The following is a 57671-nucleotide window of genomic DNA, read 5'->3' on the forward strand; positions in this document are numbered from 1 at the left end:
CGCGGTACCACCCTAATTATTGACAAACTTTATATGCCAATCTCTTCATTCTCTATAACGGCTCTTCACCGTCTTCCCCTTACTATTCGCTCGAAGAAGATGCTCCTGGATCGTAATTCATGTTGTTCTATGTACTGACTTACACCTACCGTCAGCTCTCTTTGACAGGGAGAACATACACTACTTTATTCCATTCATCGCTTATCTTATTTACTTAATGATTATCCTATAATAAATAAGGTGAAAAAGCAATATTTTTTATTCCTTTAATTTTCTCATCTGTTAACTATATTCATACTTCTTCATGCCACTAATGGCCTCTGCTTTGATCAATTTGTAAATGTATGAACTTTCCTACAAATTTTGTAATCCTCACCTCATTTCATGGTAATATAAACCATATATAAAGATAGAAAGGAGTTATACTTATGCCACACATTATTTCCCTCAATATCGGAACACCGCAAAAATTCCAGTTTCAAGGGAAAGAAATTGAAACTGGTTTGTTTAAAGAAAGTATTAATAAACCGTTATATTTATCGACACTTAACTTCGAAGGCGACGGTCAAGCTGATTTAAAGCATCACGGCGGGAAAGATAAAGCTGTTTGTATATATGCCTTTGAACATTATCCATATTGGGAACAACAGCTAACGCAGCAACTTCCATACGGAGCATTCGGAGAAAACTTAACAGTAACAGGATTACTGGAATCAGATGTATGCATTGGTGATATATATAAAATAGGAGAAGCGCTCATACAAGTAACGCAGCCGAGGCAACCTTGCTATAAACTATCTTATCGCTACAATCGAAAAGACTTCCCGCTTCTTGTGCAAAATACAGGATTTACTGGATTTTATGTAAGAGTACTAACAGAAGGAACTATTTCCCCTTCTGATGAAATAAAATTAATAGAACAAAATAAACACCGCATCACAATAGCCTTCGCAAATGAAATCATGCACCGCGATAAACAAAATATTGAGAGTATACAACGCATATTAGCAGTTGATTCTTTATCAGATAGCTGGCGAAATACATTTACGAAGCGATTAGAAGGAAAAGAAATGAGTACAGAAAAACGTTTAACAGGAAAATAATAAACTTGTAAGAAAAGAGGACAACGCATGAATGAATTTATATTCGTATTATTTGTTTGTCCATTACTTATCTTTATTCTTTCTGTTATTGGTACACGGATTACAAAAACGTATGTTGTGATGCCTATTATCACGTTTGCGATTTTTCTTATTTTCGCAGTAACCTTATTTAATCGATCATTTTTCTTTTGGGTAGGGATGTATAGTATTTTTTCGTTTCTTGTTTCTTATATAACACTATTATTTGTAAAGGGTAAAAAGGAAGTAGATAAAGTGAAACTTTAATCAGTGGGGGTTTTCTTCATCCCCCACTGATTATTAGTTGAACCAATCGGGCTTTTACGGGCAGTTTATCTCCCGCCTAACTTCTTAAGAAAAGAGGAAGCGGCTCGTTCAGAATCGCAGGACGCCCACGCCCCTGACAGAGAGGCGCTTTTCGCCTCGTCCGAGGGGGTGAAACGGCCGGAGATTCTAGCCGCTAGAGCTGGACAATGCTTTCGCTGAATTTTGAGGTGGCGGGAGTATTACTGCCCGTTAATGCGGGATAAAAAGCAATAACTATGTATCATTACATGTTACTGAAGGAGCATTATTCATGATTTTCTTTGATATTGATGGTACTTTACTTGATTATGAGCTTGCTGAAAAAAATGGTATCCTTGACTTTTTCCGTGAGCATAATCACATTTTTTCTGGTGAGGAACTCGAAGCTAGCAAACTATGGAACCAACTCTCAGAACGATACTTCAATCAATTTTTATGTAATAAACTATCATTTCAAGAACAAAAAAGGATAAGAATGATAGACCTTTTTCAAAAGTACGGCATTCTCTTAACGAATGAAGAAGCTGATGAGAAATTCAACCTATATTTATCCTTATACAAAGAAAACTGGGTAGTCTATGAAGATGTAATTGATGTATTACATACTTTAAAACAAAAAGGCTATCTATTAGGAATTATTAGTAATGGAGATTACGATCAACAAATTGAAAAACTAAATCGTTTACATATCCTACATTATTTTAACCCGGTCATCGCCTCTAGTAGAGTAGGTGTGGCAAAACCAAATATAGCTATCTTCCAAGCAGCTAGTATGAAAGCAAAATACCCAATTCAAGATTGCTATTATATAGGAGACAGGTTAGAAACAGATGCTCTTAGCAGTAAAAATGCTGGTATGCATGGAATATGGTTAGATCGAAGTAATAAAAAACAACAATGTAGTGTTCCTACCATACAACACTTATATGAGCTAATTCATATACTTACATAAATGCTCTAGTACGAATACTTAGACTACCTATTATAAAACCGTAAAAGAAAGGAATAACATATGATTTCATTATTAAACATTCTAGTCACTATCATTTTAGTTTGTTGCCTCTTCTTGTTAGCATTTGCATTGGATAAAACCGAGCAATTTCTTAATGCGACTATTTTTAAAAAGTTTAGTGAAAAGTGGAGAAAGATCATCTTAACAGCCATGACCATTTTATTCGAATTACTTGTGATATGGCGCTTCTCAATTTCTTTCAAAGTATCTGCTTTAGAAAGTTTAGTTATGGGAAGTATTTTATTGTTATGTTGCATATGGCTCATTCCCTATTTCGTTATGATTCAAAGAAACAATGCTAAAATTGCAGATAAATATCATAGCGGTGGTGTAGATTTAGGATCAGTAACAGTATTCCGCCTCACTTTAAATCCTTTGGTATTAGGAACGATTATTTTATCAACTGTAAGTATTGGTATTGGCATATTTTATTATTCACCTTATTTTTTATAATAAGATTGATTGATAATGATCTCTGTACCTCTCCTTTATTTTCTCTGAATTTTGAGATAAGGAACCATGTAGTCCATGAATGTAAAAAAACACGACCGCGTTTCCCCCCACGGTCGTGTTTTCTTTATGATTACGCTGTAATCCAAGCCTCGTCAGCTGGATTCTTGCGCCATTCTTGTAGTTTCTTCGTTTCTGCTTCGCCAATCATACCTTTTTCTGCTGCTACTTCTGTAAGTGCACTGTAGTCGCTTAAAGAGTATGATGCAACGTTTGCTGCTGCTAATTTTTCTTTTCCTGCTTCAAGTTCGTATGTGAAGATAGATACGATTCCTAATACTTCACAACCAGCTTCACGAAGTGCCTCTACACAAGTGATTGCACTGCCGCCAGTTGAGATTAAATCTTCTACTACGACAACTTTTTGGCCTTTTTCTGCTTTACCTTCGATCTGGTTTCCTTTGCCATGACCTTTTGCCTTGCTGCGTACATAGCACATTGGTAAGTTCATACGATCGCTTACCCAGGCAGCGTGCGCAATACCTGCTGTTGCTGTACCTGCAATAACTTCAACATCTCCGAAGTGAGTTTGAATTAATTCTTCTAATCCTGCTGCAATCGCTTGGCGTACTTCTGGGTATGATAACGTTAAACGGTTATCACAATAAATTGGTGATTTCATGCCAGAAGACCATGTAAATGGATCATTTGGTTGTAAAAATACTGCTCCGATATCTAATAAATGAGATGCAATTTGTTTTTTCATACTGTTACACCCTCCCACTGTTCTTTTACAATTTGATACGCCTCGCGCGGATTTTCTGCTTTTGTAATACTACGTCCTACTACGATATAACTAGAGCCGAGTTCACGCGCACGTTTTGGCGTTGCTACGCGCACTTGGTCATTTACATCGTCGTTTGCAAGACGAATCCCCGGTGTTACTGTTACGAAAGCGTCTCCGCATACTTCGCGTAACTTTGGTACTTCAAGCGTTGAACAAACAACGCCGTCCAAACCGCTTTCTTTCGTTAATTTCGCATAGTGAGCAACCGCTTCTTCTAACGTTTTCTCAATGCCAATCTCGTTTTTCATTACTTCTTCCGATGTGCTTGTTAGTTGTGTAACTGCAATACAAATCGGTCTCTCTTTTCCTTCTTTCTTACCTTCCTCTAATCCCTCAAGCGCATATTTCATCATACTGCTTCCCCCAGCAGCATGAACGTTTACCATATCAACTTCTAAACTAGCTAAATTGCGCATTGCACTTTTTACTGTGTTCGGAATATCATGAAGTTTCAAATCTAGAAAAATTTGATGTCCTTTTTCTTTTAAATACGTGATAATAGCAGGTCCCTCTTTATAAAACAGTTCCATACCAACTTTGACAAATAATTGTTCTCCTTCAAAGTGACTTAAAAACTGTTCTACCTCTGCCTTACCTGGAAAATCTAGTGCAACTATTAAAGATTGTGACATGCTTACTTCCAGCTCCTTCCTTGACATTCCGAAATGTGTTCAAATCCTAATTCATCTAAAAGTGCTGGTAATTCTTCAATAATTGTTGGACATACAAACGGATCAACGAAGTTGGCTGTTCCAACTGCTACTGCACTTGCACCAGCATAGAAGAATTCAATTACATCTTCCGCCGATTCAATACCGCCCATTCCGATAATCGGAATGTTAACAGCTTGACTCACTTCGTGCACCATGCGAATTGCCACTGGCTTAATCGCTGGTCCAGATAATCCGCCTGTACGGTTTGCTAAAATTGGTTTCGCTGTTTTTAAATCTAAACGCATGCCAAGCAATGTATTAATCATCGTTAATCCGTCTGCCCCCGCGTTTTCAATTGCTTTTGCAATCTCAACAATGTTTGTAACGTTTGGTGATAGCTTTACGTATACCGGAACTTCAGATACTTCTTTTACACGTTTCGTTAAATCTGCTGCAATTTCCGGTACTGTACCGAAAGCAATTCCACCTGTCTTCACATTCGGGCAAGAAATATTTAACTCTAATGCATGAACATTCGGTGCTTTTGAAATTTCTTTCGCAACTGCCACGTAGTCTTCCGCTTGTGATCCAGCAACGTTCGCAATAATAGGTACATCAAACTGCTCAAGCCATGGTAATTCTTCGTTCACAACTTTTTCTAGCCCTGGGTTTTGTAAACCAATTGCATTTAACATACCAGCAGGTGTTTCTGCAACACGCGGCGTTGGATTCCCAAAACGCGGTTGTTCTGTTGTCGCTTTAATCATGATTGATCCAAGTACACTTAAATCGTACAGCTTTGCAAATTCACGGCCAAATCCGAAACAACCAGATGCTGGGATGATTGGGTTTTTTAATGTTAATCCTGGTAAGTCAACTTGCAATCTGTTCATAGTACAACCTCCCCGATTGGAAATACTGGTCCGTCGCTGCACACCTTCTTATAGGAATAGCCAGTTGGATCTTCTTGCAGATGACATACGCACGCAAAACATGCTCCAATACCGCAGCCCATACGTTCTTCAAGTGAAATATACGCTTTTTTCTCTTTATAGCGCCCTTCTAGTGCACGTAGCATTGCCAGTGGTCCGCATGAGTAAAGAATGTCAAAGTCAATTCCATATGCATCAATTACATCTGTTACAAATCCTTTTGTACCATGAGTACCGTCTACTGTTGCAACGTACGTATCACCAAGTTCTGCAAATTTCTCTTCGTAGAAAACAACATCTTTTGTTTGGAAACCTAGGATATGAATGACACGTACTCCTTTTGCAACAAGGCGTTGTGATAGCTCATAAAGTGGTGGCACACCAATTCCGCCTCCTACTAATAGAGCAGTTTGTCCAGCCTCCGCTTCTTCTACCGGAAATCCATGGCCTAATGGTCCTAATACATCTACAAGTTCACCTTGCTTTTTCTTTGCTAATGTTTTTGTTCCTTGTCCTTCTGCACGGTATAGCATTGTAAATTCGTTTTTCTCTTGATCTACATTACAAATACTAATCGGGCGGCGCAGCAGGGGCGTGCTGCCCTCTGCTACTTTAATGTGTACAAATTGCCCTGGCTCGTTCATGTGCTCTACTAAATCACCTTGAAGTACGAGTTCGTAAATATTTTTTGCGATTTCTTTTTGGTTAACGACAATCATATTTTGCTTTTGCATCATGCATGTACCACCTCGTGACGCTCAGCCCCCGTAAATTCTTTCATTGCGTGAGCTGAAAATGTCATAGATTCAAGTACTCGTAAAATTGCTCTTGTTGTATCTAATGATGTCAAACATGCTACACCATTTTCTACAGACTCACGACGAATACGGAAGCCATCACGCGCTGGTTGTTTTCCTTTTGTTAATGTATTAATAACAAATTGCGCTTTTCCTTGGCGAATAATATCAAGCAAGTTGTAGTCTTCAGAATCAATTTTGTTTACAACTTGAACTGGAACGCCTTGATCTGTTAATGATTTCGCAGTTCCTGCTGTCGCTAATAAGTTATAGCCAATTTCATGGAATCGTTTTGCGATTTCCATTGCTTCTTCTTTATCTTTATCTGCTACTGTGATGATTACAGATCCGTGCGTTGGAATATTGATTCCAGCAGCAACAAGTCCTTTATATAATGCTTTTTCAAGCGTTAAGTCTTTACCCATTACTTCCCCTGTTGATTTCATTTCAGGCCCTAATGTTGTATCAACAGAACGTAGTTTCGCAAAAGAGAATACCGGAGCTTTTACATACACTTCTTTCTCTTCTTGGCGATATCCAGTTTCATATCCTTGTTCTACAAGATTTTGACCTAAAATAACTTTTGTTGCGATATTCGCCATCGGTACACCTGTAATTTTACTTAAGAATGGTACTGTACGGCTCGCACGTGGGTTTACTTCAATTACATACACTTCGTCTTTGAATACTACAAACTGGATATTTAGTAATCCAACAATGTTTAATCCTCTTCCAAGTGCAATTGTATTTTCGATAATTTGTTCTTTCAGTTTTGTAGATAAGCTTTGCGGTGGGTATACTCCAATTGAGTCACCAGAGTGAACTCCAGCGCGTTCAATATGTTCCATAATACCTGGAATATATACATTTTCACCATCAGAAATTGCATCTACTTCAATTTCTTTCCCAACCATGTAACGGTCAATTAATACTGGATGATCTGCATGAACTTTAACCGCATTTTTCATGTAGTGCAGAAGCTCTTCTTGGCGGTATACGATTTCCATCGCACGCCCACCTAGTACATAAGATGGTCTTACTAATACTGGGTAACCAATTTCTTCAGCGATTGCTACCGCTTGTTCTACAGTCGTTGCTGTTTTACCAACTGGTTGCGGGATACCAAGCTGTGTTAAAGCTGCTTCAAATTTATCACGGTCTTCTGCACGATCTAAATCTTCTAGTGATGTACCTAAAATTTTCACGCCGCGCTCTTGTAATTTTGCCGCTAAGTTAATTGCTGTTTGGCCACCAAATTGAACGATTACGCCTTCTGGTTTTTCTAAATCGATGATGTGCATTACATCTTCAATTGTAAGTGGTTCAAAATATAATTTATCTGAAATACTAAAGTCTGTTGAAACTGTTTCTGGGTTATTATTTATAATAATTGCTTCGTAACCAGCTTCTTTAATTGCCCATACAGAATGAACTGTTGCATAGTCAAACTCGACACCTTGACCGATGCGAATTGGGCCAGAACCAAGAACGATTACACTTTTACGCTCTGTAACGATTGATTCGTTTTCATCGCCATACGTGCTGTAGTAGTAAGGCGTTGCAGATTCAAATTCCGCCGCACATGTATCTACCATTTTGAATACTGGTGTCATGCCGTTTTCTTTACGCATATCGTAAATTTCACGCTCTGTTTTACCCCAAGCAGCCGCGATGTAATGATCACTGAATCCCATTGCTTTTGCTTCTTGTAATACTTCCATATCGCCTACATGATTTTTAACGTTACGCTCCATGTTTACGATGTTTTCAACTTTTTGTAAGAAGAAGAAGTCCATTTCACACCATGCATTAATTTCTTCTTTCGTTACACCTTGACGAATCGCTTCTGCTACAACGAACAGACGCTCATCATCTGCTTTTATAATACGTTTTTTCATTGTTTCTTTATCAAGCTCTTTTAAATGATCAAGCTCTAAATGATAAATACCAAGCTCTAAAGAACGAACTGCTTTTAATAATGATTCTTCTAAATTACGACCGATAGACATGACTTCTCCAGTCGCTTTCATTTGTGTGCCAAGCTTTCTGTTTGCTGATTCAAATTTATCAAATGGCCAGCGTGGAATTTTAGAAACAACATAGTCTAATGCTGGTTCAAAGCATGCATATGTTTTTTGTGTAACCGGGTTTACAATCTCATCAAGTGTTAAACCGACTGCAATTTTCGCTGCCAATTTTGCAATTGGATATCCTGTTGCTTTTGATGCTAATGCAGATGAACGACTTACACGTGGATTTACTTCGATTACATAGTATTGGAAACTATGTGGATCTAATGCAAGCTGAACGTTACATCCACCTTCAATTCCTAATGCACGAATAATTCGTAATGAAGTATTACGTAACATTTGATATTCGCGGTCACTTAATGTTTGGCTCGGCGCAATAACGATTGAATCTCCTGTATGCACACCAACTGGGTCAATATTTTCCATGTTACATACTACAATCGCATTATCGTTTGCATCACGCATTACTTCATATTCAATCTCTTTAAAACCAGCGATACTTTTTTCTAATAAACATTGCGTTACTGGACTATGTTTTAAACCGCTTGTTACAATTTCAATTAACTCTTCTTCATCATGGCAAATACCACCGCCAGTTCCGCCTAGCGTAAATGCAGGGCGAACAATTACTGGATAGCCAATTTCTTTTATAAATTCATATGCTTCATCAAGCGTATGAATAATTTCACTTGGTGGTACTGGTTCGTTTAAATCTTGCATTAATGTACGAAATAAATCACGATCTTCCGCTTGCTCAATTGCTGATAATTTCGTTCCTAAAATTTCAACTCCGCATTCTTCAAGTACACCTGATTTCGCAAGTTCAACAGCCATGTTTAGTCCCGTTTGTCCGCCAAGTGTTGGCAAGATTGCATCTGGGCGCTCTTTACGAATAATACGGCTTACAAATTCTAGTGTTAATGGCTCAATATATACTTTATCTGCTGTTGCAGTATCCGTCATAATTGTTGCTGGGTTAGAGTTTACAAGGATTACTTTGTAACCTTCTTCTTTAAGAGATTGACAAGCTTGCGTTCCAGAGTAGTCAAACTCCGCTGCTTGCCCGATTACAATAGGTCCTGATCCGATTACTAAAATGGTGTTAATGTCTAGGCGTTTTGGCATAACTCTTCCCCTTCTTTCTTAAAGTTTTCAATCATTGTTAAGAAGTCTTCAAATAAGTTGTTTGCATCTTCTGGTCCTGCTGATGCTTCTGGATGATATTGCACTGTAAATGCTGGGAACTTCGTATGGCGAAGACCTTCTACTGTACCATCATTTAATGCAACGTGTGTAATTTCAAGATCGGTAGTTGCTACGGACTCTTCTTCTACTGCGTATCCGTGGTTTTGAGATGTAATCGCAACTTTTCCAGTCTCTAAATGTTTTACAGGATGATTTAAACCACGGTGACCAAATTTTAATTTGATTGTATTTGCACCAGATGCTAGCGCAAATAATTGGTGTCCAAGGCAAATTCCGAATAATGGTACTTTCCCAAGGATTCCTTTAATCATTTCAATTGCTTCTGGTACATCTTTTGGATCCCCAGGTCCGTTACTTAACATGATACCGTCTGGATTTAATCGTAAAATTTCTTCTGCAGTTGTGTTGTATGGTACAACGATTACGTCACAATCACGCTTATTTAGTTCACGTAAAATTCCGTGCTTCATACCAAAGTCAACAAGTACAACACGGTAGCCGCGTCCTGGGCTTGGATATGGATCTTTTGTAGACACACGTTTTACATGATCAGTAAATACTGTTACTTTTAATTGACTTACAACATGCTCTACATCTGCATCCATGTTACAAAGACGTCCGCGTAGTGTTCCATATTGACGAATTTTTCGTGTTAGTTTTCGTGTATCAATACCAGCTAAACCTGGAATATTTCTTTCTTTTAAATATTGATCTAACGTTAACTCATTACGGAAGTTAGATGGATGATCGCATATTTCATTTACGATTAATCCGTGTACAGATGGTTGAATAGATTCAAAATCGTCACGGTTAATACCATAGTTTCCAATTAATGGATACGTAAATGTTACGATTTGACCGCAGTAAGATGGATCAGATAATGTCTCTTGGTATCCTGTCATTCCTGTTGTGAATACCACTTCACCTGATTTTTCAATTTCTCCTCCGAAACCTTTTCCAATTAAAATTGTGCCATCTTCTAAGATAAGCTGTCTTTTCATACTAATGCACTCTCCTTTTGCCATGCGATCTTACCGCCAACTAATGTCATAATCGGCCATCCTTGACATTTCCATCCTGTAAATGGCGTATTTTTTCCTTTTGATAGGAATGTTGTTGGATCAATCTCTTCTTCTTGTTCTAAATCGATAATTGTAATATCAGCCGCTCTTCCTTCTTTTAGACGACCCGCTTCTAAACCAAATGTATCCGCCGGTTTAGAAGTTAAGAATTGAATCAATTGTTCTAATGTGATGATTCCTTTTTTCACAAGGTTTGTATATAGTAATGGGAATGCTGTTTCAAAACCAGTAATTCCAAACGGTGCTCTTTCAATACCTTGTGCTTTTTCTTCTGCTGCATGCGGTGCATGATCTGTTGCAATTATATCGATTGTTCCATCTAATAACCCTTCAATTAATGCTTCTTGGTCTTCTTTTCCTCGAAGCGGTGGGTTCATTTTAAAGTTTGGATCAACCGATGGGATATCATCTTCACATAATACTAAGTGATGCGGTGTTACTTCTGCTGTTACTTTAATTCCAGCACGTTTTGCATCGCGAATCACTCGTACAGATCCTTTTGTACTTACGTGACATACGTGATAGTGGCAATCCGCCGCTTCCGCAAGTAATATGTCCCGGGCAATATGTACAGATTCACATACTGATGGGATACCATTTAATCCGTGTTTCTCAGAAAACTTCCCTTCATGTACACAACCTTTATTGATTAGCGTATTTTCTTCGCAGTGTGCAACAACTGCCATATTTAATTTTGCTGCACGCTTCATAGCAGCTAGCATCATGCTTGCATCTTGTACGCCTACTCCATCATCGGTAAATGCAAAGGCACCTAACTCTTTTAATGTTTCAAAGTCTGTCATTTCAGAACCTGCTTGGCGTACTGTAATAGCGCCATATGGCAGTACATTTACGTGTGCTTTTTCTTGAATTCGTTTTTGTAAATCCTCCATATGTTCTTTACTATCTGGTACAGGACGCGTATTTGGCATTGCACAAATTGTTGTAAATCCACCTTTTGCTGCTGCAAGTGTACCTGTTTCAATTGTTTCTTTATGTTCACCACCCGGTTCACGAAGATGTACGTGTACATCAATTAACCCAGGTGCAATTAATTTTCCGTTTACATCAATTACTTCTACATTTTCAGCAGTGATGTTTTCTGCTACTTTCGCAATTTTACCGTCTTGTACGAGAAGGTCTGTTGTGACGATATTTCCCTCTTCATTTATATAGCGACCATTTTTAAACAAATAATTCATGTTTCATTCCTCCTAATACATTTGGTAATGCGCGTTTTAATACAGCCATTCTTACATAAACACCGTTTTCCATCTGTTTAAAGATACGTGAACGCTCACACTCAACAAGTTCACTCGCAATTTCTACATCACGGTTTACAGGTGCTGGGTGCATAATAATGCTTCCTTGCTTCATGCGTTTCTCACGTTCGATCGTTAAACCGTGCTCTTTATGATATTCTTTCATAATGTCTGTTTCATAATGATCATGACGTTCATGCTGCACGCGTAGTAACATCATTACATCAACTTCTGGAACTAGTTCGTCTAATGCTTTGTATGTTCCAAATGTGTTCGTTTCATCTTTCCATTCTTCAGGGCTTGCAAAATAAACGGTTGCTCCTAATTTTGTTAACGCCTCTGCATTTGAACGCGCTACTCGGCTATGACGGATGTCTCCAACAATTGCTACTTTCAACCCTTCAAATGTTGTAAACTCTTGTTTGATTGTTAAGAGATCAAGCAAGCATTGTGTTGGATGATTCCCACATCCATCACCTGCATTTAAGATTGGAATATTCACTTGCTCTCTAAGCTCATCGAAGTATCGATCTTGCTCGTGGCGGATGACAACAGCTCTTGTTCCTATCGATTCTAGTGTTTTTACCGTATCGTACAATGTTTCTCCTTTTTGTACGCTAGAAGACTCTGCTGAGAAGTTAAGAACATCAAGTCCTAAACGTCTCTCTGCTACTTCAAAGCTAAAACGTGTTCTCGTACTATTCTCAAAGAATAAGTTTGCGACAAACGTTTGCTCTGTCGCTTTTATGCCCTTTCCGCTTGCGAAATCTTCTGCATCTTTTAGAATTTCTGAAATCTCCTGCTCCGATAACTCACTCATCGTTAACAAATGGTTCATTGTCATCCCTCATCTTTCTGATTTTTATCATAGCACTTGTGAATTTATATAATAATAACTGCATAAAAACACCCTAATCGTGTGAGACTAGGGTGTAACAAACTACACACCCTTTTCCGTCTCACAGGACTGAATTAAAAGGCTGTCTTTATGAAGCAATCTGCTTTGATTGTTTTTTCTCTTTCATTTCAGGTAAAACGAGATTTAACAGTACTCCCACGATTGCTGCAAGAGCCATCCCCTCCACTTGGAAAGATTGACCAATATGAAGTACTGCACCGCCAATGCCAATTACTAATATGACAGACGCAATCATTAGATTACGTTTATCTCCGAAATCTGTTTTCTCATCTACTAACATACGTAAACCGCTTGATGCAATCACACCGAAGAGCAGGATTGATACACCGCCCATTACCGGTGTTGGAATCGAATGGATAAGCGCTGAGATTTTCCCAATAAATCCGAAGATAATTGCACATATTGCTGATCCGACGAATAGGTACACACTGTATGCTCTTGTGATCGCAAGTACCCCAATGTTTTCACCGTATGTTGTATTTGGCGGCCCCCCAATTGTTGAGGCGATAAATGTCGCAATTCCGTCACCCATAATAGAGCGGTGTAAACCTGGTTTTTGAATCAAATCTCTATTTATAACATTTCCAAGTACAATTTGATGCCCAATATGTTCTGAAATTGTTACGACCGCAACTGGTACCATTACTAGTACTATTTTCCACGAGAACTCCGGTGTATATGTGACAAATGGTACTATGAAGTCTGGTATATCGAACCATTTTGCTTCTACCACTGGTTTCAAATCGACCAAGCCTTGGAAGTAAGCAAAGATATAACCACCTATGATTCCAATTAAAACTGGTATGATGCTAAGAAAGCCTCTTCCAAAAATCGAGCAGATGATTGTAATTGCTAATGTTACGAGCGCAACTGAAAAGTGTGTAAAGCTATATTTTCCATCTGCATTATTCATTGCCATATTTACTGCTGTATGTGCAAGACCAAGTCCAATTACCATAACAACTGGTCCGACTACAATTGGCGGTAAGAGATTCATAATCCAGTTTGATCCAGACTTTTTAATTCCAAGTGCAATCAACATGTAGACAAGTCCTGCCATCATTCCACCAACCATAGCTGCTCCTGGGCCACCTGCTGCTTTTGCTGTAATAATCGGTGCAATGAATGCAAACGATGATCCAAGGTAAGCTGGTACTTGCCCTTTCGTCACAAGTAAGAATGCTAGTGTTCCTACTCCACTCGATATTAAAGCGACTGCTGGGCTTAATCCTGTTAAAAACGGCACAAGCACCGTTGCCCCGAACATGGCGAATAAATGTTGTATACTTAACAATAACCATTTTCCTGGTTTCGGTACTTCATGAATATCTAACACTGGCTTTTGTTCCATTGATATCTCCTCCTCCAATGCCTAAAAACTTGCAATAAAAAAACTCTTTGTGACTATGCACAAAGAGTCCTATACTTACGTATGTCAAATTAGACATATGAAAGTCAAGATCCTTTGGCAGCCTCACGGGACTACATTTAAAAGGGCTTTATTTTTTTTCGTATATGCTTACTCGATCTTGTTTATCTGTTTCTTGAAGGTCTACTTCAATACGTTCTTCGCTTGATGTTGGAATGTTCTTCCCAACATAATCAGCGCGAATTGGTAGTTCACGGTGACCTCTATCTACAAGAACAGCTAGCTGAATTTGTGATGGTCTACCGATGTCCATTAACGCATCCATAGCAGCTCGTACTGTTCTTCCTGTATATAATACGTCATCAACAAGAATAACTTTTTTATTTGTAATGTCAACTGGAATGTCTGAACCTTTTACAAGCGGTTCTTTGTTTTTAGATTGCAAAGTCAAGTCATCACGATATAACGTAATGTCTAATTCACCGACGGCCATTTCTTTTCCTTCAATTTGACCAATTCGTTCTGCTAAGCGCTGTGCGATGAAAATACCGCGTGTTTTAATCCCAACTAGAACACAATTTTCAACACCCTTATTACGTTCTACAATCTCATGACTAATGCGTGTTAAAGCGCGGCGAATCATTTGATCATCTAGTACCACTGCTTTTTCTTGCATGTTCTTCACCTCCAGGCTTTTTTCATGCGTGAGAGGAATGGTATAAAAAGACCCTCTCGTCGTGTGCGAGAGGGTCTTCTGAAAAAGGGTATAAACACCCTACCTATTTCAAACCGTTACCTTCTCAACCTCACGGGGTTGTATTAAAGGACTTATTCAACTGCTGTTATTATGTCAGTTTTTATAACGATTGTCAATATTATTTTCGTAAATCATTTAAAAGATCCGCAAAAATTTGTGGAACTGGTGCTTCAAACTCTAAATATTCACCTGTGCGCGGATGAATGAAACCTAAAATACCTGCATGTAGTGCTTGACCATTTATATCCAACGTTTTCTTTGGACCGTATTTTGGGTCACCTACAAGTGGATATCCAATATATTTCATATGTACACGAATTTGATGCGTGCGGCCTGTTTCTAATTGACACTCCACATGAGTGAAATTATTAAAACGTTCTAATACACGGAAATGAGTCACAGCTTGTTTCCCATTTTCCTCAACGGTCATACTTTGACGATCTTGTTTATCACGACCAATTGGCGCATCAATCGTTCCTTTATCATGCGGAATCACACCATGAACAATTGCTTGATAACGTCTTGTTACCGTTTTCGCTACAAGCTGGTTAACAAGCGCCTCATGTGCCATATCATTTTTTGCCACCATCAATAACCCAGATGTATCTTTATCAATGCGATGCACAATCCCTGGACGCATTACACCATTGATACCTGATAAGTCTGTGCAATGATACATAAGACCATTTACAAGTGTACCACTTGTGTGTCCCGGGGCTGGATGCACAACCATGCCACGTGGCTTATTTACAACCAATACGTCAGCATCCTCATAATAAATTTCTAAATTCATATCTTCAGCCTTAATATCTAGTTCTTCTGGTTCTGGAATGGTAACTGTAATTTCATCATTTGTTTTTACTTTATAATTCCCTTTAACGTCTTTTCCATTTACCGTTACAACACCATCTTTAATCCATTGCTGTACTTGTGAACGAGACCATTCATTGTTCACTCCAGCAACAAATTTATCAATCCGTTCATTTTTTTGCTCTTCTGTAACTGTTACTTGTACTACTTCGCTCATTATTTACTCCTTTGTTTTCTTTCCTTCTAATAATGTTTGAATAATAATTAATGCAACCCCAACACATAATGCCGAGTCTGCAACGTTAAATACTGGGAAGTTGTATGAAAAAATATACGTATGGATAAAATCAACAACTTCTTTTCGTACTACACGATCAATAAAATTACCAATTGCTCCGCCTAAAATAAGCCCAAGCGAAATGCCGAGAAGCTTGTCTGTCTTTGCATATTTTTTCATATAAAACAGAATAAAAATAACAAAGATAACGGTGATCACATAGAAAAACCACATTTTATCTTCTAAAATGCCCCATGCAGCTCCGCGATTGCGGTGAGACGTTATATACAGCACATTATCAATAATTGGAATGCTCTCACCTAATTCCATTTCCTTCACGATAATCCATTTTGATACTTGATCAATGGCAATCACGAATAATGCTATTAAATAATATATCATTTTCATTTCCCCCACAATGACAGTATACCTCAAAATTTTAGCATAGCTGCTATGTTTTCACAATGAAGCATCGCATGGGAGCATAAAATAAAGTGAATTAGGTAATATAATATTGTTGTCTTTAAATTGTTTTTACTTTTCCATAAAAACATTCATAAATTGTACGTGCTGTTGGCATACCCTTTAATTGTCTAAGTGTCATTCTTTGTCCGGTTTCTTCACAAATTCCATACATACCTATTTCCATTTTCCAAAGTGCTCGCTCTACATCTTTTAAATCTTCTCTTATATCATGCAATAATAATTTATGTTTCACATCTGTTTTGACTATACCTAGCAATTCCTGTCCAAATTCTACATCATACGTATACAGCTCTTCTTTTGCTAATCGCTTCTGTAATTCCCACTGCATTAATTGTAACTCTTCTTGGATTTCCATGTATGTGTCAGTCACAAGCGCGTCCCTCCCAGCTGGAATGTATCGTTAGTTTATCCGAAAAGCACACGATTACCGCACACACATTTTTCCTTCCAAGGAAGAAAAAAATCGACTGCCTTGTCTGCAGTCGATTTCCCTCATCTCATTATTTTACATAATGTTCTGTTACAACTTCTCCGCAACGTTTACATAATGTTGGATGATCTGCATTACTTCCTACTGATTCAGACACAACCCAACAACGTTCACACGTTTCACCAGTTGCTTGCGCTACAACGACAGCTGTATGTTCATATTTCGGCGCATCAGCTGGCGCTTCTTCCATTGTTCCACCAAGATGGTACTCAGAAACGATAAATAATTGTTTCACATCTTCTGTAATAGATTGTAATAATTCTTTCATTTCTGCTGTTGGATAAAGTGTGATGCTTGCATTTAATGATTTACCAATCACTTTTGCATTACGTGCATCCTCTAATGCTTTTAATACATCATCGCGAAGTGTCATAAATGCATCCCATTTTACTTTTAACTCTTCAGCATCTTCTACTTCTACAGCTTCTGGCATATCAGTTAACTGGACACTTTCTTCTACAGCGCCAGGAACATACGGCCATACTTCATCTGCTGTATGCGGTAAAATTGGTGTTACAAGTTTTGTTAATGCAACAAGTACATCATATAGTACCGTTTGAATTGCACGACGGTCATGATTATTTTCTGCTTCGATATATAAAATATCTTTTGCAAAATCTAAATAGAATGAACTTAAATCAATTGTACAGAAGTTATGAATCGCATGATATACAGCAGCAAATTCATACGTTTCATAAGCATCTTTTACTTTTGTAATTAAGTCATTTAATTTCACTAACATGTAGCGGTCAACTTCACGAAGTTCTGCAGCAGATACCACATCTTTACTTGGATCAAAATCAGCTAAGTTTCCTAATAAGAAACGGAATGTATTACGAATTTTACGATATACTTCTGCTACTTGTTTTAAGATATCATCAGAAATACGTACATCAGATTGATAATCAACTGAAGATACCCATAAACGTAAAATATCGCCGCCTAATTGGTCCATAATCTTCTTCGGTACAACAATGTTTCCAATAGACTTACTCATTTTACGACCTTCACCATCTAGTACGAAGCCGTGACTTAGAACACCTTTATACGGCGCTTTACCTGTTACCGCAACTGCTGTTGATAATGAAGAGTTAAACCAACCACGATATTGGTCAGATCCTTCTAAATATAAATCAGCTGGGCGTTGCAAATCATCACGCTCTTCTAATACAGCCTGATGAGAAGAACCAGAATCAAACCATACATCCATAATGTCTGTTTCTTTTCGGAATTCACCATTTGGGCTAGATGGATGTGTAAATCCTTCTGGTAATAAGTCTTTCGCTTCACGTTCAAACCATACGTTCGAACCATGTTCACGGAATAGCGCTGCTACATGGTTAATTGTTTCGTCTGTAATAATCGGGTCACCATTTTCTGCATAGAATACAGGAATCGGAACACCCCATGCACGTTGACGAGAAATACACCAGTCACCGCGGTCACGGACCATGTTATGAAGACGTGTTTCCCCCCAAGCCGGTACCCATTTTGTTTCCTCCACAGCTTGTAATAATTCTTTGCGGAACGCTTCAATAGACGCAAACCACTGTGCTGTTGCACGGAAAATAATTGGTTGTTTCGTTCTCCAGTCATGTGGATAAGAATGCGTAATAAATGTTAATTTTAATAACGCACCAACCTCTTCTAATTTTTCTGTAATTGGTTTATTTGCTTTATCGTAGAATAATCCCTCAAATCCAGGAGCCTCGCTTGTTAATACACCTTTATCATCAACTGGACAAAGAACTTCTAAACCATATTGCTTTCCAACAAGGAAGTCATCTTCCCCGTGTCCAGGTGCTGTATGTACACACCCTGTACCAGCATCTGTTGTAACATGCTCACCAAGCATAACAAGAGAATCACGGTCATAGAATGGGTGTTTCGCCGTTGTATACTCAAGTTCGCTACCTTTTACTGTTTTCACAACTTCAGCATTTTCCCACTCTAATGTTTTAGCAACTGTTTCAAATAACTCAGACGCAATGATATACTTCGCATCTGCTACTTTCACAATGCTATATTCAAGTTCTGGATGAACAGAAATACCTAAGTTAGCTGGCAACGTCCAAGGTGTCGTTGTCCAAATAATGAATGTTTCGTCGCCTTCTAAAACATTCTTTCCATCTTTTACAGGGAATGCTACATAAATAGATGCAGATTTTTTATCTTTATATTCAATTTCCGCTTCTGCTAATGCAGATTCACTCGTTGGAGACCAGTACACCGGTTTTTGTCCTTTATAGATATAACCCTTTTTCGCCATTTCACCAAATACTTTAATTTGCTGTGCTTCATATGCTGGCTTTAATGTAATGTATGGATTATCCCAATCACCGCGCACACCTAAACGTTTAAATTGCTCGCGCTGACGATTTACTTGCTCGTATGCATATTCTTCACAAAGTTTACGGAATTCAGCAACTGTCATTTCTTTACGCTTAACACCTTTATTTGTTAAAGCTTGTTCAATTGGTAATCCGTGTGTATCCCAACCTGGTACATATGGTGCACAGTATCCCGTCATCGATTTGTAACGAACAATAAAGTCTTTTAATACTTTATTTAACGCATGTCCCATATGAATATCACCGTTTGCATATGGCGGTCCATCATGTAGTACAAATAGCGGACGTTCTTGTGTACGTTCTTGTACTTTTTCATACATATTCATTTTAGCCCATTTTTCTTGCATTACAGGCTCACGCTTTGGTAAATTTCCACGCATTGGAAATTCTGTTTTTGGCATTAATAATGTATCTTTATACTCCATGCTTAATTCCTCCTTGAATATATAAAAGAAAGGTATTTTTTCTAAATAAATGGAATAAAAAAGAGACCTTCTCATCCCCAAAAAGGGACGAGAAGATCTCCCGCGGTACCACCCTAGTAGACTACTCTATATGTAGCAATCCTCTTTATATTCTTAACGCGAATACACGCCTCTGCTTACTTTGTTGTTCAGCGAGGAACTCCAGGGTGATATTCCCATTCTCTCCTTATCCTGAGCTTCCACCGTCCTCAGTTCGCTATATAAGGTATGAAAAAAGTACTTATCCCTATCTTCGTTTTTCTAAAAAATTATGTTGTATAGAATTATATGTAATAATGAGAAAAACGTCAAGCTTACACTGTTTCTTCTTTCTTAAGAAGCTCATCTACTTCTTCTTCTAACTCAATTAGCTTGTCCCAATCATCATTGTTTAACATTTCAAGCTGTGCTTCTATTAGCATGCGGAAACGTGTACGAAACACCTTCGCTTGCTTTTTCAATTCTTCAATGTCAAATGCAACTTTTCTTGATTTTACTAACGCTTCGTTAACAATACGGTCCGCATTTTTTTCTGCTTCACGCACAATTAACTTTGCTTCTTTTTGTGCATTACGCTTTACTTCTTCAGCTGCTTCTTGTGCTACAACGATAGATTTATTTAATGTATCTTCAATATTGGAGAAATGTTCTAATTTCCCTTCTAGTTGTGCAACTTTTTCTTCTAATGCTTTTTTCTCACGAATTACTAATTCATAATCTTTAATGATTTGATCAAGAAATTCATTTACTTGATCCTCATCATAGCCACGAAAACCACGACTAAATTCTTTATTATGAATATCTAACGGTGTTAACGGCACAAACGCCACCTCCAAGTAGGTTATCTAAATTTTCCTTTTTAATTATATCTTTTCTTCGACAAAATAGGAGATTTTCCTTCTAAAAAAAGAAATCATTTTAAAATCCCATACAAAATTCTCCATTTATCGCGCTTTGTTTTTCCCTCAACAATGAGTAATTTACTTCTACCATAACCTCTTACAGAAAATACATCTCCCGGAAAGCATTCATAAGCAGATTGCTCAACTACTTTCCAATTTACTTTTACAAGACCATTTTTTATGAACGGCTGAACCTTTTGCCGAGATAGATGAAACATTTCTGCTAGCAATACATCTAACCGAAGCGATGATACTGTTCCTGACTTTTCATTCCACTGATCTTCTATATGTAATGTATGATCAGTTGACACAGGTGATAAAGATACTTTTGTTTTTCCAATTGATTGTAAATTCATTTCTATATATGATACAACTTCTTTTGCAACTACAATTTGGGCACGATCGTTCTGGAGCCAAATATCTCCGCATTTCTCTCGCTTTAAGCCAAGAGACATAAATGCTCCTAATATTTGGCGATGCTCCAGCGTATAAAATTTAGAAGGATAGTCAATTTCTAATATTTCTATTTGAAACTCTTCTGCATTCGGCATAAGGTAATCGGGATAAATTAACGCCCGTTTTCTTTCTGCACTCGGAGCAGCCCCGTATAACTGAAAGGCAGCATCTCCTTGATGTCCAACAATCATAGAAACAATCTGTTGTTCTCGCGGGTCAAGAAAATCAGTAAGTTTCACTTGATGGTACTCTGCTGCTGCATGCTTCCATTCTAATACTTTATCAACGAAAACCGTTTCTTCAGGTCTAAAATGTTCATAGATGCTCATTTATATTTTCTTACCCCATAAAAAATTCGAATATGCGTACTAATCCTGACCCTGCTAAACGTAATACAAGGATCGCCACGATTGGAGAAATATCAATTACACCAAGTGGTGGAATAAATCTCCGGAACGGTTCTAAATACGGCTCACAAATACGGGCAAGAAAATCACCAAATGTCGACTCTCTTGCTCCCGGAACCCAAGTTAAAAGGATATAAATAATAAGCGCATATGAATAAAACTCCAATAGATAGAACAAAATTTGTAAAAGCATCGTCATAGCGCACTACCACCTTTTTATATTTGTCTCTTCTTCTTCACCGAACAATTCAGAAATTGCTCCAACAATATCTACATTATCCGGCGTACATATAAATGTTTTTGGACTTAACTTTTGAATATCCCCGCCTATTGCATATACAGTTCCACTTAAAAAGTCAACGATACGCAGTGCTTGATCTGTAGACATACGTTGTAAATTAATTACAACTGCACGACGACCTTTCAAATGATCAGCAATCCCCTGTGCTTCTGAGTACGTACGGGGCTCTAATAAAACAACTTTCGAGGGTTGTTTCGCTGTTTCAATGCTTACTACGTTTTGTTTCGTTTGTATCTTTGCAAGAGGAATATCCTGCTCTGGGTCCTGCTGTTTTTTCATTTCATTTTGCTCCTTTTCGTAAGCATAATGTGCTTCTCGTTCTTCAGGTGTGTCAAAAAAGAAATACTTTACTTTTGACCAACTCATAATCAAATTCTCCTTCCTTCTATTCTTTTCCCACTAATATCGTTCCCAAACGAATAAATGTAGCGCCCTCTTCAATTGCAATTGTATAATCATTTGACATTCCCATTGATAACTCCGTACACGGAGCATGCGATAGGTTTAAATCTTGTACTTGCTTTTGCAGTTTACGCAACATTTGAAAACAACTACGAATTTGCATTTCATCGTCTGTGTAAGGTGCCATTGTCATCAGTCCGACAACTTCAATTTTATCAAATTGTTGTAAGTTGTAAATAAAATCAATTGTCTCCTCTATGTCTAGCCCTTGTTTAGATTCTTCTGCTGAGGTTTTTACCTGAACAAAGCAGCGAATAGGTTTCACTCTTCGTTTTTGAATTTCTTTTGCAAGTGAAAGACGGTCAAGTGAATGCAAATAATCAATCTCATTTACAATCTCTTTTACTTTTCTAGATTGCAATGAACCGATAAAATGCCACGTCGCTTTGTTTTCAAAATACTCATACTTTTGTAACAAACCTTCATTACGATTTTCTCCAAGATGCACAATCCCAGCTTGTAGCACTTCATTTGTTTTTTCAATTCCTACTGTTTTTGTAACAGCAACAAGTGTAATTTCGTCTAAAGATCTATCTACTCGCCTACATGCTCTTTCAACTTCTTGCCTAACATATGTTAAATTCCCTTGTACTGTCACTGCTTCCCATCCTCCTTAAAACCAATAAAACTAAGCATTCTTCCCGTCTTTCCATGGTCGCGGCGATGTGAGAAAAATAATTGCGCTTCACAGCTTGTACAAAGAGATGACATGACAATTTTCTCTTCTTTAATCCCAGCTTGTAAACATAACAAACGATTTATTTCTTTTAAATCTATTGCATATTGTCCATCAGAAATCAAGTCAAATGGAACGGAACCATGAAGCACTTGTTTAGCGGCAGATAATACACGCTCATCCACAACATAACAACACGCGCCAATAGACGGACCGATAGCAACATGTATATCATCGAGTGGTATCCCTTCATCTTTCCACTTACCGATCATTTCACTCGCAATTCCTTTTACGGTTCCTTTCCAACCAGCATGTGCAAGTCCAATCATTCCATAAGATGGTGCATAAAAATAGAGCGGCACACAATCCGCATAACAAGATGTTAATAACACATCTGTATCTTTCGTATATATGCCATCAGTATTCGGAATACCGTCTTCATAGGAAAAGACACCTTTTCCTTTCTCTTGTTTGCCCACTTTTGCAACATGATGATCATGAACCTGTTCCGAAAAAACCCAAGTTTCTAATGATACGTGTAATTTTTCTGCTAAAAGACGCCGATTTTCATGAACATCTTCCACTTTATCTTGGACGTGTAGTCCTAGATTCATTGTATGAAACGGTCCAGTACTCACTCCACCTTCTTTTGTGGTAAATCCAGCTATAATAGGTCCAAGTTCTTCCCACATATGTAAATGTAATATACCGTTCTTATATGTAAATGGTTCTCTCATAAAAAGGCTCCTTATTAATAAAATAACATAAAAAGTATGGTACTTCCTGTCTATTTTACCATACTTTTATTTTTCCATAATGACAACATTAAAAAAAAGAGAAATTTGTAATATTCTTCAAAAAGTTGTCGGTGTTTGTATTGTTTCTGTAACATTAGGAAGATGATCTGCTCGAACTAAAATAACATCCTCCCCTATTTTCACAATTTGTTTCCAGGGGATTACAGATTCTTCTTCTTTTCCAAATAACCCTAGCATTTTCCCTTGTTTTGTAATAATAACTGCCTGAATTTTTCCTGTCCTCATATCAATGTCAATATCTCCAATATTTCCAAGTTTCTTTCCATCCGACACATTGACAACATCTTTCATTTGAAATTCTGAAATACGTATCATTACAATCCTCTCCTTTGTCTCATACTTAACTGGCAATCACAATTTCACCTCAATTAAAAAATAAAGTAAGACTTCCATCAATAAATTTTTACTTCCTTTCCACCTATTTTCTTCGCTTTTCTTTGCATCTTGAGGTGGAGTCCGTTAATGTGGGATAAAGCGTATCCTTCATTAAGTTCTTTCACGTTCAAAATCTTTTCTTTATAGCCATTATATGAATCCGCCATCTTTCCTATGAACAGAATATCCCCTCAAAACTATAAAAGGTCTCATCATAAATGATGAGACCTTAGCCTTGAATTGTTTTATTCATTTGTTTAATTGCTGATTTTTCAAGACGTGACACTTGCGCTTGAGAAATCCCAATTTCCTCAGCCACTTCCATTTGTGTTTTCCCTTGAAAGAAGCGCTTGCGAATAATCATCTTTTCTCGTTCATTTAGTCGCTTCATTCCTTCTTTTAATGCTAGCTCTTCGACCCATTGCTCGTCCCTTTGTTTATCATCACTTAACTGATCCATAACAAAAATTGGATCCCCGCCATCATTGTATATTGGTTCAAATAATGAAACTGGATCTTGAATTGCATCAAGCGCAAACACAATTTCTTCGTGCGTCACATCAAGTACTTTTGCTATATCCATCGCTGTTGGCTCCTTCGAATTTTCAGCAATGAGTTTTTCACGTACTTGTAATGCTTTATACGCAATATCACGCAAGGAACGCGATACTCGTATGGGATTATTATCACGTAAATATCTTCGAATCTCTCCGATAATCATCGGTACAGCATACGTTGAAAATTTAACATTTTGGCTTAAATCAAAATTATCAATGGATTTCATAAGTCCAATGCAGCCAACTTGAAATAAATCATCAACAAACTCCCCTCTGTTGTTAAATCTTTGGATGACGCTCAGTACAAGACGTAAGTTTCCGTTTACTAGTTTCTCCCTTGCGCTTATATCGCCGCTTTGCATTTCTCGAAATAGCCGTCGCATTTCTTCGTTTTTTAGTACTGGAAGTTTAGATGTATCAACACCGCAAATTTCTACTTTGTTTCTCGTCAAAGTGTTCCCTCCTATCGGGAGTTGCTGTACAGTGTAAAGTATCTCCTTTGGAGGGAATTTTATGCATATATTCATTTGTCTCATATCAAATGAAACTTACATCCTTTATAACAAGACAATCCGCAGCTTAGCCACATCTCATACCATTTTATTAAATTCTTTACGAAGTCTTTTAATAATTCGTTTTTCTAAGCGTGAAATATAAGACTGGGAAATCCCAAGCATATCAGCAACGTCCTTTTGGGTTTTTTCTTCTCCACCATCTAATCCAAAACGAAGTTCCATAATTTGCTTCTCTCGATCATTTAATTGATGCAATGCCTTCATAAGTAAATGGCGGTCAACAGTTGCTTCCAAATCCTTTGTAATAATGTCCTCATCTGTTCCTAAAACATCTGATAGCAATAGTTCATTTCCATCCCAATCAATATTAAGGGGCTCATCAAATGACACTTCTGAACGATTTTTATTATTTCTCCGCAAATGCATCAATATTTCATTCTCAATACACCTTGAGGCATACGTTGCAAGTTTAATTTTTTTTTCTGGATTAAATGTATTAACCGCTTTAATTAAACCAATGGTTCCAATACTAATAAGATCCTCAATATTAATCCCTGTATTTTCAAACTTCCTGGCAATATATACAACAAGACGCAAATTACGCTCTATTAAAAGTGACCTTGCTGTTTCATCTCCTTTTGGTAGTTTTTGCAACAAAATTTCTTCTTCTTCTTTTGTTAATGGCGGTGGCAACGCTTCACTTCCACCAATATAGTAAATTTCATCGGTCTTAATTCCAAGTTTTAGTAATAACTTATACCAAAGATAAGTTAACCGAAATTTCAATTTCAATTCAATCCCTCCGTTTATTAAGCAATTGTTATTTTTTGTGACACTAACATTTTCGGATGTAAAATACACTGATACTCACCATTCGCTGATAACTGCTGTGCATTCAAACCAATTAATACTTTATTTACAGTAACCTTCGCAGATTCATGATAAATTTGTACAAAGTCAGGTTTAAACGCCCATAAAAATTGTTGATTAATTCCTACAGCTCGGTAAGGAATTAAGCGCAAACGTGTTGCCCACTGTGATTCTTCATCTGGTATATAAGGAATTGCTGTTTTCATTTGAACTTGTTCTATTAGCCACTTCGGTAGCACATGTTCCAAAGAAGAAACATGTATAATCATAACTGGTGTTTTTGTAAGCGGGTCATACAATTGATTTCCACTATCAATCAATCCATCTAGTTGAATATCATTTATATCAATTTTGATATCTACTTTCACAATTTGCTCATAATGAATTTTTGTTACTTCTACATCTGCAATTCTTTTTTTAGAAAAGTAGTAGATAATAGGAAACCCGATTATTACAAACAACCAACTTACAGGATCACCATATGAAATAGATTTTGTCGAAATGAGTCCATTCATCATGTCATTCGTTTGAAGAAAAAAGTGTGTGCCAACAAGGCCTCCTCCTACCATAAACGTCACAAAATAAAACATTAAAACATTCTGTAGAAATGTCCGAAAACGAATAAAGCCAAATGCCGTATAAACAATAAGAAATGAATATATTAATTTCATTACAGGATGTGTCATCAACGATGCTAACGGCGTGAATGCAAAAATAACAATTGTTGAACCGATACATGCGCCAAGTACAAGTCTCCATCTTTTCACTTTCCGTTTTAAAACAATTGCTGTTAATAAAAGTAAAAGAAAATCAATGCAGACATTTAATAACCATATAATGTCGGCGTAAACGACCAAGCGGTTCACCTCTTTTTTATAAAGTTGAGACTAGTATAATGCATATCCAATGGAAAAGTGTGTCAATTGACGGAAGGGATTTTTTGTTATTTTGAAACTTTGAGGAATAATTTGTCGTGTAGAAAAAGAAGACTGAAAAAGCGCGTTCTTTGAGTAAGTAACGGGATTTGCCTCAATATAAAAGTAATTCTTCCGTCAGTGAGGGTTTTACTATCCGTGAATAGCGGGAGAATAAAAAAGACAACCATCTATGCATAGAGGGTTGTCTTTTTTATGTTTCCATAAAGTACGAAAATTCATCTCGCTACTTATGGACAGTAAGAACTTGCTTGGTTTAACTAATAAGCAGTGGGAGTCCCCACTACTTAAAGTTTCACTTTATAAACGCTCCCTTAGCGTCTGCGACGATTACGTAAAAATGCTGGAATATCGATATCATCTACATCTGTATGACGATCATTTCCAATCGGCTCTTCACGTTTTACTTCACGCTTTATTTCACGTTGTTTAACTGGTTGTACTGGCTGCTGCACACTTTTAGTAGCAGTTACTGTAGAACGAGTAATTGGCTTAGGTGGTTGCATTGAGATGCTATCATCAAAACCTGTTGCAATCACTGTTACAACAATTTCATCTTTTAAATTTTCATTAATTACTGAACCGAAAATCATATTTACTTCTGGATCCGAAGCTGAAGCTACAATATCTGCTGCTTCTTGTACTTCATATAAACTTAAGTTCGTGCCACCTGTAATGTTCATAATAACACCTTGTGCACCATCAATGGATGTTTCTAGCAATGGACTAGAAATCGCACGTTTTGCTGCTTCTGTCGCACGGTTTTCACCAGTTCCAATACCAATGCCCATTAAAGCAGAACCTTTGTTAGACATAATTGTTTTTACGTCTGCAAAGTCTAAGTTAATAAGACCCGGCGTTGCAATTAAATCAGAAATACCTTGAACACCTTGACGTAATACATTATCTGCTTCGCGGAATGCTTCAAGCATCGGTGTATTTTTATCTACAATTTCTAGAATACGATCATTCGGGATCACAATGATTGTATCTACATTTTCTTTAAACGCAGCAATTCCAGATGTAGCTTGCGTTGCACGCTTACGACCTTCAAATGTAAATGGACGCGTTACAACCCCAACTGTTAATGCCCCTAACTCTTTTGCAATTTGTGCAATAACTGGAGCTGCTCCGGTCCCAGTTCCACCGCCCATACCAGCTGTGACAAAGACCATATCCGCGCCGCGAAGTGCTTCTTGAATTTGTTCTTTACTTTCTTCAGCAGCTTTTTTTCCTACTTCTGGATTTGCTCCAGCACCAAGTCCGCGCGTTAATTTACCACCGATTTGCATTCTTGTTTCAGCTTTTGATAAATTTAGTGCTTGTGCATCTGTGTTTACAGCGATAAAATCTACGCCCTGTACGCCATTTTCAATCATACGATTGACAGCATTGTTTCCGCCGCCGCCAACACCAATAACTTTTATATTTGCTAATTGATCTTGTGTAGTATCAAACTCTAACATGTCGAAATCCCCCTAGAACCTCATTTTTCGCGTTCAAATCTAATCCCATAAATATCGGAATACACGCTTCACTTTTGACATCATTCGTTCATTATTATCATTATTATCATTGTTATTACGAGGCTTTTGCTTTACCGGTTGTTGCACTGCAGTAGGTGTTGGTTGTACTTCATAGTTTTCCTGCTTTTCCTGCACACTCTTTCCTCGCAACTTAGCTTTTTGGTATGCATTTTTAATAAGTCCAACACCAATTGTATATTGCGGTTCACGTACACCAATATAATCTGGCGTTGCAATACGAACATTTTGATGTAGAATGTCATTTGCAAGATCAAGAATACCAGACATAGAAACAACACCACCAGTAAGTACATAACCAGCTGGTAACTGTTTCACGCCAAGTTTTTGCACTTCATCTTGTACAAGCATAAGAATTTCCTCTACACGAGCTTCAATGATATCAGCTAACTCTAATTGAGAATATTGCTCTGTTTGATCACTGCCCATCATTGAAACAGTAAACACTTCTTCCTCAGATGCTGTATCGTAAAAAGCATGTCCATATTTTAGTTTAATTTGGTCAGCATTTTCAGTTGATGTTTTCAATCCAATGGCGATATCTTTCGTAATATGATCTCCGCCAATCGGTAATATACTTGTTGTTTGTAATTCTCCATCTTGGAAAATGGAGAATGTCGTCGAACCTCCACCGATGTCAACAAGAGCAACTCCTCGATTTTTTTCATCATTCGATAAAGCAACTGCTGATGCTGCTAATGGCTGAAGGCAAATATCAATTATTTCAAGACCCGCTTTTTCTACACATCGAAGTAAATTATGTAACAATGTTCTCGAGCCTGTAACTAATGTACCTTCCATTTCTAAACGTACGCCAATCATTCCACGCGGATCATTAATTTCATCGAGACCGTCTACGATAAACTGTCGAGGTACCACATCAATAAACTCACGCTCTGGAGCAATTGACACAACTTGTGCTGCATCAAGTACCCGAAGCACATCTTCGTTTCCAATTTCGCGGTCTTCATTTGAAACAGCGACTACTCCATGACAAGGAAGAAGCTGTACTTGATTTGCATTTACACCTACAACAACGCGTTCAATGTGTATTCCTACCATGCGTTCAGCTTGTTCAATCGCCTTTTTAATCGATTGTACAGTCTCATCTATGTCAACAATGGAGCCCTTTTTCAAACCATTTGACTTTACATTTCCAACACCAATAATGTTTAAAGCGTCATTGACCATCTCGCCAATGATGACTTTAACATTGGATGTACCGATGTCAAGACTAACATATATTTCATTGCTGTTCATTCTTTGGCACCTCCTTCTTTATTTATACCATAGAATTCAATATATGGAACAACAATCGTTGTTTTACTATGTTATAAGAAAAATATTCAACGTATTTATGCGTTTCCCTTTTTTAACAGTATATTTTTCTTATTTTCGTTTGGCATTTATTCACTTTTATAACAGCCATATATAAATCACTGTTATATTTTGAAACAATCTTATCTAACTACAAAGATTACCGCCAATTATAAGTCTACACTAAGATGTACTTCTAGAAAAGTGAAACTTACACCTAAGATTATATTAAAAAAGAAAATAAGGGGGTGAATATGACATAATTAAATCATTTTCAATGAATACGTTTCTATTTTCCTTAACAAAACATAATTTACAGCCAAAATATCCACTTTACCACGCCTTAATCCATTAATTAATATATTCGGTATAAGCACCAACCTCTAAATGGATAATTGCTTTTTTATCTGGCAATAAGTTCTTAACAATAAGAGGATAAGCTTCCATTCGTTTTGCAAAATCTTGAATAACTGTACTTACTTCGTATCCCTCATTCATATACAGTGTAAGATGATCTGCATACAAGTCTGTTGGCTTGTAATGAATTTCAGAAATAGACCGAAGAACAGCTGGTGTTAACTTTTCTAGTTCAGCAATCAATTCTTTCATTTTCTTTTCTTCAAAAGGAGCAAAAATCGGCGCAGCAACTGGTAATTTCCCATTTGGAAGAGCATCTAATGATTTTCCATTTTGTAAAAGAGGATATAATTTTCCGTCTTTATTAATGTAGCCAATTGTTACATATTCCTCAACATCGATAACTATTTTATTTGGAAATTGTTTCTTCACATGGACATTTTTAATTTCTTTTTGCTTCTTTAGATTCGCTTCCGCTCGATGTCCTATTACACTAAAATAGCTTGTTTTATATGTAATCCCTGATTGCTCCATTATTTGTTCATCCGTCATATAATGATTACCGTGAACCGTAATCTCCTTTATGTTGCTAAGCGGAGATCGAAAATAAATTAAAAAAAGCACCAATAAAAATAAAATCGATACATATAAAATTAATCGTTTATTTACTTGTTTTTTCTTCTTTTGATTTTTTAATTTTGGTACACGATCTTGTAGCTTAATAACTTTACTATTCTTCATGTACGCTCCCCCTATGTAACATAAAGAACGGCATGTTATGCATGCCGTTCTTCTTCTCATTATATCATAAATGATACAATGCGGGACAGACAACTATTATCTTCCAATTATTTCTACTTCAGTATGCATATCTACCCCAAACTGTTCTTTTATTGTCTTCTTTACAGAAGCGATTAAATCCAGAACATCTTGTGCTGATGCTGTCCCCGTATTTACAATAAAATTCCCATGCATTTCCGAAATTTTCGCACCACCAATTTGATAACCGCGTAGCCCAGCCTTTTCCACTAGATTACCAGCATAGTTTGGTAGCGGGTTTCTAAAAATGCTTCCTGCACATGGATGATTCCAAGGTTGTGTATCACGACGATAATCTTTATTTTTTTGCATGATCCCAATAATTTCGTCACGATTCCCTTCCTTTAATTGCAATTCTGCTTCTAGTACAATACCAGGTCGCTTCTTTTGTAACACAGATGTACGATAAGAAAATTCTAGCTCTTCTTTCGTTACCCATTCAATCTTTCCATCTTCAAACATCACACGAGCGCTCTTCAAAATTTCAGACATATCCGATTTATGAGCACCTGCATTCATATAAACAGCTCCGCCTACACTTCCTGGGATTCCACTAGCAAACTCTAATCCTGCGAGTCCTTGACGGCTTAGTAAAGTTGAAAGCTTAATAAGAGGATATCCTCCGCCTACACGGACATTTGTTCCAGTTACCTCCAAATGATCCAAACCCTCTCCTAGTCGAATGACAACACCTTCAATTCCTTTATCTGATACAAGCAGATTAGAACCACGACCAATTGCAGTCCATTTTGTTCCATGCTTTTTCACAAGTTCTAGCGATTTTTCTACACCTTCCACGCTCTCTGGAATTACTAAAATATCTGCTGGACCACCTATTTTCATCGTTGTATAGCGAGCTAATGGTTCATTTTCTAGTACTTTTCCTACTTGTGCTCCCATAAGTTCTTTTGCTAATTGTTTCATGATGATCTCCCCCATATTAAATCTCCGTACTACAGTAGTATGCAGGGCATTCACCTAACGTTATTTTCTACAAGTTTTTTCATCACTTCAAATAACTTGTTTGCTGCATCTGGAATCCCTAACTGCTGTGCAGCTAGTTTCATGCTTTGTAATTTTTGTGTATCCAATAAAATTTCATCGATATCACCAAGAAGCGTGTCACCTGTTAAATCTTTTTCAAGAAGCATTTTCGCTGCTCCTTTCTCAACGACAGAAAGAGCATTTTTCTCTTGATGATTGTTTGTTACATATGGACTCGGAATTAAGATACTTGGTTTTCCTAAAGCTGTTAACTCAGCTAACGTTGTGGCACCTGCACGCGAAACAACAAGATCCACCCCAGTAAGTACTTCTGGCATATTATCAATGAACGGCTTAATGATAACATTGTGTGGATTCCCTTTTTGTTTCACCAATTCCATTACTTTATCATAATGCACTTCACCTGTAACGTACAATACTTCATAACCTTTATTACCAAATTGTTCAATTGCTTCTAAAAACGCATCATTAATTGGTCTAGCGCCTCGGCTTCCTCCAAAAATTAACACTGATTTTTTTGAAAGAGATAAACCGACAGAACGCTTGCCTTTCATACCGTTTTGATTCATCACTTCTGAAGCACGAGGATTCCCTGTCATCATAACTTTATGTTCCGGGAAATGTTGTACTGCCGCTTCAAAACAAACCGCTACTTTATTTACGTAGCGACTCAAAAATTTATTTGTTACACCAGGTACACTATTTTGTTCATGTACAACTGTTGGAATACCCAGTTTAGCTGCTGCGTATACAACTGGACCACATACATAACCACCTGTTCCAATGACAACATCTGGATTAAAACGACGTATGTATCGTTTACTATCTTGTACACCTTTTACAAAACGCATCACCGTTTTCACATTATCAATTGATAATTTACGCTTAAACCCACTAATAACAATGGATTGAAATGGTATGCCAGCTTTGCGAACAATTTTACTCTCCAAACCATTTTCTGTACCAATATATAAAAATCTTGCTTCAGGATAAATTTTTTTAATTTCTCGAATTAACGCAAGAGCTGGATAAATGTGCCCACCCGTTCCACCACCACTGACTAATACTCGCACTGCCTATTCCTCCGCTTCTTTTTTCTATTATCCCGCTACCGCAGGGCAATAAAAGTCCGACTTGTTTAACTAACCTTACTAATAGTAAATTTCACTGTATGCTATTCATATGTCAATCGCTTAGTTTCCATTTTCACATACGAAAAACCCTGTTATAAAAAACAGGGTTTAGTAGCGAGAATGACGACTTATATTTAGTAACACTCCAACCGCCATTAACATAAGGGTCAAGCTGGACCCACCATAACTTAAAAATGGTAAGGTAATTCCTGTAACTGGCATTAATCCAGTTACAACGCCGATGTTAATCATCACTTGAATCGCAATCATCGCCACAATCCCGACTGCTAAAAAAGTACCGTATAAGTCTGGCGCTCCTAACGCTACACGAATCCCGCGCCATAACAACAGACTAAATAATAATAACACAAACGAACCACCAATAAAACCTAATTCTTCAGAGAGAATCGCAAAAATAAAATCTGTTTGCGGCTCAGGTAAGTAAAGAAATTTTTGTCTACTTTGTCCTAGGCCAAGACCAAATAATCCCCCCGGTCCGATTGCAAGTAACGACTGAATAATTTGAAATCCACTTCCAAGAGGATCCGACCATGGATCTAAATAAGATGTAATACGTTTTATTCGATATGGTGCTGATGCAATAAGCCCAACAAATCCTGCAACTCCTATTAATCCTAACATGGAAAAATGAAAAATACGTGCTCCCGAAACAAAAATCATAACAATACAAGTCCCCACCATTACAGTTCCCGTTCCCAAATCTGGCTGCAACATAATCATGCCAAATGCAACAAACACAAAACTAAGCGAAGGAAGTAATCCTCGTTTAAAAGACGTAATCATTTTTTGTTTTTCCGATAAAAATTTCGCTAAAAAAATAAGCATTGCAAACTTCATAAACTCCGAAGGCTGGATAGAAAATGCTCCTACTCCAATCCAACTTCGAGCCCCGCCGCGCACCAGTCCAATACCCGGAATTAAAACTAAAATAAGGAGCACAAAACAGATGAGTAAAATCACTTTGGAATATGTACGCCACACCCAATAATCAATCTTCATAATAAAAAACATAGCAACGACACCAAGCCCAGCAAATAACAATTGACGTTTTGCAAAAAAGAATGAATCTCCCATTTTATACGAAGCCCATACAGCACTAGCGCTGTATACCATCACCATTCCCACTGTCAAAAGTAGCAAGGTTACAATAATAAGAATAAAGTCAGGTGTCTTCTTTGCCCCCAATGAGTATCACCTCTTTGAATACAGCTTTTCGTTAACCATACTTTTTTACAACTGAAGTCTCATTTATTTAAGCAAGCAGTCTCATTCCACCTCAAAATTGCGCAAAATTAAAGAAGATATGTGTGAAAAACTGCCTCCATCAGTGGATGGTGAATCCCCTCACTAATAGAAATTTCGCATTATTCTACCTATAAAAGAATCATCAGTAGGAATAATCCACTGATGATTCTTTCACTTTATACTAGCTTATGCACAGCTTGTATAAACATGTCTCCTCTTTCTTCAAATGTTTTAAATTGATCCCAGCTTGCACATGCAGGAGATAAGAGAATTACATCTCCTTCTTCAGACAGAGCAAACGCTTTTTGTACCGCTTGTTCTACATTATCGACACATGTAATAACTTTCACTCCAGCCTTTTCTGCAGCTTTGACAAGCTTCGGTGCAGTTTGTCCAAACGTAAATAACGCCTTCACATGCTCAAAGTATGGAATTAAATCGTCAAATTCATTTCCGCGATCCAGTCCACCAGCCAATAAAATGACCGGTTGCGTAAATGCAGACAACGCTTTTTCTGTCGCCAGCATATTTGTTGCTTTCGAATCATTATAAAACTTACGGTTTTGAATCGTCATTACATATTCTAAACGATGCTTTACACCTGTAAATCGCTTTAAAACTGCTACAATTGCTTCATTTGCAACTCCCATAAGCTTTGCAATGCTCATAGCAGCTAGTATATTTTCCAAATTATGTTTACCCGGCAATGCGATATCTTGAACATCAATCACTTTTTCGCCTTTGAAGTAAAGAGCACCATCTTTTACACAAGCGCCATTTTCAATCATTTTCGTCGTAGAAAAGTATACTTTTTGTCCTTTACTTTGCTTAGAGAACACCATTACATCTTCATCATCAGCATTAATGACGCTAAAGTCATTTTCAGTTTGATTTCTAAAGATATTCGCTTTTGCTAAACCGTACTCTTTCTTCGTACCATGATAATCTAAGTGTGCTTCAAATAAGTTTAACAGTACCGCAATCTTCGGTTGAAACGTTTCAATACCCATTAACTGAAAGGAAGAAAGTTCTGTTACAACCACTTCTTGTTCTGTTACATCTTGTGCAACTTCACATGCTACCGTACCAATATTTCCAGCAATAACAGGATGTTTTTCTCCTTCTTTTAACATTTCAAATGTTAATGTTGTTGTGGTTGTTTTCCCGTTAGATCCTGTAATCCCAATAAAGGGCGCTTCAGAAATACGATATGCTAATTCTACTTCTGTTACAATCGGAATATTTCTTTCTTTTGCCGCTACAAGTAACGGATTAGAGTATGGAATCCCTGGATTTTTTACAACAACAGAAATGTTTTTTTCTAATAATTCTAAAGGATGACCACCACATACAACTTCTATGCCTTGCCCTTGCAACTCTGTTGCTAACGGGTTTTCAGCTAGCGGCTTGCTATCATTTACAATCACATTTGCTCCAAGTTTCTTTAATAAGACAGCTGCAGCATAGCCGCTTTTTGCCATACCTAATACAAGAATATTTTTATTTTGATAGTCAATTATCGTTTTCAATTACATCCACACTCCGATATAAATTCCTAACACTGCAAATAAAAGTCCTACTGACCAAAATGTTACAACCACTCGCCATTCTGACCAACCGCATAATTCATAGTGGTGATGAAGCGGACTCATTTTAAATACACGCTTTCCTCGCGTTTTAAACGACACAACTTGAATAATAACAGAGAGTGTCTCAATAACAAACATCCCACCAATGATAACTAATAACAATTCTGTTTTCGTTAATATGGAAACAGCAGCTAAAGCACCGCCAAGAGCTAAAGATCCTGTATCTCCCATAAATACTTTTGCAGGATGAGCATTAAATACTAAAAATCCTAATACAGCTCCCACAACGGCCATACAAAAAATAGCAATTGTGTACTGTTCGTGAGCAAACGCAATAATACTATACGCACCAAATGCAATGGCAGCCGTTCCTGCTAATAATCCATCTAAACCATCTGTTAAGTTAACTGCGTTTGAAGCTCCTACCAGCATAAAGAGCACAAGAATAAAGTATGCCCACTGTAAGTCAAACTTAATTGCCGTCCCTGGAATCATTAAATGTGTATCAAATCCTTGTCCTTTTGCAATGATAAAGAAAGCTACTGCAATAATAAATTGTCCTACTAATTTTTGTTTTGATGTTAAACCAAGATTTCGTTTTTTGACAACTTTAATGTAATCATCTAAAAATCCAATTAAACCATAGCCAAATGTAACAAGAAGCAATAAGTACGTATCAGCACCCTTTTGAAATTTAAACATCATAATAATAGACGTAATCATAATTGAAATAAAAATAACGATTCCGCCCATAGTCGGTGTTCCCGATTTCTTTTGATGTGATTTTGGTCCTTCATCACGAATGCTCTGTCCAAATTTTAAACGACGTAAAAATGGAATAAAAATTGGTGACAACGCAACAGAAATTAAAAATGCCACCCCAACTGTAATTAATAATCCTTGTTCAAGCACTTTTAGTCCCCCTCTCTTGTTGTTATTCTTTCATGCTTAAACGTTGTGCAATTGCCTCCCCAGCAACTTCACGATCGTCAAAATGATGTACTTCTGTACCGATAATTTGATATGTCTCATGACCTTTACCTGCAATTACAATAATATCTCCGGCTTTTGCCTCAGAAACAGCATGAGTTATCGCTTCTTTTCGATCAACAATTACTTCATAGTTATTCCCTTTTACACCTTCTATCATATCATCAAGAATTGCTTTAGGCTGTTCGCTGCGCGGGTTATCTGATGTATAAATCGCATGCGTTGCGTACTTAGTTGCAACACTGGCCATAATTGGTCGTTTCGTACGATCTCGATCTCCCCCGCAACCAACAACGCAATACACATTTCCTTTTGCAAATTGTTTCGTTGTCAACAATACATTTTCTAAACTATCTGGTGTATGTGCATAATCAACAATGACAGTAAAATCTTGACCTCTATCAACAACTTCAAAACGTCCAGGTACACCTTTTAATTCTTTCACAACATCAATAATTGTTTGCAGCGCTACACCCGAAACAAGACATGCAGCTGTTGCAGCTAATACATTATATACATTAAACTTTCCAATTAATTTCATCGTGATATCGATACTTTCGCTCGGAGTTACGAGTGTAAATGTCGTACCAGCACTTGTCATCTCAATGTTTTTTGCCATTATATCACTTTTTGTATCAATACCATACGTAATCACTGTTGCTGCTGTACATTTCATATAGTCTATTGCTGCAGCATCGTCATTATTTAATACAGCGTACTTTATACGATTATGCTGATAGCTATTACCAAGTTGTGCAAATAGCAAGGCTTTTGCATATTTATATTCTTCCATCGTTTTATGATAATCTAAATGATCTTGCGTTAAGTTTGTAAACACCGCTACATCATAATCACATCCATGCACTCTTCCAAGATGCAAAGCATGTGAAGATACTTCCATAACAGCACTGTTTACATTTTGTTCGACCATTTTATGGAACGTCTTTTGTAATGTTAATGCATCAGGTGTTGTGTTTTTCACTTCAAACGTTTCGTCACCTATTTTCATATTAATTGTTCCAATTAAGCCTGTTTTATGTCCATGTGCGCGCATAATGTCGTTCATTATATGCGATGTTGTTGTCTTTCCATTTGTACCTGTAATCCCAATTAAATGTAACTTTTGCGTTGGCTGTCCATAAAAACAATCAGCTAACATCGCTAAAGAGCGTACTGTATCTTTAACAAGTACAACTGGAACGTCAACATCAATAGGCCTTTCCGCAACAATAGCAGCCGCACCTTGCGCGGCTGCCTGCATAGCAAATTCATGACTATCAACCGTGAAACCTTTTATACATACAAATAAACTTCCAGTTGTCACTTTACGTGAATCCGCTTCAATAGATGTAATTTCCGGGTTTTCTTTTGGAATAACCGGAAAATCATGCAAACTTGATACGAGTGTATGCAACTTCATTTCTTTAAACCCTCTCTACTCTTTATTTATCGCTTATAAATGGAAGCCTCCATTTATAAGAACGTCATACATTTCATCAACAAGCAGTGTGAATCAAACGTCTCACTACTATATATAAATTCCTTTTGATTTTTCAACATATAAGTCCCTGCTATGCAGAATAAAACATGACCGCCACTTGCTTGCTCCCTTTGTTTTAAACCTCGCATGTGGCAGGAAAAGGCCCTGACCGCTTCTATGTACGGCCAGATGCTCTCGTCCCCCCTAAAAGGAAAAGGGTTTTTATGTCAGTCTTTCAATTTGTATTTATATAGTTAGTTGAATGTTATTATATCGTACACACATGCCTGCATACTTACTTATTAAAATATATTCGAATCTTGGAGCCTGCTTTTACTTTCGTACCTGGTCTTGGGGACTGTTCAACCACTTTGTTTCCATCACCGCTGGCATCAATTTGTAGGTCGACAAGTTGACTTTGTAGTTCCTTTCGATCCATACCTACTATATCAGGGACCTCTACTAAAGGCGTCTCATCCCAAGTTAATTTCTTTTCAATTTGCTCTTTTCTAGGCTCTACTCCCATAACTGGCAAGACATCACGAAGAATATTCCCAACGATTGGCGCAGCAACAACTCCGCCAAATTGTGTAATTCCCTTTGGATTATCTACAGCGACATATACAACAATTTGCGGATCATCTGCTGGTGCAAATCCAATAAATGATACGATATAGTTGTTATCCAAATACTTCCCATCTTTTACTTTTTGGGCTGTACCAGTTTTCCCTCCAACACGATATCCATCAATATAAGCTTTGTTACCTGAACCTTTCGCAACAACATTCTCTAGTGCATAACGCACCTTTTCAGACGTTTCCTTGGAAATAACTTGTTTCTTTGCGACAGGCGTTTTTTTACTAATCACTTTATTCGTAGTTGGGTCTATAAATTCTTTCGCAATATAAGGTTGATATAACGTACCCCCATTTACAGCAGCTGCTACTGCTGCTACTTGTTGAATAGGGGTAACAGAGACTCCTTGACCAAATGCTGTAGTCGCTTGTTCTACAGGTCCTACTCTTTTTAAATCAAATAAAATCCCTTTGCCTTCTCCCTGTAAATCAATACCTGTTTTTTGTCCAAATCCAAAATCACGGATATATTGAAACAACTTTTCTTTCCCTAAACGGTCACCAAGTTCTATAAAGCCTGGGTTACAAGAGTTTTGAACAACCTCTAAAAACGTTTGGCTTCCATGCCCCCCTGCTTTCCAGCAACGCAATCTTGCACCGCCAACTTCTGCTGCTCCATCATCATAAAACGTATCTTTCTCCAAGTCTACTAATTTTTCATTTAAAGCAGCTGCAAGTGTAATAATTTTAAATGTGGACCCTGGTTCATATGTACTCCATACCGGAAGATTTCGATTAAACACTTCTGGTGAAACACTCCTGAAATCTGCTGGATCAAAACTCGGACGACTGGACATCCCTAAAATTTCGCCATTATTTGGGTTCATAGCAATCGCGATTATTCCATCTGGATGATACGTAGACTCTGCAATATTTAATTCTCTCTCCATAATTGTCTGAATACGTGAATCAATTGTCAACTTTAAATTCAAGCCGTCCCCAGGTTCTTTATAATCATCACCAATATTCGGCATGCGTTGCCCTTTCGCATCAGCAAAAAAACGTACATATCCTTTGTCACCGTTTAACTCTTTGTCATAATATGACTCCAGTCCCATAAGCCCTTGATTATCACTCCCAGCAAATCCAAGCACATGTGATAAATATTTTCCAAACGGATAGTATCGAATTGAATCTTCAGCAATATATACACCTTTTAAACTTAAAGCTCTCACTTCTTTTGCCTTATCATGGGAAATTTTCCGTCCGCCTTTGTCTAATCTGACTATGGACTCTTTTTTTGTAAGGCGTTGATAAATCTCTTCTTTCGACACACCTAAAACTGCAGCTAATTTCTCTGCAGTCTCTGCTGGTTTTTCAATTTGCCGTGGTACAACAAAGACAGTTGGTGCACTTTTATTTGTTGCAAGTTCCACACCATTTCGATCTACAATTTTCCCCCGTTCAGGTTCGAATGTAATATTCCGGCTCCATGAATCTTTCGCACGATCCGATAACATATTTCCAAGAAAAAACTGCACATATCCAAGACGAATATCAATAATTGTGAAAATAAGTATACCAAAAATAAGCACAAAAATAAGTCGTTTTCTTACTGTTACATTTGATACACGCATATTGGAACAAACCTCCTTTACGCCTAGCTTGTTCCAATATATGCTTGTACTTGTTTCATTAGAACACGTACACTTCTCCTATGTTACGTGCCCTCTTTCTTTTCCTTCTTATTTTGGTCCTGCTCTGCTTCTTGCTGCGGTTCAAGAGGCGGGTCAAGTTTTACTTCTACCTGTGTTCTTTCTTGTAAAGGGGTTCCTTCAGCGACACTTTGCTCTGTTACATAACCTGTACCAGAAAGTTTCAAATCAAGATTTAATATTTTCGCTAAATTCATCACATCACGAAGTGCCCAACCATTAATATTCGGCATTTTCGGTTGATTTCCTACTAAGAATACACGATCACCCGTTAACGTTTTTTCATTCGCTTTTGGCACTTGTTGTCCGACTTTTCCCTCTCCTAATACAACAGGTCGGAACTTCGCCTTTTCCAATGCTCCCTTTGCTTCTTCCATCGTTTTACCCGTTATATTAGGAACGGTAGCTTGCTGCTGGTTTACTTGCTTTTTCACATCTTTTATTTCGTTCGGTTTGATTTTTAAATACTCCAAACTATTTTTCGTTACAGATTTAAACATTTCAGCTAACGGCTGTGCACCATTTTCATTGTCTTTCACTTTAGGCTGCTTAATTGCTAAATATACGACAAGCTGCGGGTCATCCATCGGTGCCATACCAAGGAAGGAGAAAATATAATTATTTTTCCCTGTCATATAACCGCCTTTTCCATCTGGAATTTGTGCTGTTCCTGTTTTACCACCAACGGAATATCCATCAAGTTTATACATCGTTCCAGTCCCTTTTGGCGATGTTACAACTCGTTCTAACAGTTGCCTTACTTGCGTTGCAGTCTCTTTTGTAACTGGTTTTCCTACTTCCTCCGGACGGTGTTGAAAGACAACTTTATCATCCAGAGGATTTACAATCTGATCAATCACATAAGGTTTCATCATTTTCCCATCGTTAGCAATTGCTGTAGCTGCTTGTACAAGCTGAATCGGAGTTACAGTAGAACCTTGTCCAAATGCTGTTGTTACTTGTTGGATTTTCTTATCAAATAAAATTGTATTTTCGCCTTCTCTAGGTAAATCAATGCCTGTTTTTTCGTCTAAACCAAACTTATGAATATATTGACGGAAACGATCAGGTCCTAACTTTTCATTTCCTAAAATAGCAAAAGCAACGTTCGATGAGCGCTCAACTCCTTCATCAAACGTAATAGACCCCCATCCTGCACCGCCATTATGGTCTTTAATTTCGTCATTTCCTACTTTGTATCTACCAGATTGATAATAATCTTGCCCTTTATATACCCCCTCATTAATGGCAGCTGCTAAGGTGAAGATTTTCATTGTTGAACCTGGTTCATAAGCATTTGCAATCGGATCATTTAAAAAGTATTGAATATCTTGTTTATTCGGATCATAACTTGGTCTGCTAGACATCGCTAAAATCTTTCCTGTTTTCGGATCTGCTACGACCCCAATTAACATAGACGGATTATAACGTTTATCCGCTTCTACCATTGCATCTTCTAGAAAACTTTGAATACGTTGGTCGATTGTTAAATATACATTATCTCCGTTTTTAGGCGGCTTCACAGACTGTTTTCCACCTTCTAACGCGATACCTTTCGTATCTCCTGTATACTTCATGCTTCCGTTAGAAGCTCGTAAATATTTATCTAAACTTTGTTCAAGTCCAAATTTCCCTTCTGCAATTCCTTCATCATTCGGTTTTGCAAATCCAAGTATGTAAGAAGCAAAATCCCCATTCGGATATATTCTTGCTTTTTCTGTAACAAAAGAAATTCCATCTATATGCAAATTTTCAATTTGTGTTTTCTTTTCTTTTGTTAAATTTTTCCCAATCGATCCAAACTCTACTTGCGTTGCATCTTTATTTAAATACTCCAAAATCTTTCCTTTATCTACCTCAAGTACTTGTGATATTTTCGCTGCAGCATCTTCTTTATCTTCCACATAATCTTTTCCTTTTAATGCAGCAACCATCTTATACGAATTTGCATCTTGGGCAAGCACAGAACCATTTTGATCGTAAATCGTTCCTCGACTCGCTTCAAGTACTCCATTTTTATTATGTTTTTTCTGTGCAATTGACTTTAAATCTACTCCATGCACTGTTTGCGTTGTTTGAATATAAAGAAAGCGGGCTAACAACAGAAAAAAGAGCAGGAGAAACACCTTAATGAAGAATCCTGCTCCTTTATTGGTATGAAATTTACGTATATTCATCTCTTCTCCACACCTATTATATTAATTTAAGCCTTTTACATGATTCGCATTAATTTCAAGTCCATGTTTTTTTGCAATTTCTGCAATGCGATCATAACGTGTTAGCTTTTCTTTTTCAGCTTGTAATTCTTGATTTATTTTTTGTTGATTTATGAGAGTGCTTTCCATTTCTGTTACTTTAGCATCAGCTTCATATAACGCCGCTTTATTACCAATAAAGGCTACGCATGCATATAGTAAAAAACCAATAAATGCAACGTACAATAATTTTTCAAGTCTTGTAATTTTTGTTTTTACAGCTGGTTGCACTACTTGCTGCGGAGTTTGAGATTGCACTTCTACTTCTACTTGTTGCTTTTTATACTTAACAGCTAAATTTGACATACCTCTCTCTCCTTTTTATAGTTTTTCAGCAATTCGTAACTTCGAAGAACGTGCTCGGTTATTTTCTTCTAACTCTACATCAGAAGGCAAAATTGGCTTTCTTGTAATTAGTTTCAACTTCGGTTTGTATTCGTCAGGAATAATTGGCAATCCTGGTGGAAGCTGTGGTGTTGTACTATTTCTTTTAAATGTCGTTTTACAAATCCGATCTTCTAACGAGTGGAATGTAATCACACTAATTCGGCCACCTGTTTTCGTCATGTCAATCGCTGCTTCCAACGCTTCCTCAAATACTTTCAATTCATCATTCACTGCAATACGAATCGCCTGGAATACTCGCTTCGCAGGATGTCCACCCGTTCGCCTTGCCGGAGCTGGAATCCCTTCTTTAATTAACTCCACTAGTTCTCCAGTTGTTTCAATTGGTTGTTTTTCACGGTATGCTTCAATTTTTCTTGTAATTTGCTTTGAAAACTTTTCTTCACCATATTGAAAAAAGATTCTTACAAGTTGTTCATATGACCAACTATTTACAACGTCATATGCTGTTAACGGGGCATCTTGATCCATGCGCATATCAAGCGGAGCATCGTGGTGGTAACTAAATCCACGTTCTGGCGTATCTAATTGTGGGGAAGAAACACCTAAATCAAATAAAATACCGTCTACTTCCGTTATTCCTAATTCATATAATCTTTCCTTTAAATAACGAAAGTTACTTTTTACAGTTATAAATTGACCGTTGTAAGAAGAGAATTTTTCTTTTGCATTTTGAATTGCAACCTCATCTTGATCAAATGCGATTAGTCTTCCTTCTTCAGAAAGTTGAGATAGTAAATAAGCACTATGTCCTCCACCTCCTAGCGTACAATCTACATATGTACCATTCGGTTTAATTTCTAAACCATCTACCGTTTCTTTTAAAAGCACTGTTACATGTTTAAACATTGTTGCACCTACTTTTTGAAAAATAATCTTTTTAAGTCATCTTTTTATCCCCAACTTCAAAAATGAAGGGGAATCAAGATAATTGTCCATAAAATTTCGATTGGCGAGGCTAGTAATTAGTAAGAATTCCACTCCCTACTAAATAATAGTCTTATCTTATTATATACTAAATTTTATCATCTTTTTCGGGAAATTACATAAAAACATGTCGAAAAAGATGGTAATTCGCTTTCTTTTTGTTTCATTTTGTAAAAAAAGAACCGTTCTTCAAAAATTGAGTACTTTCAACCAATATACTTTGCGATACACATAATCAATACATACATTTATTTTACAGGTAATTCCACAAAATAAAATAAAATCCTGCTCTTAAGAGCAAGATTTTATAATTTTATAATATGCTGTTTTCCATTCCAACGAAAATTTTGTTTCATAACTCTCTCTACAAAATCAAGCCCATAGACATTTAAATAATAACAAATGTTCCATATCCGTTCTTGCGGCGCACCTAACGGTTGTAATGAGTGCTCAATTCTTCGGAATTTAGTAAGCTGCACTTCATGCTTTCTTTCTAAATCCGCTTGAAGTGTCCGCTCTAACAATTCAAGTTGTTGCATAATTTTCAACTCATTTTTCTTCGCAAAATCTCGAAGACCTGGACTTACTTTCTGAACAAATTGTTGCAAGGATGTATGAATGGTTCCAATCTGCTCTGCTGCATTCGTAAATTGATTATCTATCGGCTCTTCAACTTGCATAGATAGCCACTTTTCTCGCAGTGCAGGAATACCTTTACTGAACATTTCGCTCTCTTGAATCTGCAAATCCTGCAAATCAGTTTCAATATCGCGCGCTACATAACTAATTGTCAAACGAGGCACAACCGGCGGCATTTGGAAGTCCATCGCATGAAACACTTGTTGTAGTTCACTCCAATACGCAATTTCTCCTGGTCCACCAATAAATGCAAGTGTAGGAAAAATATATTCTTGCATAAGTGGTCTTGTAACAACGTTGTTACTAAATCGTTCCGGATGATCTTCTATGCTTTCTATAAGCTCCTCGTAGGAAAATGAATACATCCCTTCTTTACAAATAAAACACCCTTCTTCTTCCTCTAACAAAAGACGTTCCCCATTCATTTCCATAAAGATATGAACTACATTCTGCTTTGTTTCAATAATCGGTTTATACCCCAAATCACGTAATACACGTTGCTGATTGTTAAGTGCTACTTGCACATTTTTGTAGCGCGCTAGTAGTTCTTTTAAAAAAGGCACTTCAATATTCCGAAGGATAGGATGATGAGAATCTACAAGAATTAAACCTGAATGAACAAATAGCTTTGTAATAAAGTGCGCAAAAAAATCAACGTATGTGCGCGATTGCTGTAAACATTCATCCACAACATGGAGTACATCCTTTGTATATTTTGTTTCTGGATATGTTTTAAATATTTCTTCTATCCAACGTTTACAATCCTCTATAGAAATCTCCGTTTCAGAAGCACTCGCTTTATATGGGTGACGTTCATGAAAAATTGTCTTTTTCACTTTTCCGTTTTTCGTAACGAACACATGGTTAATTTCATCAATGTCATGATCTTCCCCGGCAATCCAAAAAACAGGAACAACTCGTACTCCAAGCGAAGCTTCTTTTTCCTTTGCAAGTTGTAAAATAGAGATAATTTTATGGATCGTATAAAGAGGACCTGTTAACAATCCAGCTTGTTGTCCCCCTACAACAACGTATGTATCTTCTTCTAACAAAGCATGGATATTTTGAAACGTTTTCTCTCCTGCATTTAATTCTTGGTTGTATTGTAATAAATGTGATACTAACTCTTGTCTTGGATACTGTCTATTTCGTAAATCTTGTATACGTCTTACAAAGCTCTCTTCCGTTACTGGATAATCAAAGCATTCTTGAATCGCTTTTTTAGGTTTCAAATAGTCCGCAACAACTCCTTGAAGCGGGACAGAGATTTCTTTTATCTCCATATACTTCTTCCTTTCATCTCCTGATCTCTCACCAACCAAATTGTAGTCAATGTTCGTTGTAAAAGCAAAGAATAACTCTTATCTTTCTAATCCTTTTATAGAATGATACAAAAAAGACAGCGTCGGAACTGCTTTTTGTTGCTTCTCTGCTTCTCGAATTAAATAACCGACAATTGCATCAATTTCTGTTTTTCTATTATTGCGTACATCCGTTAACATAGATGAAGTATTGTGAGCTGTATTTTCACACACTGTGCATACACGATCCCAATACTCTTTACATTGTACGTCGCCGACAATTGCCATTACTTCTGAAAACACTTGCTTCATCACTTTGTGAAACGAAGTATTTGTCAATAACTCTCCATTTTGCACACCAAACAGCGCAGTTAACGGGTTGATACACGCATTAACGACAAGCTTATTTATCATTGTTTGCTTCCAATCATTTTCAACCGCTACTGGGAATAGGCTAGAAGAAAATACTTTGGACAGAGCTTCAAATTGTCCCTTTTCCCCATGTATGATCCCAAATTTCGTACTACCTATCCCAGTATGATGAACGGTACTCGCATTTTCCTTTTTCGCTCCGTGTTCTACAATTCCTACCGCAACGCTAGCACCTTGAATTTGTTGCAATAAATGAAGATGCCCCATTCCATTTTGTAAGAAAACAAGTCGTTTTTCCGCTTGTAAATACGGTAATATCTCTTCTAAATGATATTGCTTTACAGCGACAAATATATAATCATGTGTTTCATTTTTTATATTCTCTAAAGGCCTTACACGCGGAAATACAGTTTCTCGCATACCATTTTGCACACATGTAATCCCGCACTCGTTCAAACGCTCAGATTGCTCTGCTGTTCGCGTATACAGTGTGACATCCCGCTCATCTTTTTCTAAATAAAACGAAAAAAGAAGTCCGATTGCTCCTGGTCCAACAATTCCAATCTTCATCTTTAAAAAGACCCCCATTTTCATCATGCTATACATTATGAATAACTTTCCGCAAACAAAAAAAGAATTTCTACTAACGAAAGTTTTACTATATATAAATCCATTTTAATTTTTTGACATCTTTGTCTAGCTCTTCCTCCTAAGCCCTCATATTTAAGAACCTTACCAACGATCCTGAACAGTCATAAATCGCTTCTATGCAGAATATAACATAATCGCTACTTGCTTGCTCTTTTTGTTTTTAAACCTTGCAGGTGGCAGAAATAGGCCCTGACCGCTACTATACATAGCCAGATGCTCTCGCCCCCCCTAAAAAAAGAGGGCTTATATGTCGGATTTTTAATTTGTATTTATATAGTTTATAAAATTAGTTTAGCAAACTTCTAAAAAAAATACTGAAAGAATGATCTCTTTTCTTCATAAAAATAAAAAAATGCGTTATAATATTATTGTAAATATTTATACTTTTCTTTATTTTACAACAAGAAAAGGATGTGGTTCTATGCATTTTCCGAAAGTTGAGCGCTTGCTCATCAATTATAAAACATTAGAAGAGTTTAAAAAATTCAAAGGATGCGGTGCTGAAGAATTATCTATGCTGGAGGATTTACAAGCAAATATCATCGAAAACGATAGCGAATCCCCTTTTTACGGAGTTTATTACGGCGGTTCTCTTGTCGCACGCATGAGCTTGTATACGAAACAGCAGTCCAGCAACAATTTGTTTTCCGGTCCTTATGTAGAACTCTTTAAACTTGAAGTGTTACCAACATTCCAAAAACAAGGATTCGGTAAGATGCTTGTCAATTATGCAAAACAATTGCATCTTCCTATCAAAACGATTGCTCGTGTCCAATCTGCTGATTTTTGGGAAAAATTACACTTTGAAAAAGTAACCATTGATGATAGTGATTTCTACACTTGGTATCCAAGCGCAAATTTGAATGCGGTTACAAAAAGTGAATCTGCTTAAAAATAAAAACAGCTGAATGACAGCTGTTTTTATTTTGATGTTTTCTCAAGTATTCCCTTTTCTCGTTTTCTCTCTCTTTCAGAAGGCTCTAGTACCATCGAGTTTCTTTTTCGGTCAATATAATCAAATAAAGTACGATATTCTTCTTCATACAAAGACAGTTGCTGCAAAAGCCCTTCTTTTTCCTTTTGCAACGCCTCAATTTTTTTATATAACTCCATTTTGTCTTCTTCTTTTTTATAGCTTTGTAAAAAGACAATTACATCTTCTAATGTTATTGAAAGAGATGTCACTTTCTCTTTCTTTTGTTCTCGCACTTCATAATTTTCAGCTTTCCTTATTTGCTTTGCTTCTTCAATACGTTCTTTATATTGTTTACGTACGTAAGAATTCCAACGAAACCCACAAGCAGCAGGTGTCCGCGATAAATGTCTTCCTACTTCTTTGAAGGCAGAAAGCTGTGTTCCCCCTTCGCGAATATGCCGGAGCACTACTTCTGCCAGAAGTAAATCTTCGTCATCAGTCCATGCATCTTGTCTTGTTGTCGCCATCTCTCTAGTCCTCCTTATGCATTTTTTATTAAACATATGCAGTTACTAGAAAAGATAGAAGAATAACATGTAAAGAAAAGCGAAAAAATAAACGCAGAAGGTTTCCCTCCTGCGTTTATTTTTGCAATTACTTGCTGATTACTTCTTTACCTTTGTAAGTACCGCATGCTTTACATACACGGTGAGCTAATTTCGCTTCACCACAGCTTGGGCACTCTACCATACCAGGTACTGATAATTTGAAATGCGTGCGACGCTTTCTTTTTACTGTTTTAGAAGTTCTTCTAAAAGGTACAGCCATTCTTCCCACCTCCTTAAAAGAGAGATTTATTTTCATACGAAGGCCCGAACCGGTCTTCTGATTATTTGTCAAAAAACTTCGCAAGTCCTGCTAATCTTGGATCAACAGGCTTTTCTTCGCTTTTTTCCGAAATCACTTGCCAGTCTCGACCTTGCATCGGTGCTCCTTCTGAAACATCCTCACTGAAAATTTGCATTGGAATCTCCAATAGTATATTTTCCTTAATTACAGGGAGTAAGTCAAGTACTTCTCCTTCTAAGTAATGAAAATCTGCTTCAGTTTCATAATCTTCTTTCGAAACTAAGAACACCTCAGTTGTTTCAATGTCAAATGGTAATGTTACATCTACTAACGTTCTAGAACATGGTAACACCATGCTTCCTGTTATATGTAGATGGAACGTAAATTTGTTAGAGCCAAAATCAACTCTACCTGTCACATGAACAGGAGTAATGTCTCGAACATCTTTCTCAACATGTTTCAGCTCACTTACATCTACCATCTCATCTAACGTTAGTCCTTTATGTCGATATTTGTTCAATTGAAGAATCGACCATTTCATATCATATCACCTCAAGGCAACAAACAAAATTATAGCTAGCCATTGTATATTTGTCAATATTTTTTCTTTACACTATAATGAAGTCATCATAGGAAATAATATATAGATTATCATGTTTTAGAGAAAGATGCTACACTGAAAGGAGAGATTATTATAAAAGCTAGCGGTATTGTTGTTGAATATAATCCATTTCACAATGGTCATGCTTATCATGTGCAACAAACCAAGAAGTTAACAAACGCCAATGTCATCATTGCCGTTATGAGCGGACCCTTTTTACAGCGCGGGGAACCGGCTCTAGTTTCAAAATGGACACGAACACAAATGGCATTAGCAAATGGTGTGGACATTGTCGTTGAACTTCCCTATGCTTTTGCAACGCAAAAAGCTGAAACATTTGCTAACGGTGCTATTTCAATATTAGATGCTCTTCGTGTCTCTGAGGTTTGCTTTGGGAGTGAAAGTGGTAATATCGAACATTTCCACAATACAGTTACTTTGCGTCAAACTGAGCAAGACGCATTCCATTCCCTCGTACAACAATACTCAAAAGCAGGAATGAGCTATGCGAAAGCAACTTCGGAGGCATTTTCATCCTTACAAAAAGACATAGCTACTATCGACATTTCAGAGCCTAATAATATTTTAGGACTGCATTATACAGAAGCAATTATCGGACAAAAAAGTTTAATGAAAGCAAGTACAATTAAGCGTTTTGCTTCGCATTATCATGACGAAACATTTCAAGATGAACGAATTGCTAGCGCAACGAGCATACGCAAACAATTATTTAATGAACAACAAACTTTTTCAGCAATTATTCCCTTTGTTCCCAAAATAACAAAACTACTTTTAGAGCGGTATAAGCATTCCTATCACCTATTACATAATTGGGAGCATTATTTTCACTTACTAAAATATAAACTCCTGACAATGTCATCAGCGCAATTACAAAATATATATGAAGTAGAGGAAGGATTGGAACATCGGATTTTATCTTCTATTCGAGAAGCAACTTCATTTGCAAAATTTATGGAAGTATTAAAAACAAAACGTTACACATGGACACGACTACAGCGCATTTGCACACACATTTTAACGAACACAACAAAAGAAGAGATGCAAAAAGCCCATGTAGAACAACACACACAATATATTCGTTTACTCGGCATGTCCCAAAAAGGACAAGCATATATATCAGCAATAAAAAAGCAAATAACACTTCCGTTGCTTTCTCATACAAAAACGTTCCAGCATCCTCTTCTAGATATAGATCGAAAAGCAAGCGCTGCTTATTTCTCTATTTTACAGGGAAATCTTTGCGGTGAAATGATAAAGCGAGATATAACGCAGCACCCTATTCGATATGATGAAACGCAACATATGTTTTTATAAAGTGAAACTCTCATCTTTCCATGATTTACCTCTCGCTGTCTGCAAATAACACAATTAAAAAAATCCTCTCTTAAACGAGAGGATTACTTTTTTTCTGACATTTTATTCAAATACGTTAACGCATCATCTAACGTATCTACAGGTACAATCTTCATTTTGGTGTTTATATCTTTAGCTGTTTTCACTGCATCTTTATAATTCGAATTCTCTTTCCCATTCTCATTTGGAGCAAAAAATACTTCTGCGCCTGCATTATGAGCTGCAACTACTTTTTGAGAAATACCTCCAATTGGACCGACTTCTCCTTTTTCATTGATAGTTCCAGTTCCAGCTATTTCGTGACCTTTCGTCATATCTTCTTTCACAAGCTGATTATAAATTTCTAACGTAAACATAAGACCAGCAGAAGGTCCCCCGATCTTATGCGCATCAATTTTCACATTAGGACTTACTGTAAGCTTCTTATCTGTAATAATAGAAACCCCAATACCAGCGCGACTTTTATCTTCTGGAATTGGCTTCAGTACAAATTTGTCTTCCTTTTCTTTAGTTTCACGGACATATTTAACGCTTACTTCATCATTTTGTTTTTTTGTTTTCATATACGCAATAAACTGCTCTGCCGTTTGCAATGATTGACCATCAACAGCAAGAATATGATCCCCAAGCTTTAGTTTTTCAGCAGCTGGCATATCATCTGCAATACCAACTACAAGCACACCTTGATTTTCAAATGTAACAGGGGCATTTGCTCGTTTGTATGCATTATAAATAGCCGCATCTTGTGACTCTTTCATTGCATATACTTGGCGAAATTGATACTCTTCATCACTTTCACCTTTTCTTAAAATTTCTTCCTTCTTAAAAACTTCATCATACTTGTTAAATTTAGCAGAAAGAAAATTCACAACATTCGCTTGCCCCATCGAAACTGTAACGAGCATAAAATCCCCTTTCTCTTTATTCCCTCCCTCAACTTTTACGTACGGCTCTAATTTCTCTGCCAGACCTGGCTTTGTAATATAATATGGCAGAGGGACAAACACAATTAACATCGCAATCATTACTCCAATGAGTAGTGCATATAAATACCGAAACTTTTTAAACATCATTTTTCTCCTTCCACTGCTCAATCAATGTGTAAATTGTTTGAATGTGCTGCTTTGCTTCTTCTTCACCAACACGAATAATATCTTCTATATTCGTAAAGGCTCGCGAACTAAATTGTTCTACAGCTGGATGCATCATTAGATCTGATGCAATTTGTCTATTTACGACAAGTTCATGTTGCATAATTTCAATGCTTTGCATAATGACATCATAAATGGATGTAACTTCTCCATTAACCTTAATAGGAGATACATCAACAGCAATCACAATATCAGCCCCTAATGTTTTTACTACCGATACTGGAATACGATCAATCACTCCCCCATCAACGAGCAGTCTTCCATTTATTTTCTCTGGAACAAATATGCCAGGCACAGAAATACTTGCCCTAACAGCATCTGCAATAGAACCTTGTGTAAAGACAACCTTTTCACCATTTAGAATATCAGTTGCTACAACCGCTGTTGGAATATCTAGCTCTTCTAATTTTTTATTATATGTAAACATTTTAATCATATCTTTTACACGTTTTCCAGTAATAAATCCCATTTTCGGTACAGTAAAGTCCAAATAGTACTTCCGCTTAAATACTGTTGCTAACCGATACAAACGATCCACATTACATCCTGCTGCATAAAACGTACCTATTAGTGCCCCCATACTGCTCCCCGCGATCATATGAATAGGTATCCCAGCGTCTCGCAGCACTTTAATAACACCAACATGCGCAAATCCTTTTGCTCCTCCTGACCCAAGCGCTAATCCAATTTTCGGTTCTCTCATCTTCTTCACCCTCAAAAATTTTTCACTCTCTTTTTATACTTATGGTCTAATTTCACCATGTATCCTCGTATACTGAAATGAACATTTGGGACAAAGGGGGATACAAAATGTACGAAAAATGGAAAACAAGCTTTCTCACCATATCAGTTTCTTTTATTACAATTTCTCTCGTACTCCATCCCCAAGCAGCGCTACAATCATCTATTCGAGGCTTAAATATATGGTGGGAAGTTGTATTTCCTTCATTGCTACCTTTTTTTATTATTGCAGAACTTCTAATCGGGCTAGGAGTTGTAAAGTTTATCGGTGTGTTATTAGAACCCTTGATGCGTCCACTCTTTCGTGTACCTGGCATCGGAGGCTTTGTATGGGCAATGGGGATGGCCTCTGGTTTCCCTGCCGGCGCAAAATTAAGTGCTCGGTTACGCCAAGAAAACCAACTTACACAAATTGAAGCAGAACGTCTAGTATCTTTCACAAACTCTTCTAATCCATTATTTATTTTTGGCGCTGTAGCGATTGGTTTCTTTGACAACCCAAAACTAGGACTTATTTTAGCAGCCTCCCATTATGTTAGTAATTTCACAGTTGGACTACTCATGCGCTTTTACCAAGATAGACGCGAGCAACAAGAAGCAAAAAGACAGACACCGCCAATCCCATTGCGGCAAGCTTTTTCTGTTCTTCATAAAACTCGATTGCAAGAAAAACGTCCCATTGGCAAATTAATTGGTGATGCAATTACTTCTTCTGTTCAAACATTACTTATGATTGGCGGGTTTATTATTTTATTCTCTGTTCTAAATAAAATGTTAACCGTTTTTCATATTACAACTTTCCTTGCTTTTATTATGAAACAAATATTGATTACATTTCAACTTTCGCCTTATTTTAGTTTTCCTATTTTGTCAGGCCTTTTTGAAATGACACTCGGAAGTCAAATGATTAGCCAAACAGAACACACTTCTCTTTTACAACAAGTCATGATGACAAGTTTTGTCTTAGCATTTAGCGGCCTTTCCATCCAAGCTCAAGTTGCCAGCATTTTAGCAGAAACAGATATTCGCTTTAAGCCATACTTTATTGCACGTATTATTCAAAGTTTCCTCGCTCCAATCTATACATACATATTTTGGGGACCACTTTATGAAAAATTACATTCTTTTTCACCTACTCAATATGATATACCAGTCTTTTTATCTGAACAATCTACCGTGTTTGCAAAAGGATGGACCTCACTTGTTATGTACGGTCCGACCTTCACACTATTTTGTTTATATTTATATGTTACGTTACTCTTTTTACGTCTTATCCATAACAAAAAACCCCGTTCATCATAACGGGGTTTGAAACTTCTCTTTTAAAGCACGTTCTACAATTGGCGGAACAAGTCCAGAAACATTACCACCATAACGAGCTACCTCTTTTACAATACTTGAACTTAAAAAGGAATATTGGTTATTCGTCATAATAAAAAATGTTTCTACATTCTCTTCTAATTTACGATTCATGGATGTAATTTGCATTTCATATTCAAAGTCAGATACCGCACGTAAACCGCGTAAAATCGCATTTGCATTGCGCATCCTCGCATACTCCACTAATAATCCACTATGCGAATCAACCTTTACATTCGGAATATCTTTTGTCGCCTCACGAATTAATTCTAAACGCTCTTCTACCGTAAAAAGCGGTTTTTTTGATGAATTATTTAAAACAACAACATATACTTCATTAAAAACTTTTGCACCTCTTTTAATAATATCTAAATGTCCAAGCGTAATCGGGTCAAAACTTCCCGAAGAAATTGCTATGCTTGCCATTCGGTCCCCTCACCTTCATACTTATAAATCGAAATCGCTGTAATACCGTAGTTTTCAGCTCTTACCTTCACAAGTCTTCCAATTGTTTCAGGTAATTCTACATCAACCCCATGTTCAGACATAACGATTCCGTCTTCTTTCAATAAACCATGCTGATCCATTATACTAATTAAAGAAACAATCTTTTGGTCCTTATACGGCGGATCTAATAGTACAAGATCGAACGATAACTCACGTTTCATAAGCGCCTTTACAGCACGTTCTGCGTCATTTCTATATACTTCAGCTTGCGCTTCTAACTTGCAACTTTCTAAATTGTGATGGATGACCTTTATCGCTTTTCCATCACGATCAACAAAAATAGCTTTCTCTATCCCTCTACTAAGAGCCTCAATACCAAGCCCACCGCTCCCGCCAAACAAATCAAGAGCTAGACCACCATCAAAATAAGGACCGATAATATTAAAAATCGCTTCTTTTACCTTATCTGTTGTTGGCCGCGTTGTATTACCTGGTACAGCTTTTAAAGGATGACCTTTACACTTTCCCGAAACTACTCTCATAATTTGTCACTACCTTTATCTCTTTCTAACAGATGTTCGTATAAATCTTCCTCCACTAATTGCGGACAGGAAGACGTTCACGAATGAATGTTTCACTTTATGTATATTCACCTTTTTTATCCTATCATAAAACGTACGAAAGAAAAATAAAAAGGAAAAGAGAAAATTTCATTTTACGATGTATATCTTTATACAGTTTGGGGATAAATAAATATAACAACATCACCTTCGATGTTGTTGCCAACCGCGGAGAAGACTTACGTTTCCCCATAAGTTCTTCCTCCGGTTTCTCCTCTCCCTTTGCCTTCTTGCTAGTCATACTAGTATAAGAAGGGCCCTGCTTCGGCAGGGTTTTTTCTTTGTCTCCTTTTCATTTTGAAACTGAAATGATACAGTAAAAGAAAGAGGAGGAAAAGACATGATTCAACGTTTTATTGAACTAGGAGAAGGATACTCCGATTTATACGAATTACTCGAAATTGCAAAAGCAAACAAACAACGAGTATCGCATATGCTTCAATTTAATACTTCGAAAAACGACAAAGCTGTATGCTCTTTCGTCGTTGTTCTTCACCCCACGACAGTAGGCGATTTCCAGCCTTTATACATATGTCGAGAAGGGATCCCTGTATTAACAGATAAAAAAAGCAAACGAATTTCTTTATTTGAAGAAACAGCCGAACAAATCGGAAAAAAAGTAGTTTCTTTTACCGTAAAACCATCTACTGTATTTCCAGAAAATGAACTATACTTCAATCATCTTATCGGTATTTTACGAATGAATCATTTTATTCCACCGATGCAATAAAGTGAAACAGAAGTGCACCCCAATTGTTAGACACACTCTAACTATTGGAGGTGCTTTTTATATACAGAAATTCTCTGAATCAGAAAAATTAGCTGCTGTTCAGCGCTATGTAGATGGAAACGAATCATGCAAGGCAATCGCCAATACACTTGGCATGGATAAAAGTGATTTATTACTTTTGATTAAACGATATGAATATCATGGAGTAAAAGCTTTTATAAAAAGCTATACAAAGTATTCTACGCAGTATAAACTAGACGTACTTAATTATATGAGCGAACATGGGACGTCGATCCGAGAAACAACTGCGATTTTCAACCTTCCTATAACGAAAATGATTCGAACTTGGAAAAAATATTTTGAATCTGGTGGAATTGACGCCCTAAAACCAAAGAAAAAGGAGCGTCTATCTATGAAAAAAGAAACAAATAAACAAACGAAAAAAACAGCACCAGCTGAAGGATCTTTTGAGGAACTACAAGCCAAATTAGAGCGTTTACGTATGGAGAATGCGTATTAAAAAAAGGTGAATGCCTTAGTTCAAAACAAGGAAAAATCACCAAACAAGACAAAACACAAGTAGTCTATGAGCTAAGGACTGAATTCCCGGTGAAAGCACTCCTACAACTCGCAGATATCCCATGTAGCACGTATTATTACTGGGTGAAAAACTATACTTATCACCAATTTTAGATTTGTATAACGGTGAAATTATTACATATACAATCGGTTCAAGGCCAACCTATTCACTTGTATCAGAGATGTTAGGACAAACGTTTGAGCGACTTTCAGAAGATGACGAGCTTCTTATCCATTCAGATCAAGGTTGGCTCTATCAAATGAAACAATATAGATATGCGCTAAAAGAGCGCGGCATTACGCAAAGTATGTCGCGTAATGCCAACTGTTACGACAACACTGTTATTGAAAATTTCTTTGGTATTATGAAATCTGAATTTCTGTATTTGAAGGAATTTGAAAGTGTAGAACAATTTAAGAAAGAACTAGCGAAATATATAAATTACTACAATCACAAACGAATTAAAGCAAAATTAAAAGGTCTGAGCCCAGTACAATACCGAGTTCAGACCTTAACCGCCGCCTAACGAAATAACCTGTCTAACTTTATGAGATCACTTCAGTTTTAATCCATCTTATTATAATCATATTCTTTTGCACGATCTGGTCTGGAGTTTTCGAACTCCGTTTTTAAAAACGGCCGATAAGATGGCTCTATTTTTTTTACAAACGGAAGCTTATTTAATTTTTGCATCATATGTTCTAATTGCTCCATGTCACAATACACAACAGCATATTTAAACCGTTTCGATATGTAATGAATGTTTCCATATTTCCTTAAAATTTTAGCATGTTTTAAGGAGTGTAGATAGACAATCATACTTTGTCGTTGCCCAAACATAATGTTCTCCTTTTATTTAATATCATTCATTTATTTCACAATAAGCCACAGAAATTTATCCTGTATTAATGGGTATGAAGGCCTCATCATCGATTTTCAAATATTAAAAATACCAGAAACCATTTCTTATATCCTAAAAAACGGGGCAGATTACCCCGTTTTTTTGCACCCGCAACTACCGCCAGAACCACAACCGCCTCCACAACCACCTGCATCAAAAAACGGATT

At 37.0% G+C, this 57671-nt stretch carries 56 protein-coding genes, 1 pseudogene and 2 other annotated features (1 of these 59 running past the window's edge); of the genes and pseudogenes, 9 read left to right on the forward strand and 48 right to left on the reverse strand.

All coding sequences use genetic code 11. The features are described 5' to 3' along the window. Positions 1-207: a binding site (T-box leader), on the reverse strand. This feature is flagged as partial in the annotation. A gap of 221 nt (positions 208-428) precedes the next feature. From MR076_RS15285 to MR076_RS15300, 4 genes are all read left to right on the forward strand, one after another. Further along, positions 429-1103 (forward strand): MOSC domain-containing protein, encoded by a 675-nt coding sequence (locus MR076_RS15285; protein ID WP_242222031.1) that lies wholly within the window; start codon positions 429-431, stop codon positions 1101-1103. A 27-nt stretch (positions 1104-1130) separates the two neighbouring features. After that, positions 1131-1388 (forward strand): YbeF family protein, encoded by a 258-nt coding sequence (locus tag MR076_RS15290; protein ID WP_242222033.1) that lies wholly within the window; start codon positions 1131-1133, stop codon positions 1386-1388. A gap of 310 nt (positions 1389-1698) precedes the next feature. After that, positions 1699-2379, forward strand: coding sequence for an HAD family hydrolase (locus MR076_RS15295; protein WP_242222035.1), 681 nt, complete (start codon positions 1699-1701; stop codon positions 2377-2379). Between the two features lie 60 nt (positions 2380-2439). Then, positions 2440-2892, forward strand: a complete 453-nt coding sequence (locus MR076_RS15300) for a hypothetical protein (protein WP_242222036.1) — start codon at positions 2440-2442, stop codon at positions 2890-2892. Between the two features lie 130 nt (positions 2893-3022). Here MR076_RS15300 and pyrE read toward each other — a convergent pair whose 3' ends face one another. The 39 genes from pyrE to MR076_RS15500 all read right to left on the reverse strand — a co-directional run bounded on the left by pyrE (position 3023) and on the right by MR076_RS15500 (position 47154). Then, positions 3023-3655, reverse strand: a complete 633-nt coding sequence (gene pyrE, locus MR076_RS15305; RefSeq protein ID WP_242222038.1) for an orotate phosphoribosyltransferase — start codon at positions 3653-3655, stop codon at positions 3023-3025. Beyond that, entirely contained in the window at positions 3652-4368 is a 717-nt protein-coding gene (gene pyrF, locus MR076_RS15310) for an orotidine-5'-phosphate decarboxylase (RefSeq protein WP_242222040.1), read from the reverse strand. The genes pyrE and pyrF overlap by 4 nt, the downstream gene beginning before the upstream one ends. Positions 4369-4370: 2 nt before the next feature. Then, on the reverse strand, positions 4371-5282 hold the full coding sequence (pyrD, locus tag MR076_RS15315; protein WP_242222042.1) for a dihydroorotate oxidase B catalytic subunit: 912 nt from the start codon (positions 5280-5282) through the stop codon (positions 4371-4373). Then, entirely contained in the window at positions 5279-6058 is a 780-nt protein-coding gene (gene pyrK, locus MR076_RS15320) for a dihydroorotate oxidase B electron transfer subunit (RefSeq protein WP_242222043.1), read from the reverse strand. Before pyrK ends, pyrD begins: the two co-directional genes overlap by 4 nt. Beyond that, positions 6055-9273, reverse strand: coding sequence for a carbamoyl-phosphate synthase large subunit (gene carB, locus MR076_RS15325; RefSeq protein WP_242222045.1), 3219 nt, complete (start codon positions 9271-9273; stop codon positions 6055-6057). The genes pyrK and carB overlap by 4 nt, the downstream gene beginning before the upstream one ends. Beyond that, entirely contained in the window at positions 9258-10355 is a 1098-nt protein-coding gene (locus tag MR076_RS15330; protein ID WP_242222047.1) for a carbamoyl phosphate synthase small subunit, read from the reverse strand. Before MR076_RS15330 ends, carB begins: the two co-directional genes overlap by 16 nt. Continuing rightward, positions 10352-11638: a dihydroorotase gene (gene pyrC / locus MR076_RS15335; protein ID WP_242222049.1), complete on the reverse strand. Its 1287-nt coding sequence runs from the start codon at positions 11636-11638 to the stop codon at positions 10352-10354. The genes MR076_RS15330 and pyrC overlap by 4 nt, the downstream gene beginning before the upstream one ends. Beyond that, positions 11622-12536 (reverse strand): aspartate carbamoyltransferase catalytic subunit, encoded by a 915-nt coding sequence (locus MR076_RS15340; RefSeq protein ID WP_242222051.1) that lies wholly within the window; start codon positions 12534-12536, stop codon positions 11622-11624. Before MR076_RS15340 ends, pyrC begins: the two co-directional genes overlap by 17 nt. A gap of 148 nt (positions 12537-12684) precedes the next feature. Beyond that, positions 12685-13968, reverse strand: coding sequence for a solute carrier family 23 protein (locus MR076_RS15345; protein ID WP_242222053.1), 1284 nt, complete (start codon positions 13966-13968; stop codon positions 12685-12687). Between the two features lie 148 nt (positions 13969-14116). Continuing rightward, entirely contained in the window at positions 14117-14662 is a 546-nt protein-coding gene (gene pyrR / locus MR076_RS15350; protein ID WP_242222055.1) for a bifunctional pyrimidine operon transcriptional regulator/uracil phosphoribosyltransferase, read from the reverse strand. Between the two features lie 199 nt (positions 14663-14861). Further along, on the reverse strand, positions 14862-15770 hold the full coding sequence (locus MR076_RS15355; RefSeq protein WP_242222057.1) for an RluA family pseudouridine synthase: 909 nt from the start codon (positions 15768-15770) through the stop codon (positions 14862-14864). Positions 15771-15773: 3 nt separating this feature from the next. Continuing rightward, entirely contained in the window at positions 15774-16232 is a 459-nt protein-coding gene (gene lspA / locus MR076_RS15360) for a signal peptidase II (RefSeq protein WP_242222059.1), read from the reverse strand. 121 nt (positions 16233-16353) lie between these two features. Continuing rightward, the gene (locus tag MR076_RS15365) at positions 16354-16686 is read right to left on the reverse strand and encodes a TraR/DksA C4-type zinc finger protein (RefSeq protein ID WP_242222061.1); all 333 of its coding nucleotides are present in this window, start codon (positions 16684-16686) and stop codon (positions 16354-16356) included. A gap of 130 nt (positions 16687-16816) precedes the next feature. Continuing rightward, complete coding sequence (gene ileS / locus MR076_RS15370) at positions 16817-19582, reverse strand: isoleucine--tRNA ligase (RefSeq protein ID WP_242222062.1); 2766 nt, start codon at positions 19580-19582, stop codon at positions 16817-16819. Between the two features lie 80 nt (positions 19583-19662). Further along, positions 19663-19884: a binding site (T-box leader), on the reverse strand. 51 nt (positions 19885-19935) lie between these two features. Then, on the reverse strand, positions 19936-20442 hold the full coding sequence (gene divIVA, locus MR076_RS15375) for a septum site-determining protein DivIVA (RefSeq protein WP_242222064.1): 507 nt from the start codon (positions 20440-20442) through the stop codon (positions 19936-19938). Between the two features lie 92 nt (positions 20443-20534). Continuing rightward, positions 20535-21308, reverse strand: coding sequence for a YlmH family RNA-binding protein (locus tag MR076_RS15380; protein ID WP_242222066.1), 774 nt, complete (start codon positions 21306-21308; stop codon positions 20535-20537). A 10-nt stretch (positions 21309-21318) separates the two neighbouring features. Next, a complete protein-coding gene (locus MR076_RS15385) occupies positions 21319-21585 on the reverse strand; it encodes a YggT family protein (RefSeq protein WP_242222068.1) in 267 nt (88 codons plus the stop codon). Positions 21586-21591: 6 nt separating this feature from the next. Then, a complete protein-coding gene (locus MR076_RS15390) occupies positions 21592-22053 on the reverse strand; it encodes a cell division protein SepF (protein WP_242222070.1) in 462 nt (153 codons plus the stop codon). Between the two features lie 19 nt (positions 22054-22072). Further along, positions 22073-22747 (reverse strand): YggS family pyridoxal phosphate-dependent enzyme, encoded by a 675-nt coding sequence (locus MR076_RS15395; protein WP_242222072.1) that lies wholly within the window; start codon positions 22745-22747, stop codon positions 22073-22075. Continuing rightward, positions 22744-23562 carry a peptidoglycan editing factor PgeF gene (pgeF, locus tag MR076_RS15400; protein WP_242222074.1) on the reverse strand — a complete coding sequence of 273 codons (819 nt, stop codon included), beginning with the start codon at positions 23560-23562 and terminating at the stop codon, positions 22744-22746. The genes MR076_RS15395 and pgeF overlap by 4 nt, the downstream gene beginning before the upstream one ends. A gap of 117 nt (positions 23563-23679) precedes the next feature. Beyond that, the gene (locus MR076_RS15405; protein ID WP_242222076.1) at positions 23680-23958 is read right to left on the reverse strand and encodes a YlmC/YmxH family sporulation protein; all 279 of its coding nucleotides are present in this window, start codon (positions 23956-23958) and stop codon (positions 23680-23682) included. Positions 23959-24247: 289 nt separating this feature from the next. Further along, positions 24248-25027 (reverse strand): RNA polymerase sporulation sigma factor SigG, encoded by a 780-nt coding sequence (gene sigG / locus MR076_RS15410; protein WP_090914402.1) that lies wholly within the window; start codon positions 25025-25027, stop codon positions 24248-24250. 138 nt (positions 25028-25165) lie between these two features. Beyond that, a complete protein-coding gene (sigE, locus tag MR076_RS15415; protein WP_020059244.1) occupies positions 25166-25882 on the reverse strand; it encodes an RNA polymerase sporulation sigma factor SigE in 717 nt (238 codons plus the stop codon). Between the two features lie 17 nt (positions 25883-25899). After that, complete coding sequence (gene spoIIGA, locus MR076_RS15420) at positions 25900-26817, reverse strand: sigma-E processing peptidase SpoIIGA (protein WP_242222078.1); 918 nt, start codon at positions 26815-26817, stop codon at positions 25900-25902. A gap of 392 nt (positions 26818-27209) precedes the next feature. After that, positions 27210-28361 carry a cell division protein FtsZ gene (gene ftsZ, locus MR076_RS15425; RefSeq protein WP_242222080.1) on the reverse strand — a complete coding sequence of 384 codons (1152 nt, stop codon included), beginning with the start codon at positions 28359-28361 and terminating at the stop codon, positions 27210-27212. Between the two features lie 39 nt (positions 28362-28400). Further along, complete coding sequence (gene ftsA / locus MR076_RS15430) at positions 28401-29699, reverse strand: cell division protein FtsA (protein ID WP_242222082.1); 1299 nt, start codon at positions 29697-29699, stop codon at positions 28401-28403. A gap of 408 nt (positions 29700-30107) precedes the next feature. Continuing rightward, positions 30108-30854, reverse strand: a complete 747-nt coding sequence (locus MR076_RS15440; protein ID WP_242222084.1) for a cell division protein FtsQ/DivIB — start codon at positions 30852-30854, stop codon at positions 30108-30110. 96 nt (positions 30855-30950) lie between these two features. Continuing rightward, on the reverse strand, positions 30951-31856 hold the full coding sequence (gene murB / locus MR076_RS15445) for a UDP-N-acetylmuramate dehydrogenase (RefSeq protein ID WP_242222086.1): 906 nt from the start codon (positions 31854-31856) through the stop codon (positions 30951-30953). 50 nt (positions 31857-31906) lie between these two features. Further along, the gene (murG, locus tag MR076_RS15450) at positions 31907-33010 is read right to left on the reverse strand and encodes an undecaprenyldiphospho-muramoylpentapeptide beta-N-acetylglucosaminyltransferase (protein ID WP_242222088.1); all 1104 of its coding nucleotides are present in this window, start codon (positions 33008-33010) and stop codon (positions 31907-31909) included. 168 nt (positions 33011-33178) lie between these two features. Then, positions 33179-34276 (reverse strand): stage V sporulation protein E, encoded by a 1098-nt coding sequence (spoVE, locus tag MR076_RS15455; RefSeq protein ID WP_242222091.1) that lies wholly within the window; start codon positions 34274-34276, stop codon positions 33179-33181. 236 nt (positions 34277-34512) lie between these two features. After that, on the reverse strand, positions 34513-35865 hold the full coding sequence (gene murD / locus MR076_RS15460; protein ID WP_242222093.1) for a UDP-N-acetylmuramoyl-L-alanine--D-glutamate ligase: 1353 nt from the start codon (positions 35863-35865) through the stop codon (positions 34513-34515). Next, positions 35866-36837: a phospho-N-acetylmuramoyl-pentapeptide-transferase gene (gene mraY, locus MR076_RS15465; RefSeq protein WP_242222094.1), complete on the reverse strand. Its 972-nt coding sequence runs from the start codon at positions 36835-36837 to the stop codon at positions 35866-35868. It abuts the gene before it with no gap. Between the two features lie 22 nt (positions 36838-36859). Next, positions 36860-38335, reverse strand: coding sequence for a UDP-N-acetylmuramoyl-L-alanyl-D-glutamate--2,6-diaminopimelate ligase (locus MR076_RS15470; protein WP_242222096.1), 1476 nt, complete (start codon positions 38333-38335; stop codon positions 36860-36862). A 355-nt stretch (positions 38336-38690) separates the two neighbouring features. Continuing rightward, positions 38691-40607 carry a stage V sporulation protein D gene (locus MR076_RS15475; RefSeq protein ID WP_242222098.1) on the reverse strand — a complete coding sequence of 639 codons (1917 nt, stop codon included), beginning with the start codon at positions 40605-40607 and terminating at the stop codon, positions 38691-38693. Between the two features lie 83 nt (positions 40608-40690). Continuing rightward, the gene (locus MR076_RS15480) at positions 40691-42862 is read right to left on the reverse strand and encodes a PASTA domain-containing penicillin-binding protein (RefSeq protein ID WP_242222099.1); all 2172 of its coding nucleotides are present in this window, start codon (positions 42860-42862) and stop codon (positions 40691-40693) included. Between the two features lie 21 nt (positions 42863-42883). After that, positions 42884-43246 carry a cell division protein FtsL gene (ftsL, locus tag MR076_RS15485; RefSeq protein WP_242222100.1) on the reverse strand — a complete coding sequence of 121 codons (363 nt, stop codon included), beginning with the start codon at positions 43244-43246 and terminating at the stop codon, positions 42884-42886. A 15-nt stretch (positions 43247-43261) separates the two neighbouring features. After that, a complete protein-coding gene (gene rsmH / locus MR076_RS15490) occupies positions 43262-44194 on the reverse strand; it encodes a 16S rRNA (cytosine(1402)-N(4))-methyltransferase RsmH (RefSeq protein ID WP_242222101.1) in 933 nt (310 codons plus the stop codon). A 383-nt stretch (positions 44195-44577) separates the two neighbouring features. Next, positions 44578-46194, reverse strand: a complete 1617-nt coding sequence (bshC, locus tag MR076_RS15495; protein ID WP_242222102.1) for a bacillithiol biosynthesis cysteine-adding enzyme BshC — start codon at positions 46192-46194, stop codon at positions 44578-44580. Positions 46195-46272: 78 nt separating this feature from the next. Continuing rightward, on the reverse strand, positions 46273-47154 hold the full coding sequence (locus MR076_RS15500) for a 2-dehydropantoate 2-reductase (RefSeq protein WP_242222103.1): 882 nt from the start codon (positions 47152-47154) through the stop codon (positions 46273-46275). Between the two features lie 502 nt (positions 47155-47656). Between MR076_RS15500 and MR076_RS15505 the strand changes: the two genes are divergently transcribed. Then, on the forward strand, positions 47657-48127 hold the full coding sequence (locus MR076_RS15505) for an N-acetyltransferase (protein ID WP_242222104.1): 471 nt from the start codon (positions 47657-47659) through the stop codon (positions 48125-48127). 29 nt (positions 48128-48156) lie between these two features. Here MR076_RS15505 and MR076_RS15510 read toward each other — a convergent pair whose 3' ends face one another. The 3 genes from MR076_RS15510 to MR076_RS15520 all read right to left on the reverse strand — a co-directional run bounded on the left by MR076_RS15510 (position 48157) and on the right by MR076_RS15520 (position 49541). Next, positions 48157-48678 (reverse strand): RsfA family transcriptional regulator, encoded by a 522-nt coding sequence (locus MR076_RS15510; protein ID WP_242222105.1) that lies wholly within the window; start codon positions 48676-48678, stop codon positions 48157-48159. Positions 48679-48805: 127 nt separating this feature from the next. Further along, the gene (gene rpmF / locus MR076_RS15515; RefSeq protein ID WP_001984764.1) at positions 48806-48979 is read right to left on the reverse strand and encodes a 50S ribosomal protein L32; all 174 of its coding nucleotides are present in this window, start codon (positions 48977-48979) and stop codon (positions 48806-48808) included. 61 nt (positions 48980-49040) lie between these two features. Beyond that, positions 49041-49541 (reverse strand): YceD family protein, encoded by a 501-nt coding sequence (locus MR076_RS15520; protein ID WP_242222106.1) that lies wholly within the window; start codon positions 49539-49541, stop codon positions 49041-49043. Positions 49542-49694: 153 nt separating this feature from the next. On the opposite strand from MR076_RS15520, the gene MR076_RS15525 reads away from it, so the two are divergent. Continuing rightward, on the forward strand, positions 49695-50936 hold the full coding sequence (locus MR076_RS15525; RefSeq protein WP_313897341.1) for a nucleotidyltransferase: 1242 nt from the start codon (positions 49695-49697) through the stop codon (positions 50934-50936). A gap of 83 nt (positions 50937-51019) precedes the next feature. Here MR076_RS15525 and MR076_RS15530 read toward each other — a convergent pair whose 3' ends face one another. Beyond that, positions 51020-52045: a SepM family pheromone-processing serine protease gene (locus MR076_RS15530; RefSeq protein ID WP_242222108.1), complete on the reverse strand. Its 1026-nt coding sequence runs from the start codon at positions 52043-52045 to the stop codon at positions 51020-51022. Then, on the reverse strand, positions 52038-52829 hold the full coding sequence (locus tag MR076_RS15535) for a patatin-like phospholipase family protein (protein WP_242222109.1): 792 nt from the start codon (positions 52827-52829) through the stop codon (positions 52038-52040). Before MR076_RS15535 ends, MR076_RS15530 begins: the two co-directional genes overlap by 8 nt. 107 nt (positions 52830-52936) lie before the next feature. Between MR076_RS15535 and ylbJ the strand changes: the two genes are divergently transcribed. Then, on the forward strand, positions 52937-54169 hold the full coding sequence (ylbJ, locus tag MR076_RS15540; RefSeq protein ID WP_242222110.1) for a sporulation integral membrane protein YlbJ: 1233 nt from the start codon (positions 52937-52939) through the stop codon (positions 54167-54169). Here ylbJ and coaD read toward each other — a convergent pair. Together coaD and rsmD are read right to left on the reverse strand one after the other, a co-directional pair. Continuing rightward, entirely contained in the window at positions 54164-54652 is a 489-nt protein-coding gene (gene coaD, locus MR076_RS15545) for a pantetheine-phosphate adenylyltransferase (protein ID WP_242222111.1), read from the reverse strand. The two genes, ylbJ and coaD, sit on opposite strands and share 6 nt — an antisense overlap. Then, a complete protein-coding gene (gene rsmD, locus MR076_RS15550; protein WP_242222112.1) occupies positions 54640-55215 on the reverse strand; it encodes a 16S rRNA (guanine(966)-N(2))-methyltransferase RsmD in 576 nt (191 codons plus the stop codon). Before rsmD ends, coaD begins: the two co-directional genes overlap by 13 nt. A 418-nt stretch (positions 55216-55633) precedes the next feature. On the opposite strand from rsmD, the gene MR076_RS15555 reads away from it, so the two are divergent. Then, the gene (locus MR076_RS15555; RefSeq protein ID WP_242222113.1) at positions 55634-56023 is read left to right on the forward strand and encodes a DUF7147 family protein; all 390 of its coding nucleotides are present in this window, start codon (positions 55634-55636) and stop codon (positions 56021-56023) included. Between the two features lie 61 nt (positions 56024-56084). Beyond that, positions 56085-57129, forward strand: a pseudogene (locus MR076_RS15560) (IS3 family transposase). 38 nt (positions 57130-57167) lie between these two features. Here MR076_RS15560 and MR076_RS15565 read toward each other — a convergent pair. Further along, positions 57168-57443 carry a YlbG family protein gene (locus MR076_RS15565; RefSeq protein ID WP_242222114.1) on the reverse strand — a complete coding sequence of 92 codons (276 nt, stop codon included), beginning with the start codon at positions 57441-57443 and terminating at the stop codon, positions 57168-57170. Positions 57444-57593: 150 nt separating this feature from the next. Further along, positions 57594-57671 carry the 3' portion of a YlbF/YmcA family competence regulator gene (locus tag MR076_RS15570; protein WP_242222115.1) on the reverse strand. 375 nt of this gene lie beyond the right edge of the window, so 78 of the gene's 453 nt are visible here — the last part of the coding sequence; its start codon lies off the right edge, out of view; it ends in the stop codon at positions 57594-57596.

It is taken from the genome of Bacillus cereus group sp. BfR-BA-01380 (assembly GCF_022663535.1).
GTDB lineage: Bacteria > Bacillota > Bacilli > Bacillales > Bacillaceae_G > Bacillus_A > Bacillus_A cereus_BB.

What these genes read in the sequence shown, in the direction of transcription:
- MR076_RS15285 (WP_242222031.1), top strand. Translation starts at nt 429, where the DNA reads ATGCCACACATTATTTCCCTCAATATCGGAACACCGCAAAAATTCCAG.
- MR076_RS15290 (WP_242222033.1), top strand. Translation starts at nt 1,131, where the DNA reads ATGAATGAATTTATATTCGTATTATTTGTTTGTCCATTACTTATCTTT.
- MR076_RS15295 (WP_242222035.1), top strand. Translation starts at nt 1,699, where the DNA reads ATGATTTTCTTTGATATTGATGGTACTTTACTTGATTATGAGCTTGCT.
- MR076_RS15300 (WP_242222036.1), top strand. Translation starts at nt 2,440, where the DNA reads ATGATTTCATTATTAAACATTCTAGTCACTATCATTTTAGTTTGTTGC.
- pyrE (WP_242222038.1), bottom strand. Translation starts at nt 3,655, where the DNA reads ATGAAAAAACAAATTGCATCTCATTTATTAGATATCGGAGCAGTATTT.
- pyrF (WP_242222040.1), bottom strand. Translation starts at nt 4,368, where the DNA reads ATGTCACAATCTTTAATAGTTGCACTAGATTTTCCAGGTAAGGCAGAG.
- pyrD (WP_242222042.1), bottom strand. Translation starts at nt 5,282, where the DNA reads ATGAACAGATTGCAAGTTGACTTACCAGGATTAACATTAAAAAACCCA.
- pyrK (WP_242222043.1), bottom strand. Translation starts at nt 6,058, where the DNA reads ATGATGCAAAAGCAAAATATGATTGTCGTTAACCAAAAAGAAATCGCA.
- carB (WP_242222045.1), bottom strand. Translation starts at nt 9,273, where the DNA reads ATGCCAAAACGCCTAGACATTAACACCATTTTAGTAATCGGATCAGGA.
- MR076_RS15330 (WP_242222047.1), bottom strand. Translation starts at nt 10,355, where the DNA reads ATGAAAAGACAGCTTATCTTAGAAGATGGCACAATTTTAATTGGAAAA.
- pyrC (WP_242222049.1), bottom strand. Translation starts at nt 11,638, where the DNA reads ATGAATTATTTGTTTAAAAATGGTCGCTATATAAATGAAGAGGGAAAT.
- MR076_RS15340 (WP_242222051.1), bottom strand. Translation starts at nt 12,536, where the DNA reads ATGAACCATTTGTTAACGATGAGTGAGTTATCGGAGCAGGAGATTTCA.
- MR076_RS15345 (WP_242222053.1), bottom strand. Translation starts at nt 13,968, where the DNA reads ATGGAACAAAAGCCAGTGTTAGATATTCATGAAGTACCGAAACCAGGA.
- pyrR (WP_242222055.1), bottom strand. Translation starts at nt 14,662, where the DNA reads ATGCAAGAAAAAGCAGTGGTACTAGATGATCAAATGATTCGCCGCGCT.
- MR076_RS15355 (WP_242222057.1), bottom strand. Translation starts at nt 15,770, where the DNA reads ATGAGCGAAGTAGTACAAGTAACAGTTACAGAAGAGCAAAAAAATGAA.
- lspA (WP_242222059.1), bottom strand. Translation starts at nt 16,232, where the DNA reads ATGATATATTATTTAATAGCATTATTCGTGATTGCCATTGATCAAGTA.
- ileS (WP_242222062.1), bottom strand. Translation starts at nt 19,582, where the DNA reads ATGGAGTATAAAGATACATTATTAATGCCAAAAACAGAATTTCCAATG.
- MR076_RS15380 (WP_242222066.1), bottom strand. Translation starts at nt 21,308, where the DNA reads ATGAGCATCTATGAACATTTTAGACCTGAAGAAACGGTTTTCGTTGAT.
- MR076_RS15385 (WP_242222068.1), bottom strand. Translation starts at nt 21,585, where the DNA reads ATGACGATGCTTTTACAAATTTTGTTCTATCTATTGGAGTTTTATTCA.
- MR076_RS15390 (WP_242222070.1), bottom strand. Translation starts at nt 22,053, where the DNA reads ATGAGTTGGTCAAAAGTAAAGTATTTCTTTTTTGACACACCTGAAGAA.
- pgeF (WP_242222074.1), bottom strand. Translation starts at nt 23,562, where the DNA reads ATGAGAGAACCATTTACATATAAGAACGGTATATTACATTTACATATG.
- MR076_RS15405 (WP_242222076.1), bottom strand. Translation starts at nt 23,958, where the DNA reads ATGATACGTATTTCAGAATTTCAAATGAAAGATGTTGTCAATGTGTCG.
- ftsZ (WP_242222080.1), bottom strand. Translation starts at nt 28,361, where the DNA reads ATGTTAGAGTTTGATACTACACAAGATCAATTAGCAAATATAAAAGTT.
- ftsA (WP_242222082.1), bottom strand. Translation starts at nt 29,699, where the DNA reads ATGAACAGCAATGAAATATATGTTAGTCTTGACATCGGTACATCCAAT.
- MR076_RS15440 (WP_242222084.1), bottom strand. Translation starts at nt 30,854, where the DNA reads ATGAAGAATAGTAAAGTTATTAAGCTACAAGATCGTGTACCAAAATTA.
- murB (WP_242222086.1), bottom strand. Translation starts at nt 31,856, where the DNA reads ATGAAACAATTAGCAAAAGAACTTATGGGAGCACAAGTAGGAAAAGTA.
- MR076_RS15470 (WP_242222096.1), bottom strand. Translation starts at nt 38,335, where the DNA reads ATGAAGTTGCATACACTCGTATCAAGTTTGCATGATTTTCCGGTTATT.
- MR076_RS15475 (WP_242222098.1), bottom strand. Translation starts at nt 40,607, where the DNA reads ATGCGTGTATCAAATGTAACAGTAAGAAAACGACTTATTTTTGTGCTT.
- MR076_RS15480 (WP_242222099.1), bottom strand. Translation starts at nt 42,862, where the DNA reads ATGAATATACGTAAATTTCATACCAATAAAGGAGCAGGATTCTTCATT.
- ftsL (WP_242222100.1), bottom strand. Translation starts at nt 43,246, where the DNA reads ATGTCAAATTTAGCTGTTAAGTATAAAAAGCAACAAGTAGAAGTAGAA.
- rsmH (WP_242222101.1), bottom strand. Translation starts at nt 44,194, where the DNA reads ATGTTTAAACATGTAACAGTGCTTTTAAAAGAAACGGTAGATGGTTTA.
- bshC (WP_242222102.1), bottom strand. Translation starts at nt 46,194, where the DNA reads ATGGAGATAAAAGAAATCTCTGTCCCGCTTCAAGGAGTTGTTGCGGAC.
- MR076_RS15500 (WP_242222103.1), bottom strand. Translation starts at nt 47,154, where the DNA reads ATGAAGATTGGAATTGTTGGACCAGGAGCAATCGGACTTCTTTTTTCG.
- MR076_RS15505 (WP_242222104.1), top strand. Translation starts at nt 47,657, where the DNA reads ATGCATTTTCCGAAAGTTGAGCGCTTGCTCATCAATTATAAAACATTA.
- MR076_RS15510 (WP_242222105.1), bottom strand. Translation starts at nt 48,678, where the DNA reads ATGGCGACAACAAGACAAGATGCATGGACTGATGACGAAGATTTACTT.
- rpmF (WP_001984764.1), bottom strand. Translation starts at nt 48,979, where the DNA reads ATGGCTGTACCTTTTAGAAGAACTTCTAAAACAGTAAAAAGAAAGCGT.
- MR076_RS15520 (WP_242222106.1), bottom strand. Translation starts at nt 49,541, where the DNA reads ATGAAATGGTCGATTCTTCAATTGAACAAATATCGACATAAAGGACTA.
- MR076_RS15530 (WP_242222108.1), bottom strand. Translation starts at nt 52,045, where the DNA reads ATGTTTAAAAAGTTTCGGTATTTATATGCACTACTCATTGGAGTAATG.
- MR076_RS15535 (WP_242222109.1), bottom strand. Translation starts at nt 52,829, where the DNA reads ATGAGAGAACCGAAAATTGGATTAGCGCTTGGGTCAGGAGGAGCAAAA.
- ylbJ (WP_242222110.1), top strand. Translation starts at nt 52,937, where the DNA reads ATGTACGAAAAATGGAAAACAAGCTTTCTCACCATATCAGTTTCTTTT.
- coaD (WP_242222111.1), bottom strand. Translation starts at nt 54,652, where the DNA reads ATGGCAAGCATAGCAATTTCTTCGGGAAGTTTTGACCCGATTACGCTT.
- rsmD (WP_242222112.1), bottom strand. Translation starts at nt 55,215, where the DNA reads ATGAGAGTAGTTTCGGGAAAGTGTAAAGGTCATCCTTTAAAAGCTGTA.
- MR076_RS15555 (WP_242222113.1), top strand. Translation starts at nt 55,634, where the DNA reads ATGATTCAACGTTTTATTGAACTAGGAGAAGGATACTCCGATTTATAC.
- MR076_RS15565 (WP_242222114.1), bottom strand. Translation starts at nt 57,443, where the DNA reads ATGTTTGGGCAACGACAAAGTATGATTGTCTATCTACACTCCTTAAAA.